General features: G+C 69.1%; 52 protein-coding genes and 1 tRNA gene (1 of these 53 cut by a window edge). 28 read left to right on the top strand and 25 right to left on the bottom strand.

All coding sequences use genetic code 11. The features are described from left to right. A protein-coding gene (locus ACLJRM_RS10330) for a MarR family winged helix-turn-helix transcriptional regulator (RefSeq protein WP_410662884.1) crosses the window boundary here: on the bottom strand, window positions 1-53 show its start. 466 nt of this gene lie to the left of the window's left edge; the window shows 53 of its 519 coding nt (coding positions 1-53); its start codon is at window positions 51-53; its stop codon lies beyond the left edge, outside the window. Window positions 54-67: 14 nt separating this feature from the next. Here ACLJRM_RS10330 and ACLJRM_RS10325 point away from each other — a divergent pair, with 14 nt between their 5' ends. Next, window positions 68-571 (top strand): carboxymuconolactone decarboxylase family protein, encoded by a 504-nt coding sequence (locus tag ACLJRM_RS10325; RefSeq protein ID WP_410662883.1) that lies wholly within the window; start codon window positions 68-70, stop codon window positions 569-571. Window positions 572-802: 231 nt separating this feature from the next. On the opposite strand, the gene ACLJRM_RS10320 is transcribed toward ACLJRM_RS10325, so the two are convergent. Continuing rightward, window positions 803-1,783, bottom strand: coding sequence for a GNAT family N-acetyltransferase (locus ACLJRM_RS10320; protein WP_410662882.1), 981 nt, complete (start codon window positions 1,781-1,783; stop codon window positions 803-805). A gap of 113 nt (window positions 1,784-1,896) precedes the next feature. Between ACLJRM_RS10320 and ACLJRM_RS10315 the strand changes: the two genes are divergently transcribed. Then, window positions 1,897-3,348, top strand: coding sequence for an amidase (locus tag ACLJRM_RS10315; RefSeq protein WP_410662881.1), 1,452 nt, complete (start codon window positions 1,897-1,899; stop codon window positions 3,346-3,348). A gap of 206 nt (window positions 3,349-3,554) precedes the next feature. Here the strand turns inward: ACLJRM_RS10315 and ACLJRM_RS10310 are convergent. The 3 genes from ACLJRM_RS10310 to ACLJRM_RS10300 form a co-directional block, all read right to left on the bottom strand. Then, a tRNA-Val gene (locus tag ACLJRM_RS10310) sits at window positions 3,555-3,629 on the bottom strand. Between the two features lie 39 nt (window positions 3,630-3,668). Then, on the bottom strand, window positions 3,669-4,130 hold the full coding sequence (locus ACLJRM_RS10305) for a peroxiredoxin (RefSeq protein ID WP_101609554.1): 462 nt from the start codon (window positions 4,128-4,130) through the stop codon (window positions 3,669-3,671). A gap of 77 nt (window positions 4,131-4,207) precedes the next feature. Next, window positions 4,208-4,639 carry a DUF3052 domain-containing protein gene (locus ACLJRM_RS10300; protein ID WP_034311133.1) on the bottom strand — a complete coding sequence of 144 codons (432 nt, stop codon included), beginning with the start codon at window positions 4,637-4,639 and terminating at the stop codon, window positions 4,208-4,210. Window positions 4,640-5,040: 401 nt separating this feature from the next. Here ACLJRM_RS10300 and aceE point away from each other — a divergent pair, with 401 nt between their 5' ends. Both aceE and ACLJRM_RS10290 read left to right on the top strand, forming a co-directional pair. Beyond that, the gene (aceE, locus tag ACLJRM_RS10295; RefSeq protein ID WP_101609555.1) at window positions 5,041-7,836 is read left to right on the top strand and encodes a pyruvate dehydrogenase (acetyl-transferring), homodimeric type; all 2,796 of its coding nucleotides are present in this window, start codon (window positions 5,041-5,043) and stop codon (window positions 7,834-7,836) included. 125 nt (window positions 7,837-7,961) lie between these two features. After that, on the top strand, window positions 7,962-9,173 hold the full coding sequence (locus ACLJRM_RS10290) for an alpha-hydroxy acid oxidase (protein ID WP_101609556.1): 1,212 nt from the start codon (window positions 7,962-7,964) through the stop codon (window positions 9,171-9,173). Here the strand turns inward: ACLJRM_RS10290 and ACLJRM_RS10285 are convergent. Both ACLJRM_RS10285 and ACLJRM_RS10280 read right to left on the bottom strand, forming a co-directional pair. Continuing rightward, entirely contained in the window at window positions 9,145-9,789 is a 645-nt protein-coding gene (locus ACLJRM_RS10285; protein WP_410663174.1) for a nicotinamide riboside transporter PnuC, read from the bottom strand. The two genes, ACLJRM_RS10290 and ACLJRM_RS10285, sit on opposite strands and share 29 nt — an antisense overlap. Before the next feature lie 237 nt (window positions 9,790-10,026). Next, entirely contained in the window at window positions 10,027-10,764 is a 738-nt protein-coding gene (locus ACLJRM_RS10280; protein ID WP_410662880.1) for a mechanosensitive ion channel family protein, read from the bottom strand. 341 nt (window positions 10,765-11,105) lie between these two features. On the opposite strand from ACLJRM_RS10280, the gene ACLJRM_RS10275 reads away from it, so the two are divergent. From ACLJRM_RS10275 to ACLJRM_RS10255, 5 genes are all read left to right on the top strand, one after another. Beyond that, the gene (locus tag ACLJRM_RS10275) at window positions 11,106-12,320 is read left to right on the top strand and encodes a PucR family transcriptional regulator (protein ID WP_101609559.1); all 1,215 of its coding nucleotides are present in this window, start codon (window positions 11,106-11,108) and stop codon (window positions 12,318-12,320) included. A gap of 181 nt (window positions 12,321-12,501) precedes the next feature. Further along, complete coding sequence (locus ACLJRM_RS10270) at window positions 12,502-13,428, top strand: ACP S-malonyltransferase (protein ID WP_255414860.1); 927 nt, start codon at window positions 12,502-12,504, stop codon at window positions 13,426-13,428. Beyond that, window positions 13,425-14,408 carry a beta-ketoacyl-ACP synthase III gene (locus ACLJRM_RS10265; RefSeq protein WP_101609561.1) on the top strand — a complete coding sequence of 328 codons (984 nt, stop codon included), beginning with the start codon at window positions 13,425-13,427 and terminating at the stop codon, window positions 14,406-14,408. The genes ACLJRM_RS10270 and ACLJRM_RS10265 overlap by 4 nt, the downstream gene beginning before the upstream one ends. A 68-nt stretch (window positions 14,409-14,476) precedes the next feature. Next, complete coding sequence (locus ACLJRM_RS10260; RefSeq protein WP_004559006.1) at window positions 14,477-14,722, top strand: acyl carrier protein; 246 nt, start codon at window positions 14,477-14,479, stop codon at window positions 14,720-14,722. Between the two features lie 40 nt (window positions 14,723-14,762). Continuing rightward, a complete protein-coding gene (locus tag ACLJRM_RS10255; RefSeq protein ID WP_101609562.1) occupies window positions 14,763-16,013 on the top strand; it encodes a beta-ketoacyl-[acyl-carrier-protein] synthase family protein in 1,251 nt (416 codons plus the stop codon). A gap of 92 nt (window positions 16,014-16,105) precedes the next feature. On the opposite strand, the gene ACLJRM_RS10250 is transcribed toward ACLJRM_RS10255, so the two are convergent. The 3 genes from ACLJRM_RS10250 to ACLJRM_RS10240 all read right to left on the bottom strand — a co-directional run bounded on the left by ACLJRM_RS10250 (window position 16,106) and on the right by ACLJRM_RS10240 (window position 19,671). Next, entirely contained in the window at window positions 16,106-18,466 is a 2,361-nt protein-coding gene (locus ACLJRM_RS10250; RefSeq protein WP_410662879.1) for an HAD-IC family P-type ATPase, read from the bottom strand. A gap of 66 nt (window positions 18,467-18,532) precedes the next feature. Next, on the bottom strand, window positions 18,533-19,126 hold the full coding sequence (locus ACLJRM_RS10245; RefSeq protein WP_101609563.1) for a hypothetical protein: 594 nt from the start codon (window positions 19,124-19,126) through the stop codon (window positions 18,533-18,535). A gap of 41 nt (window positions 19,127-19,167) precedes the next feature. Next, a complete protein-coding gene (locus ACLJRM_RS10240) occupies window positions 19,168-19,671 on the bottom strand; it encodes a DUF3145 domain-containing protein (protein ID WP_005154552.1) in 504 nt (167 codons plus the stop codon). A gap of 505 nt (window positions 19,672-20,176) precedes the next feature. Here ACLJRM_RS10240 and ACLJRM_RS10235 point away from each other — a divergent pair. Then, window positions 20,177-21,634, top strand: coding sequence for a hypothetical protein (locus ACLJRM_RS10235; RefSeq protein ID WP_410662878.1), 1,458 nt, complete (start codon window positions 20,177-20,179; stop codon window positions 21,632-21,634). On the opposite strand, the gene ACLJRM_RS10230 is transcribed toward ACLJRM_RS10235, so the two are convergent. Next, window positions 21,631-23,004 carry a dihydrolipoyl dehydrogenase family protein gene (locus ACLJRM_RS10230; RefSeq protein ID WP_410662877.1) on the bottom strand — a complete coding sequence of 458 codons (1,374 nt, stop codon included), beginning with the start codon at window positions 23,002-23,004 and terminating at the stop codon, window positions 21,631-21,633. The genes ACLJRM_RS10235 and ACLJRM_RS10230 overlap by 4 nt on opposite strands. Window positions 23,005-23,161: 157 nt before the next feature. Between ACLJRM_RS10230 and ACLJRM_RS10225 the strand changes: the two genes are divergently transcribed. Next, on the top strand, window positions 23,162-23,878 hold the full coding sequence (locus tag ACLJRM_RS10225) for a histone-like nucleoid-structuring protein Lsr2 (RefSeq protein ID WP_410662876.1): 717 nt from the start codon (window positions 23,162-23,164) through the stop codon (window positions 23,876-23,878). Window positions 23,879-23,959: 81 nt separating this feature from the next. Here the strand turns inward: ACLJRM_RS10225 and ACLJRM_RS10220 are convergent, their stop codons facing one another. The 5 genes from ACLJRM_RS10220 to ACLJRM_RS10200 all read right to left on the bottom strand — a co-directional run bounded on the left by ACLJRM_RS10220 (window position 23,960) and on the right by ACLJRM_RS10200 (window position 28,385). Beyond that, a complete protein-coding gene (locus tag ACLJRM_RS10220; protein WP_101609566.1) occupies window positions 23,960-24,706 on the bottom strand; it encodes a lipoate--protein ligase family protein in 747 nt (248 codons plus the stop codon). Next, window positions 24,703-26,088 (bottom strand): NAD(P)(+) transhydrogenase (Re/Si-specific) subunit beta, encoded by a 1,386-nt coding sequence (locus ACLJRM_RS10215; protein WP_101609567.1) that lies wholly within the window; start codon window positions 26,086-26,088, stop codon window positions 24,703-24,705. The genes ACLJRM_RS10220 and ACLJRM_RS10215 overlap by 4 nt, the downstream gene beginning before the upstream one ends. Continuing rightward, window positions 26,085-26,384 (bottom strand): NAD(P) transhydrogenase subunit alpha, encoded by a 300-nt coding sequence (locus tag ACLJRM_RS10210; RefSeq protein WP_007032801.1) that lies wholly within the window; start codon window positions 26,382-26,384, stop codon window positions 26,085-26,087. The genes ACLJRM_RS10215 and ACLJRM_RS10210 overlap by 4 nt, the downstream gene beginning before the upstream one ends. Continuing rightward, complete coding sequence (locus ACLJRM_RS10205) at window positions 26,384-27,502, bottom strand: Re/Si-specific NAD(P)(+) transhydrogenase subunit alpha (RefSeq protein ID WP_410605564.1); 1,119 nt, start codon at window positions 27,500-27,502, stop codon at window positions 26,384-26,386. Before ACLJRM_RS10205 ends, ACLJRM_RS10210 begins: the two co-directional genes overlap by 1 nt. 226 nt (window positions 27,503-27,728) lie before the next feature. Beyond that, window positions 27,729-28,385 carry a TetR family transcriptional regulator gene (locus ACLJRM_RS10200; protein WP_410662875.1) on the bottom strand — a complete coding sequence of 219 codons (657 nt, stop codon included), beginning with the start codon at window positions 28,383-28,385 and terminating at the stop codon, window positions 27,729-27,731. Window positions 28,386-28,474: 89 nt separating this feature from the next. On the opposite strand from ACLJRM_RS10200, the gene ACLJRM_RS10195 reads away from it, so the two are divergent. Genes ACLJRM_RS10195 through ACLJRM_RS10175 form a run of 5 tightly spaced genes read left to right on the top strand, consistent with a single transcriptional unit; the run spans window position 28,475 to window position 32,879 of the window. Next, window positions 28,475-29,566 carry a ferredoxin reductase gene (locus ACLJRM_RS10195; RefSeq protein ID WP_101609570.1) on the top strand — a complete coding sequence of 364 codons (1,092 nt, stop codon included), beginning with the start codon at window positions 28,475-28,477 and terminating at the stop codon, window positions 29,564-29,566. A 12-nt stretch (window positions 29,567-29,578) separates the two neighbouring features. Next, a complete protein-coding gene (locus tag ACLJRM_RS10190; protein WP_101609571.1) occupies window positions 29,579-30,694 on the top strand; it encodes a fatty acid desaturase family protein in 1,116 nt (371 codons plus the stop codon). Window positions 30,695-30,704: 10 nt separating this feature from the next. Continuing rightward, complete coding sequence (locus tag ACLJRM_RS10185; protein WP_101609572.1) at window positions 30,705-30,908, top strand: hypothetical protein; 204 nt, start codon at window positions 30,705-30,707, stop codon at window positions 30,906-30,908. A 47-nt stretch (window positions 30,909-30,955) separates the two neighbouring features. Further along, entirely contained in the window at window positions 30,956-32,218 is a 1,263-nt protein-coding gene (locus ACLJRM_RS10180) for a sensor histidine kinase (RefSeq protein WP_410662874.1), read from the top strand. 16 nt (window positions 32,219-32,234) lie between these two features. Next, window positions 32,235-32,879 (top strand): response regulator transcription factor, encoded by a 645-nt coding sequence (locus tag ACLJRM_RS10175; RefSeq protein ID WP_101613403.1) that lies wholly within the window; start codon window positions 32,235-32,237, stop codon window positions 32,877-32,879. Between the two features lie 231 nt (window positions 32,880-33,110). Here ACLJRM_RS10175 and ACLJRM_RS10170 read toward each other — a convergent pair whose 3' ends face one another. Continuing rightward, window positions 33,111-33,632: a GNAT family N-acetyltransferase gene (locus ACLJRM_RS10170; RefSeq protein ID WP_410662873.1), complete on the bottom strand. Its 522-nt coding sequence runs from the start codon at window positions 33,630-33,632 to the stop codon at window positions 33,111-33,113. 40 nt (window positions 33,633-33,672) lie between these two features. On the opposite strand from ACLJRM_RS10170, the gene ACLJRM_RS10165 reads away from it, so the two are divergent. The 7 genes from ACLJRM_RS10165 to ACLJRM_RS10135 all read left to right on the top strand — a co-directional run bounded on the left by ACLJRM_RS10165 (window position 33,673) and on the right by ACLJRM_RS10135 (window position 40,302). Then, window positions 33,673-34,236 carry a helix-turn-helix domain-containing protein gene (locus ACLJRM_RS10165; RefSeq protein WP_101609574.1) on the top strand — a complete coding sequence of 188 codons (564 nt, stop codon included), beginning with the start codon at window positions 33,673-33,675 and terminating at the stop codon, window positions 34,234-34,236. Between the two features lie 10 nt (window positions 34,237-34,246). After that, window positions 34,247-35,056 (top strand): DUF3626 domain-containing protein, encoded by an 810-nt coding sequence (locus tag ACLJRM_RS10160; protein ID WP_410662872.1) that lies wholly within the window; start codon window positions 34,247-34,249, stop codon window positions 35,054-35,056. A 5-nt stretch (window positions 35,057-35,061) separates the two neighbouring features. Then, complete coding sequence (locus tag ACLJRM_RS10155) at window positions 35,062-35,472, top strand: secondary thiamine-phosphate synthase enzyme YjbQ (protein WP_101609575.1); 411 nt, start codon at window positions 35,062-35,064, stop codon at window positions 35,470-35,472. 71 nt (window positions 35,473-35,543) lie between these two features. Next, window positions 35,544-36,230, top strand: coding sequence for an HAD hydrolase-like protein (locus ACLJRM_RS10150; RefSeq protein ID WP_101613406.1), 687 nt, complete (start codon window positions 35,544-35,546; stop codon window positions 36,228-36,230). 9 nt (window positions 36,231-36,239) lie between these two features. Then, window positions 36,240-37,178, top strand: a complete 939-nt coding sequence (locus ACLJRM_RS10145) for a hypothetical protein (RefSeq protein WP_410662871.1) — start codon at window positions 36,240-36,242, stop codon at window positions 37,176-37,178. Then, window positions 37,175-38,041 (top strand): hypothetical protein, encoded by an 867-nt coding sequence (locus tag ACLJRM_RS10140; RefSeq protein ID WP_410662870.1) that lies wholly within the window; start codon window positions 37,175-37,177, stop codon window positions 38,039-38,041. The genes ACLJRM_RS10145 and ACLJRM_RS10140 overlap by 4 nt, the downstream gene beginning before the upstream one ends. A gap of 71 nt (window positions 38,042-38,112) precedes the next feature. Continuing rightward, the gene (locus ACLJRM_RS10135; protein ID WP_410662869.1) at window positions 38,113-40,302 is read left to right on the top strand and encodes a bifunctional lysylphosphatidylglycerol flippase/synthetase MprF; all 2,190 of its coding nucleotides are present in this window, start codon (window positions 38,113-38,115) and stop codon (window positions 40,300-40,302) included. On the opposite strand, the gene ACLJRM_RS10130 is transcribed toward ACLJRM_RS10135, so the two are convergent. Both ACLJRM_RS10130 and ACLJRM_RS10125 read right to left on the bottom strand, forming a co-directional pair. Further along, a complete protein-coding gene (locus ACLJRM_RS10130; protein WP_233223018.1) occupies window positions 40,239-40,991 on the bottom strand; it encodes a hypothetical protein in 753 nt (250 codons plus the stop codon). The genes ACLJRM_RS10135 and ACLJRM_RS10130 overlap by 64 nt on opposite strands. Window positions 40,992-41,176: 185 nt before the next feature. Further along, window positions 41,177-42,925 carry a proline--tRNA ligase gene (locus ACLJRM_RS10125; RefSeq protein WP_101609580.1) on the bottom strand — a complete coding sequence of 583 codons (1,749 nt, stop codon included), beginning with the start codon at window positions 42,923-42,925 and terminating at the stop codon, window positions 41,177-41,179. 126 nt (window positions 42,926-43,051) lie between these two features. Here ACLJRM_RS10125 and ACLJRM_RS10120 point away from each other — a divergent pair, with 126 nt between their 5' ends. Both ACLJRM_RS10120 and ACLJRM_RS10115 read left to right on the top strand, forming a co-directional pair. After that, window positions 43,052-43,405, top strand: coding sequence for a VOC family protein (locus ACLJRM_RS10120; protein ID WP_101609581.1), 354 nt, complete (start codon window positions 43,052-43,054; stop codon window positions 43,403-43,405). Between the two features lie 31 nt (window positions 43,406-43,436). Then, the gene (locus ACLJRM_RS10115) at window positions 43,437-44,339 is read left to right on the top strand and encodes a 2-hydroxyacid dehydrogenase (RefSeq protein ID WP_410662868.1); all 903 of its coding nucleotides are present in this window, start codon (window positions 43,437-43,439) and stop codon (window positions 44,337-44,339) included. Between the two features lie 91 nt (window positions 44,340-44,430). On the opposite strand, the gene ACLJRM_RS10110 is transcribed toward ACLJRM_RS10115, so the two are convergent. Then, window positions 44,431-45,366 carry an aminoglycoside phosphotransferase gene (locus ACLJRM_RS10110; RefSeq protein WP_101609583.1) on the bottom strand — a complete coding sequence of 312 codons (936 nt, stop codon included), beginning with the start codon at window positions 45,364-45,366 and terminating at the stop codon, window positions 44,431-44,433. A gap of 73 nt (window positions 45,367-45,439) precedes the next feature. Next, window positions 45,440-46,408, bottom strand: coding sequence for a GNAT family N-acetyltransferase (locus ACLJRM_RS10105; protein ID WP_410662867.1), 969 nt, complete (start codon window positions 46,406-46,408; stop codon window positions 45,440-45,442). A gap of 59 nt (window positions 46,409-46,467) precedes the next feature. Here ACLJRM_RS10105 and yaaA point away from each other — a divergent pair, with 59 nt between their 5' ends. Together yaaA and ACLJRM_RS10095 are read left to right on the top strand one after the other, a co-directional pair. Next, window positions 46,468-47,223 carry a peroxide stress protein YaaA gene (gene yaaA / locus ACLJRM_RS10100; RefSeq protein ID WP_410662866.1) on the top strand — a complete coding sequence of 252 codons (756 nt, stop codon included), beginning with the start codon at window positions 46,468-46,470 and terminating at the stop codon, window positions 47,221-47,223. A gap of 87 nt (window positions 47,224-47,310) precedes the next feature. Then, window positions 47,311-48,762, top strand: a complete 1,452-nt coding sequence (locus ACLJRM_RS10095) for a trypsin-like serine protease (protein ID WP_101609585.1) — start codon at window positions 47,311-47,313, stop codon at window positions 48,760-48,762. Window positions 48,763-48,824: 62 nt separating this feature from the next. On the opposite strand, the gene ACLJRM_RS10090 is transcribed toward ACLJRM_RS10095, so the two are convergent. The 4 genes from ACLJRM_RS10090 to ACLJRM_RS10075 all read right to left on the bottom strand — a co-directional run bounded on the left by ACLJRM_RS10090 (window position 48,825) and on the right by ACLJRM_RS10075 (window position 53,644). After that, a complete protein-coding gene (locus ACLJRM_RS10090) occupies window positions 48,825-49,214 on the bottom strand; it encodes an Imm1 family immunity protein (protein ID WP_410662865.1) in 390 nt (129 codons plus the stop codon). Between the two features lie 123 nt (window positions 49,215-49,337). Next, the gene (locus ACLJRM_RS10085; RefSeq protein ID WP_410662864.1) at window positions 49,338-50,861 is read right to left on the bottom strand and encodes a phytoene desaturase family protein; all 1,524 of its coding nucleotides are present in this window, start codon (window positions 50,859-50,861) and stop codon (window positions 49,338-49,340) included. Between the two features lie 72 nt (window positions 50,862-50,933). Next, entirely contained in the window at window positions 50,934-52,481 is a 1,548-nt protein-coding gene (locus ACLJRM_RS10080) for a S8 family serine peptidase (protein WP_410662863.1), read from the bottom strand. Beyond that, window positions 52,481-53,644, bottom strand: a complete 1,164-nt coding sequence (locus ACLJRM_RS10075; RefSeq protein ID WP_101609588.1) for a S8 family peptidase — start codon at window positions 53,642-53,644, stop codon at window positions 52,481-52,483. The genes ACLJRM_RS10080 and ACLJRM_RS10075 overlap by 1 nt, the downstream gene beginning before the upstream one ends. Window positions 53,645-53,953: 309 nt before the next feature. On the opposite strand from ACLJRM_RS10075, the gene ACLJRM_RS10070 reads away from it, so the two are divergent. Beyond that, the gene (locus ACLJRM_RS10070) at window positions 53,954-56,779 is read left to right on the top strand and encodes an ATP-binding protein (protein WP_101609589.1); all 2,826 of its coding nucleotides are present in this window, start codon (window positions 53,954-53,956) and stop codon (window positions 56,777-56,779) included. The last annotated feature ends 177 nt before the right edge of the window (window positions 56,780-56,956 follow it).

Here is a 56,956-nt window from a genome sequence, read left to right as displayed (position 1 = left end):
CGCTTGCCATGTTCGACAACCTGGTTTACCTTTTCGTCAACCACGTTGACCATCCTAAGGGGCTGCCTTGTTCACCGATCACACCCTCGAAACCGCGCCCGAAGCCTCGCGTCGCCCGATGGAGGCGACCATCCGGCACCTGGGCCACCTCCCCACCGCCGTCGCCCGGCTGGCGTCGTCGCCGGAGCTGCTCGACGGGTTCTTGAAGCTCAGCGCGAGTTTCGAGAAGACCACGCTCGAACCGCTCGCGCGGGAGACGGTCGTGATGACCGTGGCGACGCGCAACGGCTGCGGAGTGTGCATCGAGATGCACACCGGCAAGCTGAAAGGACTTCACGCGGACGACGACGTCATCGCGGCGCTTCGCACGGAGGGGCCCGTCCCCGACGCGCGTCTGGAAGCCGTCCGGCAGTTCACGCTGGCGGTGCTCGAAACCGCCGGCGGCGTGGACGACGAGACGCTGCGGACCTTCCTCGGGCACGGCTACACCGAGCGGAACGCCCTCGAAGTCGTCATGGGCATCGGGACCTACACGATGTCGACCCTGGCGAACCGGCTCACCCGCGCCTAGTCACGGCCCGTGATCACCGATGTCACTCCTTTGGCCGCCGATCTTGATGTATCTGGGCAGACCCGACCGTCTCTTGTCTTGTGCAGCCGAAAGTTCGCCACCCGCGGCGCGGCGCACCGGCGGTCTGGCCTGCCGAGGGGGCAGACCAGACCGCCGAAAGATCAAGACGTTCCACAGGGGTTGGGGGTGCGTAAAGACCCCTTCACTCGGCTCAGTCGAGTGAAGGGGCCTTTACGTGTCTGCGCCTTGAATTTCGAGCGCCCACCGCACGTACCGCATCGTCGGCGCGAAGCCCGCCTTCTCGAAGACCCCGAACGCGCCGGACGGGCTCGCCGAGTCCACGTTCAAGCTGGCCCGGTGGTAACCCTGCTCGGCCGCGGCCCGCAGCGCGTGCCTCATCAGCGCTCCGGCGACGCCCTGCCTCCGGTGTCCCCGGAGTGTTCCGACGAGCATGAAGTGCGCGTCGCGGACGCCGGTGGCCTCCGTGTCGGCCTCCCAGAACATGGTCACCAGCATTCCCACCGGTGCGCCCGTCGCCTCCTCCCGGAGCAGGAAGCTCACCTCGGGCCGGAAGGTCTGGTTGGTGATCTTGTTCTTCCACAGGTCCACGGGCATCGGCACCGCGCCCCAGTAGTCCCGGTACGCCTCGTTCCGGACGCCCCGGAAGTCCTCGTCGTTCCGCTCCGACCACGGCTCGATCCGGAACCCGTCCGGGATCCCCACATCGCCGAGCGAGCCGCCGAGCGGCTGTTCCATGCGCTGGAAGTAGCGCACCGCCGCGAATCCCCGGCTCCGGAGGAGCTCGGCCAGACCGGCGATCCGCTCGGGCCGGTTGACGTCCACCACGAGCTTCGAGGCCGGATGATGCAGCGCGTGCACCACTTCGGCCGCCTCGACCCCCGCGTCGACGAGCGCGGTTCCGAGACCCTGACGGCGATACCCGGGATGCACTCCGCCGTCGAGGAAGACCCGATGGACCTCTTCCGCGGACGGCTTGAAGCGGATCTTCATGTAGCCCGCCATCATGTCGCCGTCGAACGCGGCGAGACTCGCCCGATCCAGATCCGCGTACGGGTCGATCAACTCCTGGAGGGTGTCTTCCTCGGTGTAGTTCTCGCCGATGCCGTCCACGGTCTCCATGGCGTTGAGGAGGTCGGCCGACGCTTTAGCGTCCTCGCGGGTGAGCGGCCGCCACGTCAGGGTGTCGCGCATGCGGCGACGGTATCCCCGCGCGGTCGGGGTGTCTCCGGGTTTTCGATGGGCGTGGCCGTTTGCGCGAAACAGTATTTTATGACCTGCTCAAGGGGCCCGTACGGTCGATTTACATGGAGTGGAACTTTCGAACGGCCGAAGAACTCGCGGCCGCTTTGCGTGCCGGTGACGTGACTTCGGCGGAACTGACCGACGACGCGATCACCCGTATCGAGCGCGACGACAAGGCGATCAACGCCATCTGCGTACCGGACTTCGACCGCGCGCGGGCCGCCGCGCGCGATGCCGACGAGGCGCGCGCCCGCGGCGAAGACCGCCCGTTGCTCGGCATCCCGGTGACGGTCAAAGAGTGCTACGACATGGCCGGGCTGCCCACGACCTGGGGCATGCCGCCGCACCGGGACTACGTGCCCGCCGAGGACGCGGTCCAGGTGTCGCGGCTCAAGGCCGCGGGCGCGGTGGTGCTGGGCAAGACCAACGTGCCCTTGGGGCTGCAGGACATCCAGAGCTTCAACGAGATCTACGGCACCACCAACAATCCGTGGGATCACGAGCGCACGCCGGGCGGATCCTCCGGCGGATCGGCGGCGGCCCTGGCGTCCGGCTTCGGCGCGCTGTCCCTCGGCTCCGACCTCGCCGGTTCGCTGCGCACCCCCGCGCATTTCTGCGGCGTCTACGCGCACAAGCCGACCCTCGGGCTGGCGGCGACCCGCGGCATGGTCGCGCCGCCGTCACCGCCCCTGCCGGTCGAACTCGACCTCGCCGTCGTCGGGCCGATGGCGCGCTCCGCCCGCGACCTCACGCTCCTGCTCGACGTCATGACCGGACCGGACCCGCTGACGCTCGGCAAAGCACACCACGTGACGCTGCCACCCGCGCGCCACGAGCGGCTCCGCGACTTCCGGGTCCTGGTCATCGAGGAGCATCCGTTCATCCCGACCGGGTCCGCGGTACGGGCGGGCGTGAACCGGGTGGCCGACGCGCTCGCCGACGGCGGTGCCCGCGTCGAACGGCACACCCCGCTGCTGCCCGATCTGACCGAAGCCGCGACGCTCTACACGCAGTTGATGTTCTCGAGCTCCGTCGCACGGTTCCCAGTCGACGGGTACGAGCAACTGCAGGCCCGCGCCGCCGAACTGAGCGCGGACGACCAGAGCCTCGACGCGACGCGGCTGCGCGCCATGGTGTTCACCCACCGCGACTGGATGGAGGCGAACACCCGCCGCGAGCTCCACCGTCACGGCTGGCGGCAGTTCTTCACCGAGTTCGACGCCGTGGTGTGCCCGATCACGCCCACTCCCGCGTTTCCGCACGATCACAATCCGGATCCGCTGGCACGCCGGATCGACATCGACGGCGTCGAGTACCCGTACTTCGACCAGCTCGTCCTGGCCGGTCTGGCCACTATGCCCGGCCTTCCCGCCACCGCCATCCCGGCGGGCCGGTCCCCCGAGGGATTGCCGGTGGGGGTGCAGCTCATCGGGCCGATGTTCGAGGACCGCACCCCGCTGCGGCTGGCCGAACTCCTGGAGCGGGAGATCGGCGGCTTCCAAGTACCGAGGTAGCGAAAGGGGCCTCCGATGATCTCGGAGGCCCCGACTGTGTGGATTTTGGTGCGTTGGACGACCAGAAATCCACACGGTCTCGCGTGACCGGACCGGTCACGACAGCCGGGCGACGCGCTTGACGACGTCAGAAGCGGCTTGGCCTGCGCAAACGAAGAAACCCGACCGGCGAAAGATTCACCGATCGGGCTTCGATAAGCGTGGCCTGGTGGGCGCAGTAGGGATCGAACCTACGACCGCTCGGGTGTAAACCGAGTGCTCTCCCGCTGAGCTATGCGCCCGGAAGGTGACACCCGCGCACGGGTGCCACCGGTGAAGACTCAGGCCAGTGCGGCCACGGCCTTCTTCCACGCCTGCTGGTCGCGCGCCTCGCCGGGCTGGTTGACCTCGGCGAACCGCACGACGCCGTCCTTGTCGATCAGGAAGGTGCCGCGGGTGGCCAGGCCGGCCGCCTCGTTGAAGACGCCGTAGGCCTTCGCGACCTCACCGTGCGGCCAGAAGTCCGAGAGCAGCGGGAACTGGTAGCCCTCCTGCTCGGCCCACGCCTTGAGCGAGAACGGGGTGTCCACGGACACACCGATGACCTGGACACCTTCGCCGTCGTAGTCCGCGAACTCGTCGCGGAGCTGGCACAGCTCGCCGGTGCAGATACCGCTGAACGCGAACGGGTAGAACACCAGCAGGACCGGCTTGTCACCCTGGAAGGACGACAGCTTCACGGCCTGCTTGTTGTAGTCGTTGAGCGTGAAGTCCGGGGCTTGCGATCCGACCTCGACGGCCATACCGGCGGTTTCCTCTCAAAGAGCGAACAGGGGCCTGCGACGACAACCCTATCGTGTCGATCGCGCGGCTCCGGAGGTCACCGCTTGGTCTTGGACGACTTCGGCGATACCAGCCGGGTGCCTGCCCACTTCGGGCCCGCACTGATGTTGGCGGTCTGCGCCAACCCGACCTGCGGCACCGCTTCGGCGATCTCGCTCGGCTCGACGTGCCCTGGCTGTCCCGTCTTCGGGGTCAGCACCCAGATCACACCGTTCTCGTTCAAGGGGGTCCGGACCTCGATCAGCGTGTCTCCGAGATCACCGTCGTCTTCGCGCCACCACAGCAGCACAACGTCGATGACCTCGTCGGCGTCCTCGTCGAGGATGTCGCCGCCGATCTGCTCCTCGATCGCCGCTCGGAGGTCGTCGTCGACGTCCTCGTCCCAGCCGATCTCTTGGACCACCATGTCCGGCTTGATCCCAAGCCTTTCGGCGACGCTGCTCTGATCAGCGTCTCCCGCGGCGACCACTGCTGTCACTCCTCCAACTACGACGGAGCGTGGTGTCGCCTCGGCCGGATCGACCGGGCGGGCACCACACTCGGGTACACGATGCCCGTTAGCGAACACTGGTGAGGCGCTGCGCGCAACCGTCCACACCGGATCTTGAACAACTCGTGTCGCAGCGTACGGACATTCGGCCCACTCGTGGGTGGTCAATTCAGGCGCACTTGGGCACCGCCGGACACCCTGCTTTAGGGTGGGAGAGAAAACGCGCGCGCGAGTACAGGCGCGCGCGAGACGTGTCGCGATCGGGTACGCGAACGTTACCGATCAGTAGCGGTGACGCGAACGGAACCGGAGGACGACGATGGAAGGCGACACGTCCGCGTACGAGCAGAACCAGCTACCACCTTTCGCAAGGAGACCCCTTGGCCCCGCAGAACGACGGCGCCTCCGGCAAGGAGACCCCGGCACGCGTCCGCGTCATCCGTGACGGACTGGCGGCGCACCTGCCCGACATCGACCCGGAGGAGACTGCCGAATGGCTGGACTCCTTCGACGAGGCGCTGGCCAGGGGTGGTCAGCAGCGCGCCCGTTACCTGATGCTGCGCATCCTCGAGCGGGCCAGGGAACGCCACGTCGGCGTTCCGGCGCTGACGTCGACGGACTACGTCAACACCATCCCCACCGAGAACGAACCCTGGTTCCCCGGTGACGAGGAGATCGAGCGCCGCTACCGCGCCTACATCCGGTGGAACGCCGCGATCATGGTGCACCGCGCGCAGCGGCCCGGCGTCGGTGTCGGCGGTCACATCTCGACCTACGGCTCGTCCGCGGCGCTGTACGAAGTGGGCTTCAACCACTTCTTCCGCGGCAAGGACCACTCCAGCGGTGGCGACCAGATCTTCATCCAGGGTCACGCCTCCCCCGGCATCTACGCCCGCGCGTTCCTCGAGGGCAGGCTGACCGAGAACCAGCTGGACGGGTTCCGCCAGGAGTTCTCGCACGCGGGCGAGGGCGGCGGCCTGCCGTCGTACCCGCACCCGCGGCTGATGCCGGAGTTCTGGGAGAACCCGACCGTGTCCATGGGCCTCGGCCCGATGAACGCGATCTACCAGGCCCGGTTCAACCGCTACCTGCGTGATCGCGGCATCAAGGACACCGGCGACCAGCACGTCTGGGCGTTCCTCGGCGACGGCGAGATGGACGAGCCGGAATCGCGCGGCCTCATCCACGTGGCCGCGGGCGAGGGCCTCGACAACCTGACCTTCGTGATCAACTGCAACCTGCAGCGGCTCGACGGCCCGGTGCGCGGCAACGGCAAGATCATCCAGGAGCTGGAGTCGTACTTCCGCGGCGCCGGCTGGAACGTCATCAAGGTCATCTGGGGCCGCGAGTGGGACTCGCTGCTGCACGCGGACCGCGACGGCGCGCTGGTCAACCTCATGAACACCACGCCGGACGGCGACTTCCAGACCTACAAGGCCAACGACGGCGCCTTCGTCCGCGAGCACTTCTTCGGCCGCGACCCGCGGACCAAGGAACTGGTCAAGGACCTCACCGACGCCGACGTCTGGAACCTCAAGCGCGGCGGCCACGACTACCGCAAGGTCTACGCGGCCTACAAGTCGTCGCTGGAGCACCACGGCCAGCCGACGGTGATCCTGGCCCACACCATCAAGGGATACGGCCTCGGGCCGTCCTTCGAGGGCCGCAACGCCACGCACCAGATGAAGAAGCTCACCCTCGACGACCTCAAGCTGTTCCGGGACGCCCAGCGCATCCCGATCAGCGACGAGGAGCTCGAGCGGAACCCGAAGCTGCCGCCGTACTACCACCCCGGCAAGGACTCGGCGGAGATCGAGTACATGATCGGCCGCCGCAAGGCGCTCGGCGGCTTCCTGCCGGAGCGCCGCCCGAAGGCCTCCAAGGCGCTCGTGCTGCCCGGCGACAAGGTCTACGAAGGCATCCGCAAGGGCTCGGGCAAGCAGGAGGTCGCCACCACGATGGCGTTCGTCCGGCTCGTCCGCGAGCTGGCGAAGGACTCCGAGATCGGCAAGCGGATCGTCCCGATCATCCCGGACGAGGCGCGCACCTTCGGTCTCGACTCGATGTTCCCGACGGCCAAGATCTACAACCCGCACGGCCAGACGTACACGTCGGTCGACGCGAGCCTGATGCTGGCCTACAAGGAGTCCGAAAAGGGCGTCATCCTGCACGAGGGCATCAACGAGGCGGGCTCCACCGCGTCGTTCACCGCCGTCGGCACCTCGTACGCCACGCACGGCGAGCCGATGATCCCGATCTACATCTTCTACTCGATGTTCGGGTTCCAGCGGACCGGTGACGGCCTCTACGCGGCGGCGGACCAGATGGCCCGCGGGTTCGTGCTCGGCGCCACCGCCGGCCGCACCACGCTGACCGGTGAGGGCCTGCAGCACGCGGACGGGCACTCGCTGCTCCTCGCGGCGACCAACCCGGCCGTCGTGGCCTACGACGCGGCGTGGTCGTTCGAGATCGCCCACATCGTGCGGGACGGGCTGCGCCGGATGTACGGCGAGACCGGGCCGGACGGCAACGGCGAGAACATCTTCTACTACATGACGATCTACAACGAGCCCTACCAGCAGCCCGCCGAGCCGGAGAACCTCGACGTCGACGGCCTGCTCAAGGGTCTGTACCGCTACGCCGACGCCCCGTCGGGCGACGGTCCGGAGGCGCAGATCCTGGTGTCCGGTGTCACCATGCCGGACGCGTTGCGGGCGCAGCAGATGCTGGCCGAGGAGTGGGGCGTACGCGCGGCCGTGTGGTCGGCGACGTCGTGGACCGAGCTGCGGCGCGAAGCCGTCGAGGTCGACCACGACAACCTGCTCCACGCGGGCGACACCCCGCGTGTGCCGTACATCACGCAGAAGCTGTCCGGCACGAGCGGACCGGTCGTCGCGGTTTCGGACTGGATGCGCGCCGTCCCGGACCTGATCCGCCCGTGGGTGCCGAACGACATGCTGACGCTGGGCACCGACGGGTTCGGGTTCTCCGACACCCGCCCCGCCGCCCGGCGGAAGTTCCTGGTCGACGCGCAGTCGATCGTGGTCGGCACGCTGAGCGCGCTCGCCAAGCGCGGCGAGGTCGACCGGGCGAAGGTGGCCGAGGCGGCGCGCAAGTACCGCCTCGACGACGTCACCGCCGCGGGACCGCAGTTGTCGGACTCCGGTAGCGCGTAGCGATGCTATGAAAGGCCCGTTACTTGCAAATTTTGCAAGTAACGGGCCTTTCATTGCGTTCGGGACCGGACGAGCTAGGGTGAGACATCGGATGTTTCCGGGGCGAATCGAGAAGGTGAGCGAGTGTGACGAAGCGTCGACTGCCGAAGCCGAGTGAGCTGAAGCAGATCCTGCGGCCGAAGCCGATCGTGCTCAATCCGACCGAGCGGCGGCTGGCGGGCGCGCACACGATCGCCGACCTGCGGATGCTCGCCCGCAAGCGGACGCCCAGGGCGGCGTTCGACTACACCGACGGCGCCGCGGAACTGGAAGACAGCCTCCGCCGCGCCCGGCAAGCCTTCCGCAGCGTGGAATTCCACCCGAACGTCCTGCGCGGAGTGTCCGATGTGGACACGAGCAAGGAGATCCTCGGCAAGCGTTCGGCATTGCCGTTCGCGTTCGCGCCGACCGGGTTCACGCGGATGATGAACCACGAGGGCGAGTCCGCGGTGGGCCGGGTCGCGCAGCGCAACGGGATCCCGATGGGGCTGTCGACGATGGCGACGACGTCGATCGAAGACCTCGCGGCGGCCGCGCCGGAGGCCCGCAAGTGGTTCCAGCTCTACGTCTGGCGCGACCACAAGGCGGGCGAAGATCTGATGAATCGCGCCTGGGCCGCCGGGTTCGACACGCTCATGCTGACGGTGGACACCCCGGTCGCCGGCGCGCGGCTGCGCGACGTCCGCAACGGGCTGACCATCCCGCCCGCGCTCACTCTCAAGACGTTCGTCGACGGCGCGATGCATCCGGCGTGGTGGTTCAACCTGCTGACCACCGAGCCGCTGACCTTCGCGTCGTTGAGCCACTTCGACGGCACTGTCGCCGAACTGCTCAACAAGCTCTTCGACCCGACCTTGAACTTCGACGACCTCGACCGGGTTCGCCAAACCTGGCCCGGCAAGCTCGTGATCAAGGGGATCCAGAACGTCGACGACGCACGTGACGTGGTCAAGCACGGCGCCGACGCGGTGCTGCTGTCCAACCACGGCGGACGCCAGCTGGACCGCGCGCCGACGCCGATCGAACTGCTGCCCGCGGTGCTCGACGAGATCCAGGGCGACGCCGAGGTGTGGGTCGACACCGGCATCCTCTCCGGCGGCGACATCGTGGCCGCGATCGCTCGCGGAGCCGACGCGGTGCTCATCGGGCGCGCGTTCCTGTACGGCCTGATGGCCGGGGGCGAACGCGGCGTTCAGCGGTGCGTGGACATCCTGCGCGACGAGATGGTCAGGACCATGCAGTTGCTGGGCGTCCGCACCCTCGCCGACCTCAAGCCTTCACACGCGACGATGCGCTGACAACCCCGGTGCGGACCTGCTTCGCCGTCCGGTTCCAGCTCCACCAGCCGTGGACGACCAGTCCGGCGAACACGATGTAGACCGCGGCGGAGAAGTAGAGGCCCGACGAGAGCTGCAGCGGCACGCCGATCGCGTCGACGACCAGCCACACCAGCCAGAACTCGACGAGACCGGTGCCCTGCGCGGCGAAGGCGACCAGCGTGCCGACGAAGATCGCGGCGTCCGGCCAGGGCGCCCACGAGGCGTTCAGCGCGTCCAGGACCAGCGCCATCGCGGTGGTGCCGATCGCGAACGCGCCGAGCATCGCCAGGCGCTCGCCGAGGCGGCCCTTGCGGACGACGACGCCGTAGACCGGGTCGCTGCGGCGGGACCAGGCCCACCAGCCGTAGATCGAGATGGCGAGGATCGCGACCTGCCTGGTGGCGAGCCCGCCGAGGTGCGCGGAGAGATAGACCGAGAACAACAGCACGGTGGCGCCGACCTGGACCGGCCAGGTCCACAACGTGCGGCGTTGTGCCAGGAAGACCACGGCCAGCGCGAAGATCTGCCCCGCCAGTTCGGCGAAGGAGATCCACTGTCCGAGCACCGTGACACCGTTGTGCAGCAGGAAGTCCACGTCCTCGCCCCTCTCCGTCTCCCGCTCCAACATGCTCCGCCGCGACACCATTCCCTAGAGAGTGTGAGGTGCGGAACAGGGGACGGGCTCGAGAGCCGCTGAGGTGGAGTAGCCGAAGGGGACTTTGCCCGCGTGAGATGCGACGAAAGGGCCCTTCGCCGCGTGTTATGCGGCGAAGGGCCCCTTCAGCTCCACGCGGGCCCGGTGCCTTCCTCGATCACCGGGCCCCCGGGATGATCAGGAATCTACGCGACCGATCCCGACGGGCGAAGTCGGCGGCTCCGAACGGACCTCTTGCTTGCCGTTTCCGGCCTCCAGCTGGCCTTGAAGGTTGGCCAGCCAGCCCTGCCAGCGGTCCTGCGCCGGCTTGATCAGGCCACCGCCGAAGCCGACGACGATCACCCCGCCGATGGTGGCCAGCACGGCGACCAGGATCGGTCCGGTGACCGCGGTCGCGATGTTCACCTGGCCGAGCGCGGCGATGATGCCGAACGCCATGATCAGCCAGTAGGCGACCGTGCCGAGCAGCCGCCCCGCGGGCCGCGTGGACAGCGCGCCGGTCACCAGGTCGCGGACGACCTTCGCGATGGCGGCCGCGACGATCACCAGCACCAGGGCCACCAGGATGCGCGGCAGGAACGCGATGATCTCGTTGAGCAGCGCGCTGACCGGATTGCTCTCACCGAATACGCCGAACGCGAGTTGCAGCGCGATCAGGAGAATGAAGTAGTACACGAGTTTGACGAGGATCCCGCCCGCGTCGACATTCGCTTGTTTGAGCGTTCCGGTGAGTCCGGTCTTCTCGATGAGCTTGCCGAAACCGATCTTCGACAGAACCAGTCCCAATGCCTTTGACACGGCCTTGGCGATCAACCAGCCGATGAGCAGGATGATCAGGAATCCGACCAGTTTCGGCACGAAGGTGGCGACAAGGTTCCATGCTTGCCCCAGACCGTCTTTCAGCTGCTCGCCCACGGCGAACTCCCTCCTCGGCGCATCCGTGCCGAACCCGGCGCGGCTTGCGAGGGATCGTTGATCACGGGCACCTGACCGGCAACTCGGCACCCCACGATCGAGTGAGTGAACTAGCGGGAAAAGATCCACAAGTCGCATACTTGTTCTACCGGTGGGGACCGGGGAGACGAGGCCGCTCGGCGCGGCGTAAAACGCAAGCGCCGGGCGGCCTCGAGTTTTATGCAAACACCTTTCACCATTCATCGCCGCGTATCACGCGACGTCTGTCCACTTCGGACGCGAAGCCGGTAGTACCGCAGGACGAGGGCCACCTCGGCCGGGCGGACTAGGATCGGCTGACCATGGCTGATGCGACTTCCGGACGGCATGTCCCCAAGCACCACGGGCTGTCCGCCAAGACCCTCCGGCGGCTCGAGCACGCCTCCGGCCGGCTCGCGAGCGCGAGCGTGGCGGTGATGGAGGAGCGGCTGAGCTGGTTCGCCCGCCTCCCCGCCGACCAGCGCGCGAGCGTCCTGCTGATCACCCAGGCGGGTGCCGCCGGTTTCGTCGACTGGCTCCGCGACGCGAAGGAGGCGCTCTCGCTCACCACCGAGGCGTTTCGCGACGCGCCCGCCGAACTGTCCCGCTGGGTGAGCCTGCGGCAGGCCGTCGGCATGGTGCGGCTGGCGATCGAGGTGTTCGAGGAGCAGCTGCCGGAGTTCGCCGCGAACGAGGCGGAACGCGCCGCGCTGATCGAGGGGATCCTGCGTTACGGCAGGGAGATCGCGTTCGCCGCCGCCAACTCCTACGCGGCCGCCGCCGAGGCGCGCGGCGCCTGGGACGCGCGGCTGGAAGCGCTGGTCGTCGACGGCATCGTCCGCGGCGACGCCGAGGAGGCTGTGCTCTCCCGCGCCGCCGCGCTCGGCTGGGATCCGGCCGCGCCCGCCACCGCGCTGGTCGGCACCCCGACGTCGGACGATCCGCCCGCCGTGGTGTTCGAGGTGCGCAGCCGGGCCGCCAGGGTCGGGCGTCCCGTCCTGCTCTCGGTGCAGGGCTCCCGCCTGGTCGTGGTCGTCGCGGGCCCCACCGACGGCAGCGTCAAGGACCGCGAGATCCTCACCAAGCTGTCCGTCGCCTTCGCCGAGGGCCCGGTCGTCGCCGGGCCGACGGTGCCCACCCTCGCCGAGGCGCACCACAGCGCGACGGAAGCACTGTCCGGCCTGCGCGCCGTCGTCGGCTGGCCCGGCGCGCCGCGGCCCGCGAGATCGATCGACCTGCTGCCGGAACGCGCGTTGTCCGGCGACCCGGAGGCGGAACGCCTGCTCGTCGAGCAGATCGCCCGGCCGCTGGAGGAGGCGGGCCCGGCACTGCTGCGGACGGTGGAGACCTACCTCGACAGCGGCGGCGTCCTGGAGACCTGTGCGCGGACGCTGTTCGTGCATCCGAACACCGTCCGGTACCGGCTGCGGAAGGCGGCCGAACTCACCGGCCGCCACGCCGCCGAATCACGCGACGCGTGGGTACTGAAGGTGGCACTGACGGTCGGACGGCTGGCCCGCGCCCGCGGCCTCTGGTAAACCCGTTGGTAACTCTGCGCAGTGATGGACCTCATAGGGAAAGCTGGTTGAACCCGACAAGGCTTTTGGGTTAAGCGCAGAGATCAGGAAGGCACTTTTGGAGGGTTCCGACAATTACGTCGGCCGGACTTGGTGAGCGTCGGCATCACGACCATGGTGGCCGAGAGTGTTTTCTAGTGGGGTGACAGCAGCAGTCCTCGCCCCCGGTCAGGGTTCCCAAGCCCCAGGCATGCTCTCCCCTTGGCTCGAGCTCGACGGCGCCCGCGCGCGCGTCGAAGCCTGGTCCGAGCGGGCCGGTCTCGATCTCGTCCGCCTCGGCACCGAAGCGGACGCCGAAGAGATCCAGGACACCGCGATCACGCAGCCGCTGATCGTGGCGCTGTCGCTGCTGGCGTTCGAATACGTGCAGCGCGAGGCCCCGATCGCGGCGGACGCGCCGGTCGCCGGACACTCCGTCGGTGAGCTGGCCGCGGCCGCCATCGCCGGGGTGCTGAGCGCCGAGGACGCGGTCGCGCTGGCCGCCGTCCGCGGCTCGGAGATGGCGAAGGCGTGCGCGCTGGAGCCCACGAGCATGGCCGCGGTCATGCTCGGCGACCCGGAGCAGGTCGTCGCGTGGCTCGAAGGCCAGGGTCTCGCCGCGGCGAACCGCAACGGTGCCGGCCAGATCGTCGCTTCCGGCGCCGTCGGCGCGATCGAGAAGATCGTGGCCGAGCCGCTGGAGGGCACCAAGGTCCGCGCGCTCAAGGTCGCGGGCGCGTTCCACACGTCCTACATGGCACCCGCGCGTGAAGCGCTGGCCGCCCACGCTGCGAAGATCACCCCGGCGGACCCGACGCGTCCGCTGCTGTCGAACGCCGACGGCCAGGTCGTCACCAGCGGGGCCGAATACCTCGACCGGCTGGTCAAGCAGGTCACGAGCCCGGTGCGCTGGGACCTGACCATGGACGGTCTGGTCTCCGCGGGCGTCACCTCGACGCTCGAACTGCCGCCGGCGGGCACGCTGACCGGACTGGTCAAGCGACAGCTCAAGGGAACCGTGACCACCACCATCGCGCTGAAGACGCCGGCCGAGCTGGCGAAGCTTCAGGGGCAGGAGGACGCTTCGTGACCGACCGATCCACCTTGCGGCAGGCGCAGGGCGCCGCCGGGACCCGCATCCTCGGTGTCGGGAGCTTCCAGCCCGAGAAGATCGTGACCAACGACGATCTCTCGAAGATCATGGACACCAACGACCAGTGGATCCGTGAGCGGGTCGGCATCGTCGAGCGCCGGTTCGCCGAGAAGGACGAGTCGCTGGTCGACATGGCGGTCAAGGCGGGCACCGCCGCGCTCGCCGACGCGGGGGTGGATCCGTCCGAAGTGGACACGGTCATCCTGCCGAACTGCACGATGCCCACCCAGATCCCGAACGCCGCCGCCCAGGTGGCCGACCGGATCGGCATCACGCACCCCGCCGCGTTCGACCTCAACGCCGCCTGCGCCGGCTTCTGCTACGGCCTCGGTGTCGCGTCGGACCTCATCCGGGCCGGCAGCGCGAAGAAGGCGCTCGTCATCGGAGCCGAGAAGCTCACCGACCACGTCGACCCGGTCGACCGCGCGAACGCGATCATCTTCGCCGACGGCGCGGGCGCCGCGGTGGTCGGCGCGGCCGACACGGCGCAGATCGGCCCGGTCGCCTGGGGCAGCGCCGGTGAGCACGTCGACCTCATCTACATGCGCGACGACAAGTGGATCTACCAGGAAGGCCAGTCGGTCTTCCGGTGGGCGACCACGCAGATCGCGCCGATCGCCTTGCACGCGCTGGAACTGTCCGGGCTCGAACCGTCCGATGTGGACGTCCTGATCCCGCACCAGGCCAACCTGCGCATCGTCGAAGCCATCGCCAAGAAGCTGCGGGCCAAGGGCGCCCGCGAGGACATGGTCGTGGCCGACGACATCAAGTACTCGGGCAACACCTCGTCCGCGTCCATCCCCCTCGCGCTGGACCACATGCGCAAGGCGGGCACCGCGAAGCAGGGCGACGTCGTACTCGCCGTCGGCTTCGGGGCCGGACTCTCCTACGCGGGCCAGGCCTTCATCTGCCCGTGATGAATACTTCCCCTGCGGACACCGTGTCCGCGGGGCAGCCGAAAGCATCACCGAGAAGGGAACAACCAGTGGCAGACAACGCAGAGATCCTCGCCGGCCTCGCCGAGATCGTCGAAGAGGTCGCCGGTGTGGCGCAGGACGACGTGACCGCCGAGAAGTCCTTCGTGGACGACCTCGACATCGACTCGCTGTCCATGGTGGAGATCGCTGTTCAGGCCGAGGACAAGTTCGGCGTCAAGATCCCGGACGACGAGCTCGCGAACCTGAAGACCGTTGGCGACGCGGTGAACTACGTGTCGGCCAACTCCAAGTAAGTCCGAGTTCTTGATTGGCGCCGACCTTGGGGAGACTCCAATGAGCAACATCGACGTCGTGATCACCGGGATGGGCGCGACCACGCCGCTCGGCGGGGACGTCGCGTCCACGTGGGACGGCCTGCTCGCCGGGGCGAGCGGGATCCGCCGCATCGAAGCCGACTGGGTCGACGAACTCGAGCTGCCGGTGAAGATCGGCGCCATGCTCGCCGTCGACCCGTCCGAAGTCCTGCCGCGGGTCCAGGCCCGGCGGCTGGACCGCTGCGAGCAGGTGGCGATCATCGCCGCCCGTCAGGCCTGGGCCGACGCGGGCTTCGAACAGCCGACCGATGAGCATCAGGATGTGGAACCCGAGCGCCTCGGGGTGACCATCGGTACCGGTGTCGGCGGTCCGGTCACCCTGATCTCCCAGAACGACCTTCTGCACAAGCAGGGACTCCGCAAGGTCTCCCCGCTGACCGTGCCGATGCTGATGCCGAACGGCCCCGCCGCACACGTCGGGATCGACCTGAAGGCCCGCGCCGGCGTGCACTCGCCCGCGTCGGCCTGCGCGTCGGGCGCGGAAGGCATCGCCGCCGGCTACGAGATGATCCGCTCGGGCCGCGCCGATGTCGTGGTCGCCGGTGGTGCCGAATCGTGCATCCACCCGATCACCCTCGCCGGTTTCGCCCAGGCGCGGACGGTGTCCACCCGCAACGACGACCCGACGAAGGCGTCCCGGCCGTTCGACGTGAACCGTGACGGTTTCGTCCTCGGCGAGGGCTCCGGTGTCGTGATCCTGGAGCGGGCGGACCGCGCCAAGGCCCGCAACGCGCGGATCTACGCGCAGCTGAGCGGGTACGGGATCACTTCGGACGCCTATCACATCACGGGCAACCACCCGGAGGGCCTCGGCCAGATCGCCGCCATGCGGCAGGCGATGACGATGGCCGGGGTCTCCCCTGCCGACGTCGGCCACGTCAACGCGCACGCGACCTCCACGGTCGTCGGCGACGTCGGCGAGGCCGCGGCGATCCGCAACGCCGTCGGCGAGCACGTCGTGGTGACCGCGCCCAAGGGCGCGCTCGGCCACCTGGTCGGCGGGGCCGGCGCGGTCGAGGGCATCGCCACGATCCTGGCGATCTACCACGGCCTCATCCCGGCGACGCTGAACCTCGAGGACCTGGATCCGAAGGTGCAGCTCGACGTCGTCTCCGGTGAGGCGCGCAAGATCGAGCTGGGCGCGGCGATCAGCAACTCGTTCGGTTTCGGCGGGCACAACACGGCACTGCTGTTCACCCCGGCTGCCTGACGCCGGTCAAGTGCAATGAAAGGCCCGTTACTTGCAAATTTTGCAAGTAACGGGCCTTTCATTGCACGCGCGGGAACGGAAACCGCAGGCGGTCAGGCTTCCGAGCGCTTCACCAGGTGACGGCCGATCCACCAGGCGGCCTCCACCAGCACGATCCCCACCCCGGCGCAGGCGAACGCCGAGACCGTGTACGCGCTCACGCTCGGGTCCAGCGCGAAGAACTTCTGCGTGAACGGGATCAGGAACAACGCGAGCGTCAGCACGACCATCCCGCCGATCAGCAGGATCTTCCACCACCGGTACGGCCGCGCGACGATCCCGAGCACCCACAGCGCGATCGTGATGAGCGTGATCAGCGCGGTCGTCCCCGCCTGGATCTTGTCCAGTTCGGACTGTCCGGATCCCTTGTACACCAGCAGGTAACTCACGAACGTCGCCGTGGCGATGACCAGCCCGGCCGGGACGGCCATCCGCATCACCCTGCCGACGAAGCCGCTGCGGGCGCGCTCGTTGTTCGGCGCCAGCGAGAGCACGAAGGCGGGGAGGCCGATCGTGAACCACGCGGTGATCGTGATGTGCCGCGGCAGGAACGGGAACGGCACCTGCGCGATGCCGACCATCAGCGCCAGCAGCACCGAGTAGACCGTCTTGGTGAGGAACAGGTTCGAGACGCGCTCGATGTTGCCGATCACCCGCCGCCCTTCGGCGACGACGTACGGCAGGGTGGCGAACTTGTCGTCCAGCAGCACGATCTGCGCGACCGCGCGGGTGGCCGGGCTGCCGGCGCCCATGGCGACGCCGATGTCCGCGTCCTTCAGCGCGAGGACGTCGTTCACGCCGTCGCCGGTCATCGCGACGGTGTGGCCCTTCGACTGCAGCGCGCCGACCATCGCGCGTTTCTGCAGCGGCGTCACGCGGCCGAAGACGGCGCGTTCCTCCACGGTGTCGGCCAGCTTCTCGGCGTCGTCGGGCAGTTTCCGCGCGTCGACGGGCTTGTCCGCGCCGGGCAGGTCGAGGGTGCCCGCGACCGCGCCCACCGAGATGGCGTTGTCGCCGGAGATGACCTTGACCGCGACGTCCTGGTGCGCGAAGAAGTCCAGGGTGTCCTTGGCGTCCGGGCGGACCTTCTGCTCCAGCACCACGAGCGCCACCGGTTCGATGTCACCGGGGCCTTCGGCGGCATCGACGGCCCGCTCGGCACGGCCCAGCAGCAGGACGCGCAGACCGCGCGAGCCGATCTTCTCGGCCTCCGCACGGTGCTCTCCCTCGGGCAGCAGGACGTCGGCGGCGCCGAGCACCCAGTCGCCGTCGCCGTCGAACGACGCACCGCTCCACTTGCGCGCCGAGGAGAACGGCATGGTCGTGGAGATCCGCCAGCCCGGATCGGTCCGGTGCGCCTCCGCGATCGCCTGCAGGCTCGCGTTCGGGCGCGGGTCGGCGGCGGCGAGCGCGGCCAGCGCGTCGTCCACCGGGTGGCCCGGCGTGATCTCGCGGACCTCGGAGAGCCGCATCGCGTTCTCGGTGAGCGTGCCGGTCTTGTCCGCGCACACCACGTCGACGCGGGCGAGTCCTTCGATCGCCGGGAGTTCCTGCACCAGGCACTGGCGCTTGCCGAGCCGGATGACGCCGACCGCCAGCGCGACACTGGTCATCAGCACCAGGCCTTCGGGCACCATCGGCACGAGCGCCGCGACCATGCCGCGCAGCGCGTCCGGCCACGCCTGGTCGCCCGCGAGCTGGTTGTAGATGGTCAGCGCGCCCGCCGGGACGAGCAGGTAGGTGATGAACTTGAGGATCTTGTCGATGCCCTGCCGCAGTTCCGACTTCACCAGGGTGAACTTGCTGGCCTCCGCGGCCAGTTTCGCGGCGTAGGACTCGTTGCCGATGATGTCCGCGCGGTAGGTGCCGCTGCCCGCGACGACGAAGCTGCCCGAAAGCACCTTGTCGCCCGGCTGCTTGACCACCGGATCGGATTCCCCGGTCAGCAGCGACTCGTCGACTTCCAGCGCTTCGGCCGTCAGTGCCGGGCCGTCGACGACGATCTTGTCGCCCGGCCCCAGTTCGACGAGGTCACCGAGGACGACGTCTTCCGGGGCGATCTCGGCGCTCTGCCCGTCACGGCGGACGGTCGGCTTCGCCTGTCCCACGATGGCGAGCCGTTCCAGGGTCCGTTTCGCCCGGAGTTCCTGGATGATGCCGACCGCGCTGTTGACGATGATCAGTCCGCCGAACAGCCCGTCGATGAAGTACCCGGTCGACAGGATGAGCACGAACAGCACACCGTAGATCGCGTTGATCCGGGTGAAGACGTTCGCGCGGATGATCTCGCCGGTGGTCCGGCTGGTCTTCGTCGAGACCACGTTGGTCTGGCCCGCGGCCACCCGCCGGGCGACCTCTTCGCTGGAGAGCCCCCTCGAGGCGTCGGTCAGCAGGGCCGGCTGATCAATTGCCATGCCCGCGACTCTATTCCGCCCCGGCTCGCGCACGCGTCAGCCTGGGGGACCATGTCGTCCCCTACTTCAGCATCTTTCGTGTTCGGGGTTGGTGCCGCCGTCGGTGGTGTCGACCCGCCAGGATCCGTTCTCCAGCCGCAGCGGCAGCACCAGCCGCCAGCGGATGCACCCCTCCGGCAGGTACACCGGCGCGTCCTCGACGTCCTGCGTGCTGGTGAAGGAGACGAGTACCCGGAGCGTGGTCGGCGCGCCCGGCTCGATGCGGTAGACGAGGATGCTGCCGTCCCGAGTGGACTGATAGTCCTTCTTCCACTCCACGGCGGTCTTGGTCTTGGCCCGGTCCCTGCTGACCACCGAAGTCCACTTCGGATAGTCGCGAAGGTTGATGGAGTCGAAATACCCCTGCAGTACCTGCCGCACGCTCTGGTAGTGCGGATGCGCGAAGACGTCGGGAGTCACCTCGACGGCGCCCGAGCCGGGCTGCTCGCCGGGGGCGACCGACGTCGGCGATTCGCTGACGACCGGCGCGGTGGGTTCGGCCTCCGGGCGGAGGTAGAGATCGCGTGCCAGCAGCCCGACGCCGACGGTCAGGGAGATCACCACCACGAGGACGGGGATCAGCCACCGCTGGCGAGAGAGAGGGCGAGGCTGGGCGGTCACCCTGAAAGGTTAGCCGCCCGCCTCTTTCCGCTTCACTCCGTCTACCCGACCTGGTGCAGCCAGGTGACCGGAGCACCGTCACCGGCGTGCCGGTACGGTTCGAGCGCTTCGTCCCAATTGGCGGCGAGGAGCTCGTCGAGCTTGTGTGCCAAGGATTCGCCGGCACGCACCTTGCTCACGAGCGCGCGCAGCTGGTCTTCGCCCACGACGATGTCGCCGTTGGCACTGGTCCTGCCGTGCCACAGGCCGAGGCCCGGAGCGAAACAGAACCTCTCGCCGTCGACCCCCGCACTGGGCTCTTCGGTGACTTCGAACCGGATCATCGGCCACGCCTTGAGCGCGGACGCCAGCTTTCCGCCGGTGCCCGAAGGCGCACGCCAACCACATTCGGCGCGGAGCTGTCCTGGACTGGCGGGCTGCGCCGTCCACTTCAACTCGACTCGGGCACCCAGGGTGCCCGAAATAGCCCACTCGACGTGCGGACAGACCGCAGACGGCGACGAGTGGACGTACACCACGCCACGGGTGTTGCCACGGGTGCTCACTGCTGACCTCCGCTACTCGACGAGGGGCGTCTTCCCCTACGACCTCGCGAGCTGCGCTGGTCAGGTGGCTCGTGCCGCCTCCCGGTACGCGTGAGCACATTGTGCACCCCAACTGTGCTGTTTGGCCACATGAACACCACAAGTCGCACCTGATTGGGACGTGGGACTCACGAGCGAAGGGCTCCCGATGCCGCATTCGGGACATCAGCCAACGAACGATCACGCACTGAACATTCCGTTTCGGATCGCCACTCACGGCTCGCGGGTCAACCCTGGGCGGCGACGAGCGCGGCGCGTCGACGCCAGGGGCGAGATACGGCCATGGCGTTTCTCCTGGTGACAGGGGTCAAAAGCGCAGTGCCGTACACCCGGATGAGTGACTGCGCTCACGTCCATGACAACTTCTCGGCGCAACATCACCTCGCCTACCTGCGACGTGTCTGCCCGTTAGTCCGGATGGAGGCGCTACTTTGTGCACCGAGACCGACGAGATGGGGAGGGTTCGGTGCGACTCGTTCGCCTCGCTCAACAGCCGTCCCGGGTGGCCGAGGACGTCCGCGCCGCGCTGGCTTCACTCGGCAGGGGCAGCAACGTCGTCGGCGGGGTCGCCCTGGTCGGCGCCAGCCCGGTCGAAGGGCGGCCGGTCGAAGCGGTCGTCGTCATGCCCAAGGGCGTCCTCATCGTCATCGGCGTCGACCTGCCGGACCCGGCGCTGAAACTCGAAGCCCCGCTCGGCGGCCCGTGGAAGGCCGACGGCTGGCCGCTGGTCCACGGCGACACCTCGATCAACCCGGCCACCGACGCGCTCTCACTGTCCGCCGCGTGCACGCACAAGATCGCGGACGTCGCTCCCGGCGCCGGGCCGATCGGCACGATCATCGCCGTCGGCCCCTATGTGGAGACGGTCGACCAGCCCGCCGCGGATCTCGCGGGCTCGGTCCGGGTCCTGTACCCGACGGCGAAGACGATGCTCGCCGCGACGGTCTCGCTGGCCACCGCGTCCCGGCCCCGATCGGTCCAGCAGGCGCGGGACCTGATCGCCGCGCTCGCCCCGGACGCGCCGCCGATGCCCGAGGAGATGTTGCTCGGGGAAGGGTTCAGCGCCTTCTCCGACGACGAGCCGACGGTGATCCGCGAGAACCCGCTCGTCGCGATCGCCCCGACGGTTCCGGTGCAGCATCCGGGCAAGGTGAAAAGACCGGCGAAACCGGCCGTTCCGCCCGCCAAGCCCGTCCAGGCCGCCAAGCCCGCCCCGCTTCCTCAGCCCCCTCCCCAGGCCGTCGCCGCGAAACCCGTCCCCCCGGTCCGGCAGGCGCCGCCGCCCGCCGCTCCCGCCGAGTCCCCGCCGAAGGCACCGCACCAGTCCAAGACGGTGAAGTGGCTCCCGGTCGCCGCGATCGGCCTGCTCATCGTGTTGCTGGTCGCGGCCATCAGCGTCGCTTCCGGCGGTGACGACACCGCGTCCACGCAGACTCCCCCGCCGCCGACCCCGGCGACCAGTTCACCGCCGCCGAGCAGCAGTGCGGTGGAGAACATCCAATTCACCTCGCGGGCGTCGGCCGCGGATCAGAAATGCGCGTCGCACGCGTACGGCGACGTCCAGTCGAGCCTTCAGCGGACGAGTTGCTCCGCGGTCAAACGGGCCAGCTTCGCCAGTTCCATCGACGGCCGGGCCGCCGCGGTGACGATCGCCGTCGTGGACTTCCCGGACGCCGCGCAGGCGAGCGCCTTCAAAGCGACCGCGGACACTCCCGGCGGCGGCGGAATCCTCGACATCGCCACCGAGACCAATCAATGGCAGGGCGACGTCCCGGTGTTCGAGGGCGCGGCCTACCAGAGCGGCCTGGACGGGAAGTCCGTCCGGCTGGTCCAGGTGGTCTGGGTGCCGGGACCGTCCACTCCGGACGATCCCGGCCTGGTCCGGGGCGCGAAGGCCGCCCTCGAACTCCCCGTCAACGGCTAGAGCCCGTACGCCTCCAGAAGGCGCAGCCACACCTCGCTGATCGTGGGGAACGACGGGACCGCGTGCCACAGCCGCGACAGCGGGACCTCGCCCACGATCGCGATCGTCGCCGAATGCAGTAGCTCGGACACGTCCTGCCCGACGAAGGTCGCGCCGACCAGGACCCCGCGTTCGGTGTCGACGACGATCCGCGCCTTGCCCGCGTAACCGTCCGCGTGCAGCGACGAACCGGCGACCGCGATGTCGATGTCGACGACGCGGTGCGGCTTGCCCTCCTCGGGCCCGGCGAGCCCGACCGAAGCGACCTCGGGGTCGGTGAAGACGACCTGCGGGATGGCGTGGTGATCGGCCGTGGCGCTGTGCGCGCTCCACGCGGCCGAGTCGACGGGCTTGCCCGCGGCCTGCGCGGCCACCGCGTCCCCGGTGGCCCGGGCGGCGTACTTGCCCTGGTGGGTCAGCGGCGCCCGGCCGGTGACGTCCCCGACGGCGAACAGCCAGTCACCGTCCACAGCGGACACACGGCCGTTGTCGTCCGTCGTGAGCGGCGCGCCCGCTTCGAGCCCGAGCGTCTCGACGCCGAGCCCGCCGGTCGCCGGGCCGCGGCCGGTGGCGACGAGCAGTTCGTCGACGAGCAACCGCTCGCCGCCTTTCAGCGCCAATTCCTTACCACCGTCCACAGCGGACACGGAGTCGAGACCCGAGCCGGTGTGCACGGTGACACCGGCTTCGCGGAGCCCCGCGATGACGGCGTCACCCGCGAAGTCCGGAAGCCGCGGCAGTGGCCGCGCCCCCGAAATGATCAGGTGGACTTCGGCGCCGAGGGTGGCGAAGGCCTGCGCCATTTCGACGCCGACGACTCCGCCGCCGAGGACGCCGAGCCGACGCGGGACCTCTTCCGCCGAAGTCGCCTCTCGCGAACCCCACGGGGAAATGGTGTCCAGTCCGGGGATCGACGGCGTGCGCGGGACGCTGCCGGTGGCGACGATCACGGCGTGCCGCGCGGTCAGCACGTCACCACCGTCGATCGTGACCTCCCGCTCACCGGTGATCCGGCCGTGCCCGCGGATCGGGGCGATCCCGGCCCCTTCGGCCCACTCGACCTGTCCGGTGTCGTCTCCCTTGCCGGTGAACCAGTCCCGGCGCGCGAACACCTTGGCCGGGTCGACCGCGTCGCCCACCGGGACGCCGGGGACGCGTTTGGCGGCGGCGAGGAGGTTCCCCGGCCGCAGCAACGCCTTGCTCGGAATGCAGGCCCAGTAAGAACATTCGCCGCCGAAGCGCTCGTGTTCGACGAGGGCGACCTGAAGACCGCCACGCGCGGCTCGTTCGGCGGCGACCTCGCCGACCGGGCCGCCTCCGATCACGATCACGTCAAAAGTCTGTGCTGACATGCATTCAGCGCACACCACCGCGCAGCTTCGCGCAACCTGCCGCTATCCTCGTGTCGCTGCGTGAGTCATCAGCCGCGGGTTCAGGTTGCACCGTGCCGGTTACGCAGTAGAACGATCGAGCGCGGGAGGTTTTTTCATGGCCAGGAACACTGCTGTGCATTTGCTGGATGATCTGACCGGCGAGGCGGCCGAAGAAACGGTCGCTTTCGGCCTGGACGGAATCGCTTACGACATCGACCTTTCGGCCGACAACGCCACGGCACTCCGGGAAATCCTGAGTGCTTATGTGGAAAGCGGCCGCCGGATCGGTGGACGGAAACTGCGGCCGCGGGTCGTGCAGCGACCCAAGGGCGCGCGGGTGGCGAAGTCGACCCCGAAGACCGCGGCGACCGCCGCGAAGGCCGAGGCGAAGACCGCCGCGAAGCCGGGTCGCAAACCCGCCGCGAAGGGTGTCGCCGGCCGCAAGCCCGCCGCCGCCAAGGCCGCCCCCGCGAAGGCCGCCGCCCCCAAGGCGGAAGCCAAGGCCCCCGCCAAGACCACGGCGAAAGCCACCGCGGCCAAGGCGAAGTCGGCCCGCGGCACCGCGGCGAAGACCACCGCCGCCAAGGCTCCGGCCGGCCGCGCGAAGGCCGCCGCCGCGGCGAAGACCCCGGCCAAGGCCGCCCCGAAGACCACCGCCAAGACGGTGACCGCGAAGGCCGCTCCGAAGGCCGCGGCCGCGAAGACGACCGCCGCCAAGGCAGCGCCGAAGGCCGCCGCCAAGACGCCGGTGAAGAAGGCCGCCGAGCCGAAGAAGACCAGCCGGGCCACCCGCAAGGTGCCCGCCGTCACTTTCTCGGCCACGGAAAAGTAATTCTCCGAAACAAAAGGCCCCCTTCGCTCGAGTAGCGAATGGGGCCTTTTGTTTCGTTATCGGCGATATCGTCGTCGCCGATCAAGAAGCCCGTTGAGAACCCTCGGAATGCCATTCCGGGTAGTGGTACCGCGTGTGCCGGAGCGAGCGGTGCCACTCCCGCTCCGCCGCCGAGGGCTTCCGGGTGGTGAGTTCACCCAGTTGCGCGGCCGCCGCCGCGCGGACCGCGGCCGTGACGTCGGCAACACCTTTGCGCAGGCCATGCTCGGCGAGCGACGCCACCGGGCTCCGGTGGGAGTCGAGCGGACGGGGATCCGCGGGTGCCGAAGTGAGGTACCGGCCGACCCGTTCGGCCGCGGTCGAAACGAGCAGGGTGGAATGCGCGAGCAAGCCCGTTCTCGTCCGGAACACGGCGAAACCGCACAACTTCGAGTCACCGACGAACAGGCCGCGATCACCGAGCCGCGACGGCAGCCCGAGCCGGGCCACCGTCGCGGTCATCAGTTCCCCGAGCGCTTCGAGCGGTTTGACGGCGTTCGCCGAGAGACCGAGCCCCGGCAGGACGAGGGTGATGTTGAGATTGCCGGGATCGTGGAACACCGTGCCGCCGCCGCTGGCCCGGCGCAGCACCGGGACGCCGTCGCTCGCGCAGACGTCGGCCTTGACCTCGCGTTCGATCTTCTGCCCCCGCCCCACGACCACACTGTCGGTGTTGCGCCAGATCCACAGGACCGGCGCCTCCGGTGCGGCACGCAGGAGGGCTTCGTCGAACGCGAGGTTGTCGGCCGGGTCGTCGAACGAAGCGACGACTTCCGAGGGACCGGTCACAGTGCTTTGAGTTCCTCCACGATCTCGCCCACCGACGATTTGGCGTCGCCGAAGAGCATGCTTGTCTTCGCATCGTAGAAGAGCTCGTTGTCGATGCCGGCGAAGCCCGAGCTCATCGAGCGCTTGAGCACGATCACCGACCGGCTGTGGTTCACCTTGAGGATCGGCATCCCGTAGATGGGCGAGCCCGGATCGGTCTCCGCGGCCGGGTTCGTGACGTCGTTCGCGCCGATCACCAGCGCGACGTCGGTCTGGGCGAACTCGGAGTTGATCTCGTCCATTTCCTTGAGCTGTTCGTACGGGACGTCGGCCTCGGCGAGGAGCACGTTCATGTGCCCCGGCATCCGGCCCGCCACCGGGTGGATGGCGTATTCGACGGTGATCCCCTTGGCCTCCAGCAGCTTCGCCATCTCGCGGACCACGTGCTGCGCCTGCGCGACGGCCATGCCGTAACCGGGGACGACCACGACCTTGTTCGCGTACGCCATCTGGATCGCGGTGTCGGACGCGCTGGTGCTGCGGACCGGCCGGACCTCGCCGGACCCGCTGCTCGCGACCGCCGTGCCACCGCCGAACCCGCCGGCGACGATGGCCGGGATCGACCGGTTCATCGCCTTCGCCATCAGGTTCGTCAGGATCGAACCCGACGCGCCGACGATCATGCCCGCCACGATCAGCGCGGTGTTGTCGAGCGCGAGACCCATGGCCGCCGCAGACAACCCGGTGAGCGCGTTCAGCAGGGAGATGACGACCGGCATGTCCGCGCCGCCGATCGGCAGCACGACCACCACGCCGAGCACGCCCGCCGCGACCAGCAGGCCGATCATCAGCAGTTCGGCGTCACCGCCGGTGGCGATGACGACCGCGAAGACGATCGCGGCGATCAGCACCAGCGCGTTCACCGGCTGCTGCAGCTTGCCGAGGGTGATCGGGCGGCCGGAGATGAGTTCCTGCAGTTTCCCGAACGCGATGTTGGAGCCCCAGAAGGACACCGAACCGACGATCGCGGCGAAGAGCGACGCGATCGCGACGTACGCGGGCTCGTGCGCGTAGCCCTCCGTGGTGCGGAACTCGACCCAGGCGATCAGGGCCACCGCCCCGCCGCCGACGCCGTTGAACAGCGCCACCATCTGCGGCATCGCGGTCATCTTGACCTTGCGCGCGGACGGCACGCCGACGACGACACCGATCGCGACGCCGAGGGCGATCAAGAGCCAGTTGCTCATACCGGGCGTCAAAAGCGTCGCGATCACCGCGATGCCCATGCCGACCGCGGCGATCCAGTTGCCGCGCACCGCGGTGCGCGGACCGGTCAGGCCCATCAGGCCGTAGATGAACAGTGCGAAGGAAATGATGTAGAGGACGGCGATGAAGGTCGTCACTTGTCACCACCGTCTTCCGGCTTCTTCGCCTTGAACATCGAAAGCATCCGGTCGGTGACGAGGAAGCCGCCGACCACGTTGATCGTGCCGAAGGCGATCGCGATCACCAGCAGGATCTTGTTCAGTACGCCGTCCACCCCGAGGCCGAGCACGATCAGCCCGCCGAGCAGGACGATGCCGTGGATGGCGTTGGTCCCCGACATGAGCGGGGTGTGCAGGGTGTTGGGCACCTTCGAGATGACGGTGAATCCCACGAATCCGGCGAGTACGAGGATCGCCAGGCTGCCTACGAGCATCACTCGCCCCCTTGCTTTTCGGAATCGCGAGCTCCGGCCACGCAGGCCCCGGCGACGATCTCGTCGGAGAAGTCGAGCGCGAGCTTGCCCTCCTTGTCGACGAGCAGTTCCAGCAACTCGGTGACGTTGCGCGCGTAGAGCTCGCTGGAGTGCGCCGGCATTTCCGCCGCCAGGTTCAGCGGCGAGCAGATGGTGACGTCGTGCTCGACGATCTCCTCGCCCGGTTTCGTCAGTTCGCAGTTGCCGCCGGACTCGCCGGCGAGGTCGACCACGACACCACCGGCGGGCATCCCCTTCACCGCGTCGGCGGTGACGAGGATCGGCGCCTTGCGGCCGGGGACGAGCGCGGTGGTGATCACCACGTCGAACCTCGTGATCGCCTCGGTGAGCCTGCGTTGCTGCTCGGCCTTTTCCTCCTCGGTCAGCTCGCGGGCGTACCCGCCTTCACCGGCCGCCTCGATGCCGAGGGCGAGGAATTTCGCGCCGATCGACTTCACCTGCTCGCCGACCTCGGGCCGGACGTCGTAGCCGGTGGTCTGCGCGCCGAGCCGTTTCGCCGTCGCCAAGGCCTGCAGCCCGGCGACACCCGCGCCGAGCACGAGCACCTTCGCCGGCGGCACCGTTCCGGCCGCGGTGGTGAGCATCGGGAAGAAGCGGGTGAGCTTCTCCGCTGCAAGCAGAACCGCGCGATAACCCGCGACACTGCTCTGTGACGACAAGGCGTCCATGGCCTGCGCGCGCGAGATCCGGGGGATCGCCTCGACGGCGAAGGCGCGGACGCCCGCCGACTCCAGCGCCGCTATCCCGTCCGGATCGGCCCGGGGATTCAGGAAGCCGATGAGGATGGTGCCCTGCTTGAGCTTCGCGACTTCGGCCGCGCTCGGAGGCGCCACCTTCACCACGATGTCGGCATCCCACGGATCGCCGATCACCGCGCCCGCCTGCTCGAAGACCTCGTCGGCGAGCAGCGCGCCGGCGCCCGCACCGGGCTCGACCACCACCCGCAGTCCGCGTCCTGAGACGCGCTCGATGAGCTTCGGTACCAGCGCGACGCGGCGTTCACCTTGTCCGGTCTCCCGGACAACACCGACCGTGAGCTGCTCGTTTTCTGCCGCCACAGGCGACCTCCTCGCTGGAGAGGACCACACGAACCCGCACTGTTTACCACGTCCGACCGACAACTTTCCTGGCTGAACGTATCCGGACGGCATCTTTCCGTGACATCGCTCATCACGATCGATCCAGCCATCGATCCAGGTGTGCGACGTCATAAGGGGTCCCCATAGGACGGTTGCCGTCCTATGGGGACCCCTTATGACACTTACGGAGCAACGACTTTCCGCATCACGGAACGCTGCGCCAGTTCGGCACCCCCAGAAAGATCAACCGCAGCCGCCGTTCGGCGGTGCGGCCGATCTCGTCGTCACGCGAAGGCGCTTCGAGCAGTTCCAGCACCGTCGTGAGCATGGTCGTCACGATCAGGTCGGCCAGCAGGTGCAGATCCTCGGTCAGCCATTCGCGAAGATTGTCGAACCGCGCGAGGTCGACGGCGAGTTCGCTGACGAAGAGCTTGAGTTCGAAGCCGATCGCCTGCCGGACCGGACCGGTGCCGCCGTAGCGCTCCCTGGTCAGGAAGTGGAAGTGGGCCTCGTGCGCCCGCACGTGCTCGCGCAGGATGCGCACGGACGTCCGGATCATGTCGTTGTACGCCGCGGGCTTGGTGCGCGCGGAGCGGATCATCGTGCGCAAGGTGCGCATCGACTCTTCCACCAGCGCGACGCCCAGTTCGTCCATCGATGCGAAATGGCGATAGAAGGCCGTCGGCACGATCCCGGCCTGTTTCGCCACCTCGCGCAGACTCAGCCCGGAGAACCCTCGTTCCGCCACCAGTTCCAGCGCCGCGTCCAGCAGCGCCTGACGCGTGCGCTGTTTGCGCTCCTGCCTGGAAACGGGCTCAGTTGTCACGACCGACAGCGTAATCGCCTCCGCGGTATCACCCACGTCACATCGCCCTCCTCTCGCGTTGACAAGCGGGACCATCGCCACTTCACTGTTCAGTGTACAAGCGTTCACTGAATTCTGGAGATGTGATGACGGCACTGGTACCGCGCAGGGCCAGGCGGCTGGCCTCGCTGGCCGAGGCCCTGCTCACGCCCCACGGAATGGACCGCTACCTCGAACTCGTCGACCCGATGCTGGTCCGCCGCGAAATCCGCGGCCTGGTCACCGGCGTCCGGCGGCAGACGCCCGACACGGTCACGCTGACCATCCGGCCGAGCCGCGCCTGGCGCGGGCACGTCGCGGGCCAGTACGTGCGGGTGACCGTCGAGATCGACGGCGTCCGCCGGACCCGCTGCTACTCGCCCGCCGGTTCGGAGCACGACGGATCACTGGAACTGACCATCAAGGCCGATCCGCAGGGCCTCGTCTCACGGCACCTGAACCGCACGGTCACGATCGGCTCAGTGCTCGGTCTGTCCACTCCGGACGGTGAGTTCACGCTGCCCTCGCCGAGGCCGCGGCGGATCCTGCTGGTGAGCGGCGGGAGCGGGATCACGCCTGTCCTGTCGATGCTGCGCACGCTGGCCGACGAGCGCCACGAGGGCGACATCGCCTTCCTGCATTACTCCAACGGGGCCGAAGACGCGCTCTATCGCGCCGAGCTCGCCGACCTGGCCCGCCGTCTGCCCGGCCTGCGGTTGGTACACGCGTTCACTCACACGAAAACCGGCGGCGACCTGCACGGGTTCTTCTCGAAGGATCACCTCGCGGAGACCGTCCCCTGGTACCCCGACGCCGAGACCTTCCTGTGCGGTCCGAAGCCGCTGATGGATTCGGTCCGCGAGGCGTTCGAGGCCGACGGCCTCGGCGCACATCTGCACACCGAGGAGTTCACGCCGCCGGCGCTCACGTTCGACACCGAGAACGCCGAAGGACAGGTCCGGTTCGCACGCAGCGGCCGCGAGTTCGAGAACTCCGGGAAGCCGTTGCTGGAGCAGGCCGAAGACGCCGGGCTGAGCCCGGAACACGGTTGCCGGATGGGCATCTGCTTCTCCTGCACGCAGGTCAAGACGTCGGGCTGTGTGCGGAACGCCAAGACCGGCGAGACCTCCAGCGAAGAGAACGAAGAGATCCAGCTCTGCATCTCCGTCCCGGTCGGGGACGTCGAGATCAACGCTTAGAAGGGAGCCGAGATGACAGGCTTGCAGGACAAACTGACCCCCGCCCAGGTCGAGGAGTTCGGCCGCGAACTGGACGAGATCCGGCAACGGATCGTCGCCGATCTCGGCCAGGTCGACGTCGACTACATCCACAACGTCATCAAGACCCAGCGCGCGCTCGAGGTCGCGGGCCGCGGGCTGCTGTTCGCCGGGTTCTTCCCGCCCGCGTGGATCGCCGGCGTGACCGCGCTTTCGGTGGCGAAGATCCTCGACAACATGGAGATCGGCCACAACGTCATGCACGGCCAGTACGACTGGACGCGTGACCCGGCGCTGAGCTCGCAGAAGTTCGAGTGGGACAACGTCGCGCCCGCCGAGAACTGGCGTCATTCGCACAACTACATGCACCACACCTACACCAACATCCTCGACAAGGACCGCGACATCGGTTACGGCGTCCTGCGGATGGACCCGGCGCAGAAATGGCACCCGTACTACCTCGGCAACCCGGTGTACGCCGTGGCGCTGGCGTTCATGTTCCAGTGGGGCGTCATGCTGCACGACCTCGAGTTCGACCGCATCGTCAAGGGCGAGCGCAAGTGGTCGGACAACAAGGAGGTCGGCCTGAAGATGCTCAAGAAGGCCGGTCGCCAGGTCGGCAAGGACTACGTGCTCTTCCCGCTGCTGACCGGTCCGCTCGCGCCGCTGACCTTCCTCGGCAACGCGACCGCGAACCTGACCCGCAACCTGTGGTCGTTCTCGATCATCTTCTGCGGGCACTTCCCCGCCGACGTCGAGAGTTTCACCGAGGAGGAGACCGAGAACGAGTCGCGGGGCCAGTGGTACCTGCGGCAGATCCTCGGCTCGGCGAACATCACCGGCGGCAAGCTCTTCCACATCATGACCGGGAACCTCTCGCACCAGATCGAGCACCACCTCTTCCCGGACATCCCGGCGCGCCGTTACCCGGAGATCGCGGGCGAGGTGCGGGCTATCTGCGAGAAGTACGGCCTGCCGTACAACACCGGCCCCCTGCACAAGCAGCTGTTCTCGGTGGCCAAGAAGATCGTGAAACTCGCCATGCCCTGGAACGGTGAACCCCGCACTCCCGCTACCGTGGAGAGCGACAAGACCCTCCGAGCGGCTTAAGGTGTCTGACATGGTCGGTCAGTTCGAAAGCACCAAGGACGTGGTCCAAGAGGTCACCGAGTCGGCGGCCACCCACATCGGCAACATCGCGACGATCATCACCGGCGCGATCCGGGACATCGCCCGCGAGACCGGCGACTGGCTGACGGACGTCATCGAGATGCGCGAGGCGTCCCAGCGGGCGCAGGCGGACGAAGAGCACCGCGAAGACTAGGGAAACCTGGATGGGCACGAGGCGGGTGGTCGCGGCAAGGTGAAGCCGTGACCACCCGCTTCGCTCTGCCACGACGCGTCCTCGGCGCACAGCTGAGCCGCGCGTACTGGGCGGAACTGGCGTGGGTGATCATCGGCGCGCCGCTGACACTGGTGTTCGTCGCGCTCGTCGTCGTCGGGCTGGTCCTCGGGATCGGCCTGAGCCTGCTCACCGTCGGGCTGCCGGTGCTCATCGGTGTCCTGGCGGGCGCGCGGCTGATCGGCGCCGCGCATATCGCCCTGGCGCGGGCCCTGCTCGGGACCACGGTCACCCCGCCAACCCGGCCCGAGCTGCGGCCGGGTCTGTGGAACGGCGTCAAGAGCAAGATCGGGGATCCGATCGGCTGGCGGTCGATCGCCTACCTGGTGATCCGGCTGCCGCTGTCGTTCATCGAGTTCTTCCTGGTCGCGACGCTGCTCACATACGCCGTCAGCACGCTGACGTACCCGCTGTTCTGGTTCACCCTGAACGGCGAAGCCATGCCGACGTTCGACCTCCGCGTCGACACCTGGCTCCTGACCCTGCCGCTCGCCCTCACCGGGCTGGCCGTGCTGCTGGCGACGCCGTGGGTGGTCCACGGCCTGACCGAACTCGACCGCCTGCTGGTACGCGGCGTCCTCGGCGCCGAGGACCTCTCCAAACGCGTGCGCGACCTCGAACGCAGCCGGGCGACCGCCGTCGACGACGCGACGCGGCGGCTCCGCCGGATCGAGCGCGACCTGCACGACGGCGCCCAGGCCCAGCTGGTCGCGCTGGCGATGAAGCTCGGCATCGCGAAGGACGAACTGGCCGGTGACGGCGACCTCGCGCAGGTCACCGCCCTGGTCACCGCCGCGCACGCCAACGCGAAACAGGCACTGGTCGAACTGCGCGACCTCGCCCGCGGCATCCACCCCGCCGCGCTCGACGCCGGCCTCGACGTCGCACTGTCCACTTTGGCCGCGGGCTCGGGCATCGACGCGCGGATCACCGTGACCCTGCCGAGCAGGCCGTCGCCGTCGATCGAGACCATCGCCTACTTCACCGTCGCCGAACTGCTGACCAATGCCGCCAAACACACTTCGGCCGCGATCGAGGTCGATGTGGGTATCTTCGGTGACGGCCTGCGGCTCGTCGTGCGGGACGGCGGCGAGGGCGGGGCGAGGCCGGTGCGGGGCGGCGGCCTCGCCGGGATCGCCGAACGGCTCGCGACGGTGGACGGCAGGCTCGACATCGACAGCCCTCCCGGAGGGCCTACGGTGATCAGCGCTGAGATACCACTACGGACATAGGAACATGGGGGGCGGCGTGCGCGTCGTGATCGCGGAGGATTCGGCCATCCTGCGGGCGGGGCTGGTCGAACTGCTGAACCTTCGGGAGCACGAGGTCGTCGCGGCCGTCGCCGACGGCGACAGCCTGTGCGCGGCGGTCCGCGAACACCGGCCGGACGTGTCCATTGTGGACATCCGGATGCCGCCGACGCACACCGACGAAGGCCTGCGCGCGTCCATCGCGCTGCGCGCGGAAATGCCGGGGTGCGCGATCCTGCTCTTCTCGCAGTACGTCGAGACGCAGTACGCGACGGAACTGCTGGCCGACCGCGCGGGCGGTGTCGGCTACCTGCTGAAGGACCGCGTCGCGGAGGTGTCGGATTTCCTCGACGCGCTTCGCCGCGTCGCCGAGGGCGAGACCGTGCTCGACCCCGAGGTGGTCAGCCAGCTCTTCAGCGCCACGCGGAAGACGGACGCGCTCGCCGGGCTGACCCCGCGGGAGCGGGAGGTGCTGGGTCTGATGGCCGAGGGCCGGTCGAACTCGGCCATCGCGACGGCGCTGTTCCTTTCGGCGGGCTCGGTGGAGAAGTACGTGTCGAGCATCTTCGGGAAGCTGGCGCTGCCCCAGTCCGAAGGGGACAACCGGCGGGTGCTCGCCGTGCTCCGGTATCTGGAGTCCTAGAGCAGGGTTTCCCGTTTCGCGACGACTTCGGCGAGCGGGCCGCCGATGTCGGTCTCCGGAATCTTCCCCACTCGACGGTGAAGGAATCAGGACACTCAACGTCCCAAATCCTTCACACTCGAACATGTCGCCGCCGAAACTTCCCATTCGCCCTGGTCAGGCGCAGGTAACCAAATACCGGTCCGCTCAACCCGAATCGCCGCTCACGACCAACCGGCGCGCGTCCACGCCCTACCGCGGCTCCACCGGCACCCCGTCCACCTCCGGCAGGCACAGCTGCACCCAAGCGACGTCCCGCCAGGCCCCGTGCTTGTACCCGATCCGCTGGTAGGTCCCCACCGGCTCGAACCCCATCGCCGCGTGCAGCCCGGCGCTCGCGTCGTTCGGAAGCACCATCCCCGCGCAGAAGTTCCGGAAGCCGCGCGACGCCAGCCTGTCCAGCAGCGCTTGGTAGAGCGCCCGCCCGCCGCCGGTCCTCCGGCGGCCGAGCTCCAGATAAACACTGACCTCGCAAGACCAGCGATAGGAAGGGCGGCCGCTGAAAGGGCCTCCGTAGGCGTAGCCGGCGACGCGGCCTTCGTCGTCTTCGAGCACGAGCCACGCGTGTGATCGCTGCGCCCTGGCGATGCGCTCGGCCATCTCGTCCGGCTTCGGGGCCTCGGTTTCGAACGAGATCACCGTGTCGGTGACATACGGCGCGTAGATCTCCGCGCACGCCGTCGCGTCGGCTTCCGTCGCTTCCCTGATCACCATGGCAACGATAGTAACCGAGGCTGCCACTATAGTGAGCAGCATGTCGGATCCCTTGTCCGCGTCGCTCGCCGCGACGCTCCAGTCCGCGAGACTCGACCAGAACCTCTCGGCCAATGCCCTCGCCGAGATGTCGGGCGTGTCCAGGGCGATGATCGGCAAGATCGAACGCGGCGAGGCGCAGCCCACGGCGGTCCTGCTCAGCAGGCTTTCGGCCGCGCTCGGGATGACGTTGTCCGAGCTGATCGCGCGCGCCGAACACGGTGACCGGCGGCTCGTGCGCGCGGCCGATCAGCCGACCTGGACCGACCCTGACACCGGCTACGTGCGCCGCGCGGTGTCGCCGTCGCTCGGCGGGCCGCTGGAACTGGTCGAGGTCGTGCTGCCCGCGGGCGCCGAAGTCGCCTTCCCCGCGCACACCTACGCGCTGACCCACCACCAGATCTGGGTGCTCGACGGGCATCTGAGGTTCCGGGAGGGCGACGTCGAGCACGAACTCGACGCGGGCGACTGCCTGCAGCTCGGCACTCCGCAGCCGTGCGCCTACGTCAACCCGACGGCCGGACCGGTCCGATATCTGGTCGCCCTCGCCCGGCGGCACGCCTGATACTCGGGTGATGAGATCCCCGGCCCTCTCCCACGTCGCGGCGAAAGCACGCGGCGGGCACGAGGCCGGACTGCCGGTGACACTGCACTTCCATCCCGATAGATCCACAGTGGACGGACGGTCGCTCCTGGCCGCGATGGCCGAGGACGGTTTCTACCGCAACCAGTTCGAGACGGGGACGAGCAACGGCGGCTTGACCGCGTACCCCGGCGGAGACCGCTGGCGGTGGGAGAGCCGGATGTTCGGCGGCGCCTACGACGACGCGCCACCCGCCGAACGGCCCAAGTACGGGGCGCTCAACTTCCGGCGTCGCGCGGTGGGCGGGGCGCCGAGGTTCGGCTCGGCCCATTTCCGGATGGCGGCGCACACCATCGGGCGGACGACGTTCTGCTATCCGGACAGCGTCCTGCGTCCGGCGGATTTCGGTTACGGCACCAGGGTTTCCGCGCTGATCGCACTGGCCGATCAGGACGACGTGGACCTTCTCGACGACTACATCGAGGCACACGTCCACGGTCCGGTCCAGCTGACGACGGACGTCGAAGCCCTCGTGCTCGACCCGAGCCACCGCGGCACCGACGTCGAAAAGGCCGCGCTCGGGCTCGGCTGCCCTGTCGAATGGCATCCGGGATTCCGCCTGTCGACCCGAGAACTCGCACGACACCCCGCCTACCGGGGTCCCGAATTCGTCGAACTCGGCCTGGCCCTGGCGGAAGACGGCCACCTCGATCCGCGTGTCCTCGGCGACGCCCGCGACGTCGACCAGCAAGCGCTCAAACGCGTTTGGCACTACGTCGCGCGCTTCGGGGCACTACCGTGACGGGCATGTACTCCACGGAGATCGAGGTGCGCACCGGCAGCGTGGCCGTGGTGCACGACCTGACCAGGGACGCCGAGTCCTTCCTGCGCGACGCGGACGCCGAGGACGGGATCCTGCACGTCTTCGTCCCGCACGCGACGTCCGGGCTGGCCATCCTCGAAACCGGCGCCGGCAGTGACGAAGACCTGCTCGCGGCGCTCGACGACCTGCTCCCCCGCGACGGCCGCTGGCGGCACCAGCACGGCAGTCCCGGTCACGGCCGTGACCACGTGCTGCCCGCGCTGCTGCCGCCGTACGCGACGATCCCGGTGCTCGGCGGGGTGATGACGCTGGGCACCTGGCAGTCGGTCTGCCTGGTGGACACCAACCTGGACAACCCGGTCCGGCGCGTCCGCTTCAGTCTCCTGGAGGGCTGATCAGCAGAAGTCAACAGACGTTGAACAAGCTCACCGGTACCGTCGGCCGCGTGACTACTCCGCACCGGCTCGTGCTGTGGGACATCGACCAGACCCTCGTGGACCTGCGTGGCGTGGGCGCCTCCTGGTACACGACCGCGCTCGCCGAGGTCGCGGGTATCGAGCTGCGGGCGCTGCCCCAGTTCGGCGGCCGCACCGAACGCGCCATCAGCGCCGACATCCTGACCTCGCACGGCGTCGAGCCCACCGAGGAGAACGTGCGCAAGCTCTGGCTCGCGCTGATCGCGGTCTCCGAGAGCCACGCCCCGACGCTGTCCACGAGCGGCCGCGCGCTCCCGGGCGCCAAGGACGCGCTGAACGACTTCGCCACGCACGGCGGCGTCGTCCAGACCCTGGTCACCGGCAACCTGCCGGAGATCTCCGTGCACAAGCTGACCGCGTTCGACCTGCACGAGCACGTGGACTTCGAGATCGGCGGTTACGGCTCGCTTTCGGCGCACCGGCCCGATCTGGTGCCCGCCGCCGTCGGCCACGCTTCGGCCAAACACGGCACCGAGTTCGCGCCCACCTCGGTCGTCGTCATCGGCGACACCCCGGACGACGTCCGGGCCGCGCTCGACAACGGCGCCGTCGCGGTGGCCGTGGCGACAGGGCAGTTCAGCGCGGAGGAACTGGCCGACGCGGGCGCCCACACCGTCCTCGGCGACCTGTCCGACCTGGCAGCGGTGCGCACGGCCGTACTCGGGAGCGCCAACTAAGCTCGCTCCATGGCATACCCAGGCGGCAACGGCTGGCCGGAGCAACCGCAGCAGCCCTACCAGCAGCAACCCCCGCAGCAGGGGTATCCGCCGCAGAGCCCGCCTCAGTACGGCCAGTACCCGCAGGATCCCCAGCAGCAGTACCAGGGGTACCAGCAGTTCCCGCAGCAGACGTACCAGGGCTTCGCGCCGGAACCGCCGAAGAAGAGCAAGAAGGGCCTGTGGATCGGCCTCGGCGCGCTCGTCCTGGTCATCGCCGTCGGTGCCACGCTCTTCTTCGTCCTGCGTGACGGCGACGATCCCCAGCCTCAGGCCGGTCCGCCGCCGTCGTCGGCACCGGTTCCGCCGTCGTCCTCGGCGTCGAAACCGCCGCCCACGAGCAGCGGGGCGCCGAAGGACAACAAAGTCCCCTCGACGACACCCGGCTGGCAGGGGGTCCTGTCCGCCAAGGACAAGGTCGCCTACGACCTGCCCGCATCCGGCTGGGAGATCAAGCCCGGCCAGCTCGTCGGGTACGAGGAGGGCGAGTTCAAGATGGTCGTCCACGAGGCGTCGACCTACAAACTCGGCGCCTGCCCGGATGCCCGCGGCTCGAACCGCGGCGTCGTCGGGTTCGCCACCGCGGACCAGATCCCGGTCGAGAACGCCGCCAGGGGCGCCGTCCGGCTCTGGATCCAGTCCGCCACCGGCAAGGCCGATGTCCCGCTGCCCGAGATCAAGCAGGTCCCGATCGCGGGCGGGTCGATCCAGGCGGTCAGTTCGACCGGGACGTTCACCCCGTCCGAGACCGAGGAGTGCCGGGCGCCGAGCGTGAAGATCACCTCGGCCGCGTTCAAGTCCGGCGACCAGACGATCTGCTTCGTCATGGCCCTCGACCAGGGAACGCCCGACGCGCTGCCCGACGCGGACGCCCAGAAGATCCTCGCGAGCTTGAGGCCGCAGCAGTGACCGGCCCCGGTGGGCACCCCGGCGAACCGCGACTGTGGTTCGTCGATCCGCTCACCGGGCAGCCGCTCGAAGACGAAGCCGAACAGACGAGGCCGCTACCGGCCGTCCAGGACGCCGTCCCGGCCCGACGCCGCCCCCGTCTCCTGCCCGCGCTGGGCATCATCGGACTGATCGTCGTACTCGTCGTCGGCACGACGGCGACCTACCAGGCCAGGACCGCGGCCCCGCCGCCGCCCGCGCGGGACCTCGCCTTGCCGGACCCGGAGTCACCCGGCCGGATCGAGCCCGTGATCGAGGGCTGGCAGCCCGTGCTGTCCGACGATCACCCGCTCGTCTTCGACGTCCCGCCGGACTGGAAACTCGAAGAACCCGACGTCGCGGTCGGGTACGAGACACCGGCAGGCGAACTCGTCACGTTGCAGGGCGTCGCCCGGTACCAGCGCGACTTCTGCCCCGGCTCCGACCTCTCGGCACGCGCGATGGCGGGGTTCACCACCATCGACGAGGGCGAGGTCGGAAGCCTCGCCCAAGCGGCGGAAGAAACCACCCTCCGCTGGGCCGCGGCCGCGTACGGCTCCATCAGCGGCGGGCGGGCCCCGAAGACCGAAATCGGCGAGGCCGGACCGGTGACCGTCCTCGACGGCGGCACGATCGCCACCTCCGTGACCACCACCGTCGTCCCCGCCGCGGACGGGCCGTGCTCGGCCCCGTCCGTCGCGATCACCGCGATCGCCCTGCCCCTGTCCGCATTGCCCGGTTCCGGCCGCTACCACGTCCTCCTGGTGCTGGCGGACCAGGAGATCCCCGACCCGGTAGCCAGGGACATCGTCCTCAAGATGGGTGAGAGCATCCGTCGCGAGTAGCACTCCCCTAAGGGAAATATGGGTCCCGTGCCGGATGTGTCCGACCGGCTCCCGCGCCTACCTTGATTCCCATGCCAACAGGGGGAAGCGGGACGGCCGCGCCGGGCCGGACGCACAAGATCGCCACGGTGCTGAGGCACCGGCTGCCTTTCACGACCCTCGTCACGGTGACCATGCTCGCGCTCGCCTTGGCCACGGGCGCGCTCTGGTCGGCCGCCGAGGATCGCGCGGTGTATCCGTACATCGCCTATGGGCTGCCGTCGCTCGAATCAGGCCGCTGGTGGACCGTGCTCACCGGACCGCTGTTCGCGGTCGTCCCGCTCTACTACCTGCCGATGGTGCTCAGCTTCGCGTTGTTCGCCGGGTTCGCGGAATGGCGGCTCGGCACGCGCCGGGCGATGGCCGTCGCCATCGGCGGTCAGTTCGTCAGCGTGCTGGTCGCGGTCCAGTTCCTCGCGCTGAGCCGCAACTCCGGCTGGGAGTGGGCGGAACGGGTCGCGGGCAGCCTCGACGTCGGGTTCTCCGGGGGCGCGCTCGCCGCGGTCGCGGTCGCCAGCGCCACCCTGCGCCCGCCGTGGCGCCTGCGGTTGCGCGCCGGGCTGTGCGTCTACGCCGGGATCGCGATCATCTTCGTCGGCACGCTCGCCGACCTAGTGCACTTCTTCGCTCTCGTCCTGGCCCTGCCGTTCGGGCGCAAGTTCGTCGCTTCGAGGGATTCCGTCCGCGAACGGCGGCCGAGCCTGCGCGAGTGGCGGTTCTACGTCGTGGCGGGCCTGCTGGTGCTGACGGTCGCCGAACTGGTGATGTCCTTCGTCCCAGGCAACGGCCCCTTCGGTTCGTCCGAGGAACTTTCGCTGTCCACCTGGGAAGTCGTCATCCTGTGCCTGATCGTGGTGCCGATCATGAACGGCCTGCGCAAGGGCAGCCAGGTCGCCTGGTGGTGCGCGATGATCCTGACCTCGTTCGTCATCCTTCAGGTGATGGCCTACGGCGGGGTGCTCGCGCTGGCCGAGGTCCTCGGTGAGGACACCGGGCTTTCGGATCCGCCGCTGTTCTTCGTGGACAATCTCCTGTGGACGGTCGAGTTCGCGCTGCTGGTCTCCTCGAGGGGCGCCTTCCGCGTGCCGTCACGGCGGAAACGCCGCCGCCTCGGCCGGATGGGCAACCCCGCGCTGGCCCGCACGCTGCTCAGCCGTCACGGCGGAAGCACGCTTTCGTGGATGACGACGTGGCCGCAGAACTCGTACTTCGTCGCCGCGGACGGCAAGTCCTACCTCGCCTACCGGCGCCACGCCGGTGTCGCGATCGCTCTCGGCGACCCGATCGCCCCGGACGGCGCGGGCGACCGCACGATCGCCGAGTTCATCACGATGTGCGAGAACACCGGCCTCGTGCCGTGCCTGTTCTCCGCCACCGGCGAAACCACCGCCACGACCAAGGAACTCGGCTGGAAGCACGTCCAGGTCGCCGAGGACACCCTGATCGAACTCGAGACGCTGGAGTTCCGCGGCAAGCGCTGGCAGGACGTCCGGACCGCGATCAACCGCGCCAAGAAGGACGGCATCGAGTTCCGGCTGGTCCGGCTCGCCGATCAGCCGCGCGCGGTGATCTCGCAGGTCCGCGCGATCTCCGAGGAGTGGATCAGCGACAAGGGCATGCCCGAAATGGGCTTCACCCTCGGCGGGGTCGACGAGGCGATGGACCCGGAGACCCGCGTCGGTCTCGCCGTCGACGCCGACGGCGTGGTCCACGGCGTGACGTCCTGGCTGCCGGTGTACACCGGTGCCGGCGCGATCGGCGGGTGGACGCTCGACGTCATGCGCAAACGCGCCGACGGATTCCGCCCGTCGATGGAGTTCCTGATCGCGTCGTCGTGCCTGGCCTTCCGCGAGGAAGGCGCGAAGTTCGTGTCGCTGTCCGGTGCCCCGCTGGCGAGCTCCGGCGAGCCCGCGCATGCCGTCGAACGGGTTCTGGACGCGCTCGGCACGATGATGGAACCGTTCTACGGCTTCCGTTCACTGCACGCGTTCAAGGCGAAGTTCCAGCCGCGCCACGTCCCGCTGTACCTCGCGTTCCGCGACGAGGCGGATCTGCCGCGGATCGGGATCGCGCTCGGCCGGGCTTACCTGCCGAACACGGGTCTGCTGCGGCTGGCGAAGCTCGCCCGCTCCGGTAAGAAGCCCCAGCCCCAAAAAGATCAGCGCAGCGTCGAAGGCGGCGGCGTGATGGTCTTGCGATCGGCTTCCGGGACACCCCGGTAGGTCTTGAGGATCTTCAAGATCTGCTCGCGATCCGCACTGCCCTGCTGGTCTTGGTCCGAATAGACGAGCAGGGCGGCGGACGCGTCGCCCATGTCCACCGCCTGCACGCCGACGAGGGCGCGCTTCGGGATGCAAGTCCCGGTGTACCCGAGGGTCACCTCGGCGATCAGGATGTTCGCGGGGGCCTTCTTGCCGGTGCCGAGCGTGAACTCCGCCTGCTGCGGCGGGTCCGCGACGATCTTGGCCGACAACGGGCCTTCCTCGGGGTTGTACGCGCTCACCACGAGGTCGTACAAGGCTTTGTTCGCGGCGCCGGGCGCGTCGGCGACCTTCACGGTCGTCAATCCGCTGCCCCCGACCCTGCTCCCCTTGACCGCCGGGCAGTAGTCGTCGCCGACGAAAGCGCTGGAGAACATGGAGATACCGGGGACGAGCGCGGTCTTCTCCCAGCCGTGGATCGTGCCGGGTTTCGGCGTCCAGTTCGGCGGGACGTCATACGCGACGAGACCGTCGGCTCCGGCCACCGACTGCCAGCCGTCGGTCACCGGCGGCGCGACGACGCGCGGCGAAGGCGTGTAGACGACCGGCGCGCGGGTGGTCGGCGTACTGCTGCTCGACGACCGGTCCGAGCCGTTGTTCGCCAAGGCGGCGACCGCGATGACGCCGAGCGTGGCGAAGAAGCCGTACATGGCCCTTCGCCCGCTTCGCGACATCGGCTGCTTCGCCGGTTTCGAAGGTTCCAGCGTGGGTTCTGACACGGGTTCGACAGGCGACGGCGTGTAGCCGGGCGAGTCCGAGGGCTCGTAGCCCCCGAACCCGCTCAGCGCCTGTTTGTCCTCATAGCCCGGGGAGTCCCCGCGCTTTTTGCCGAACATTACGAGCGGACGAGCTTGACCAGGTGCTCCACGACCGCGTCGACGGCGATCTCTTCGCGGTCTCCGGTGCGGCGGTCCTTGACCTCGACGACACCGTTCGCCAGACCGCGGCCGACCACCAGGATGGTCGGCACGCCGACGAGTTCGGCGTCCGCGAACTTCACGCCCGGGGAGGCCTTGCGGTCGTCGAGGACGACCTCGATCCCGGCGGCGTCCAGTTCGGCGGCGAGCTTCTCCGCGCCGGCGGCGATCGTCTCGTCCTTGCCCGCGATGACGACGTGCACGTCGAACGGCGAGACCTCGCGCGGCCAGATGATGCCGAGATCGTCGTGGTTCTGCTCGGCGAGCACGCCGACCAGCCGCGAGACGCCGACACCGTAGGAACCCATGGTGATGCGGATGGGCTTGGAGTCCGGGCCCAGCGCGTCCAGCGAGAACGCGTCGGCGTACTTGCGGCCCAGCTGGAAGATGTGCCCGATCTCGATGCCGCGCGCGGCGACCAGGGTGCCCTTGCCGTCGGGCGAGGCGTCGCCTTCGCGGACCTCGGCGGCCTCGATGACGCCGTCACCGGTGAAGTCGCGGCCCGCGACCAGGTCGACCACGTGGTGGTCGCGCTCGTCGGCGCCGGTGACCCAGGCGGTGCCTTCGACGACACGCGGGTCGAGCAGGTAGCGGACGCCGTTGTCCTTCAGCGCCTTCGGGCCGATGTAGCCCTTGACGAGGAAGGGGTTCTTCTTGAAGTCGGCCTCTTCGAGCAGTTCGAACTCGGCGGGCTCGAGCGAGGCTTCGAGGCGCTTCGTGTCGACCTCGCGGTCGCCCGGGAGGCCGATGGCCAGCAGCTCCCACTCCTTCGCGCCCGGCTGGCGGGTCTTGACCAGGACGTTCTTGAGCGTGTCCGCCGCGGTGAAGGTGCGGCCGAGGTCCGCGTCGTTCAGGAACGCGACCAGCGACTCGATGGTCGGCGTGTTCGGCGTGTGGTGGGTCTTCGCCTCGGGCAGGCCCTCGATCGGCTTGGCCTCGGGAGCGGGCGTGGTGACCGCTTCGACGTTGGCCGCGTAACCCGATTCGGTGCTGCGGACGTAGGTGTCCTCACCGGTCTCGGCGACGGCGAGGAACTCCTCGGAGGCCGAGCCGCCCATCGCGCCCGAAGTCGCCTTCACGACGACGTATTCGATGCCGAGACGGTCGAACAGCTTGGTGTACGCCTGACGGTGCAGCTCGTACGACTTCGCGAGGCCCTCGTCGTCGAGGTCGAAGGAGTAGGAGTCCTTCATGACGAACTCGCGGCCGCGCAGGATGCCGGCGCGGGGACGCGCTTCGTCGCGGTACTTGGTCTGGATTTGGTACAGGACGACGGGATAGTCCTTGTACGAGTTGAATTCACCCTTCACGGTGAGCGCGAAGAGTTCTTCGTGCGTCGGGCCGAGGAGGTAGTCGGCGCCCTTGCGGTCCTTGAGACGGAACAGCGCGTCGCCGTACTCGGTCCAGCGGCCGGTGGCCTCGTAGGGCTCCTTCGGCAGCAGCGCGGGGAACTGGATCTCCTGCGCACCGAAGGCGTTCATCTCTTCGCGGACGACGTTCTCGATCCGGCGCAGCACCCGCAGGCCCAGCGGCAGCCAGGAGTAACCGCCCGGGGCGACCCGGCGGACGTAGCCGGCGCGTACCAGGAGCCGGTGGCTCGGTACCTCGGCGTCCGCCGGATCCTCACGCAGGGTGCGAAGGAACAACGACGACATCCTGGTGATCACTTCTGGGCTCCTCGCTGGAATTACGTGCTGAGACGTTCTGCGCAGCGTAGTCACCCCTCCCCTGGGCTCTTCAACCGGTTATCGCAGGCGCTCGGATTTGTCGGTGGGTGCCGCTAGCGTGCCGCCATGGGTATCGAACTGGGCATGATCACGATCGACTGCGCGGATCCGCGCGGGCTCGCGGCGTTCTGGACGAAGGCGCTCGGGGTCGAGGTGGACCAGGACCACGACGGCGAGTTCCTGATCCTGCACCCCAAGGTGGAGAACGGGCCGGTGTTCGCGTTCCAGCGCGTGCCGGAGCCGCGGGTGGGCAAGAACCGGGTCCACATGGACTTCGGCGCCGAGGACAGAGAGAAGGAGGTGGAGCGCCTGACCGGACTGGGTGCGAAGCAGGTGGACGAGCAGAAGATGCCGGGTATCGCCTGGACGGTGCTGGCCGATCCCGAAGGCAACGAATTCTGCGTCGCGACCCACGGGTAGTGAGGGCGGTCCCGATGGTCAGAATGGCGGTATGACGGAGCGAGCCATCCTTCCCTGGGCCGACATCGAGCTACCGGAAGGCCTGGGTGTCCGGCTGTACGACGGCATCGGACCGCTGCCGGAGGGCGGCCTCGACGACGTCGAGGTCTACGTGCTGCCGTACGACACCGGGGCGGAGCCGACGAAGCTGATCGACAGGCTGCCGTCGCTGAAGCTCGTGCAGTCGCTTTCGGCCGGGGTGGAGGGGCTGGTCCCGCTGGTGCCGGCGGGGGTGAAGCTGGCCAACGGCCGCGGCCTGCACGACCTCAGCGTGGCCGAGCACACGCTGGCGCTGATCCACGCGTCGCAGCGGGATCTGCCGCGCTGGTTCGCGCAGCAGGCGACGGGCTCGTGGGCTCGCGAACACACGCGTTCGCTGGCCGACAGCCGGGTGCTGCTGGTCGGCCACGGCTCGATCGGCCAGGCCATCGAGCGACAGCTGATCGCGGCCGAAGCGGTCGTGACCAGGGTGGCGAGCACGGCGCGTCCCGCGGAGCGGGTCCACGGCGTCGGCGAACTGGCGGCGCTGCTGCCGTCCGCCGACATCGTGGTCCTGATCCTGCCCGAGACGCCCGCGACCACGGGACTGTTCGGCACCGCGGAACTCGCCGCGCTGCCGGACGGAGCCCTGGTGGTGAACGTCGGGCGGGGCTCGGCGATCGACACCGCGGCGCTCACCGCCGAGACCGTCACCGGGCGCTTGCGCGCGGCACTGGACGTCGTCGATCCGGAGCCGCTGCCCGCAGGGCATCCACTGTGGACGGCGCCGGGGGTCGTCATCACGCCGCATATCGCGGGCGGGTCGGCGTCGTTCTACCCGCGCGCGAAGCGGCTGGTGGCCGAGCAGCTGCGCCGGTACGTCGCCGGGGAAGAGCCGCTGAACGTGGTCGGCTGAAGGACGCTTTCCCCGCGTCTCACGCGGTGAAGGGCGCTTTGGCCGCATGGCATGCGGGGAAAGCGTCCTTCAGCCCGGTCGGACCGAGCGTCTAGGGCCAGTGGGTGCGGTAGGCGAGCCAGTCGCGCATGGCCGCGGCGAGCCGGCGCTGCGCCGCGCGGACCCCGGTCGTCGCGGGTGGTTCCGGAAGTCGGCTCGCGCGTTCGGTGTGCCCGGCCAAGGCGACGCCGAACGCGGTGACCGCCCACACCGGGACGCCGGACAGCACGGGGCGCCGCCGCAGCAGGCGGTCGACGTCGGCGGGCTCGTGCCCGGCGTCGAGCAGATACGGCACGAGCGCGACCAGGTCGAGCCAGCCCGCGCCTCTCGCCGGATAACGCCAGTTGGTGACGAGCACCCGGCCCGGTCCGGTCCGCACCAGGTATTCGGGCTGGATGTCGTTGTGCAGCAACGTGTCCCCTGCCGACCAGGGATGCCATGACGTCTCCAGCTGGACGAGCCTGTCGAGGTTGCGGACGGCCCAGCCGTCGAGATCGCCGGGCGGCTCCTTCGCCAGTTCGTGCCAGCCGCGCAGGAGCGGGCCGAGATCGTCGAGGGCGTCCGGGACATCGGGCAGCGGGCACGGCGTGAGCGTGCGCCCGAGTGCGCCGAAGGTGGCCAGGACCGCGGAGAGGTCCGGCGACCCCGGGCGCAGGTTCGGCCTGGTGCCGTCGAAGTCGGCGAACGCGAGCACCAGCCACTCGCCGTCCACAAAGGACAGCAGCTTCGGCGTGGGCGCCTCCGGCGGCAACCGTCGCGCGATGGCGGCCTCCGTCCGGTAGCCGCCCGCGCGCGGGCTGTTCGCCGGGATCGCCTTCAGGAAGACCCAGCGATGACCGCGGTCGAGCTCGAGCCTCGCGGAGACACCGCCGTCGAATTCCGGGGTCTGCCACAGCGAACGGCGGACTACCGACCCGAGCTCACGCTCCACGGTGTCACGCGTCGCCGAAGGCAGGTCATGCCAGCCGAGGCGTGCGGAAACCGGCAACGCCCTACCACCCCCAGCGATCTCTCCGAGAAGATCGACTGTACCCAAATCCACCCTTTCGGGTGACAACCGGTCAGGTCGGAACGGGCTTCACGTACCCGGCCCAGCGCTGATGCTCGCTGAAGCCGACACGTTCGTAGACACCGAGGGCGCGGTGGCTGTTGTCCTGATCCACGTTGAGCGAAGCCCGCTGGAAGCCCTTCGCCTTGGCCTGGATGATCGTGTGCCCGAGCAGCGCGCCCGCGATGCCGCGCCCGCGAAGGGCCGCGTCCGTCGCGACGTGACTGACATACAGGTCCTTCACACCCGTGGCGGCCTCGTCGGAGGCGAAGAACGCGCTCAGCACCATCGCGACCACTCGGTCACGCTCCGGGCTCAGCAGCAGGAACGACAGGTCCGGCTGGAAATCCTTCCCGCCGACCACCAGATGCCGCCACGCCTCCGGAGACTGCTCCGTGCTCCCCCAGTGGTCCGCGAAGGTCTCGTTGCGGGACCGAAGGGTGAAGGCTTCGTACTTGTCCTCGTACGTGACGAGCGGGAACTCTTCGGGCAGCGGCTTGACCGGCGGGATCGCGTCGAGGTCGGCGCGCATGTCGACGAACCACCGGGCGTGCTCGTACCCGGAGTCGACGAGGACCTCGGAGAGCCAGCGCTGCTTGGTGTTGGCCGCGGCGTGCAGTTCCAGTGGCACGTCCGGGTGGGACTTCGCGTGGAGGCGCTTTCCCGCCTCCACGAACCAGCCGGTGAGGTGCGCGGCGATCGCGTCGTCGCGGTACTCGGGGTGAACGAGTGTCTCGACCCGCATCATGTGCACCGGATCCGCCGCGTCACGTTTCCTGAGCAGGCCGTAGGCGACCAGTTTGCCGCCGTCCCAGGCGCTGGTGGACGCCGTCGGCAGGTCCACCGTCGGCGAGCCGATCTCTTCGGCGAGATCCTCCGCGCTGTAGTGCTCCTCGATCGGCTCGACACGCTCCGCCTCGGCGAAGGTCTCGGCCAGTCGCGGCATGTCGTCCAGGGTCAGCGGGCGCCAGGTCAGGCTCATGCGGACGAGGCTAAGCCCGCGCCTCGGGGTGACGCACTCCATTTAGTTACGCTTCCGTGGTGCTCGTGCTGCTCCCCCCTTCCGAAACCAAGGCCGCCGGTGGCACCGGCGCGCCGCTGGACCTCGGCGCCCTGTCGTTCCCGGAACTGAATCCGACCAGGGCGAAGCTGGCCGACGCGCTCGTCGAACTGGCGGGCGATGTCCCGGCCAGTGTCGCCGCGCTCGGCATCACGCCACGGCAGGCCGACGAGGTCGCCCGCAACGCCGAGCTGTGGACCTCGCCCACGATGCCGGGGCTGCGCCGCTACACCGGGGTGCTCTACGACGCGCTCGACGTCAAGTCCTTCACCAAGGCGACGCTGGCGAAGGCCGAGAAGCGCCTCGCCGTCGCTTCGGCGCTGTTCGGGGTGGTCGCGGCGACCGACCCGATCCCCGCGTACCGGCTTTCCGGCGGGAACGCGCTGCCGTCGCTCGGGACCATCCGCAGCGTGTGGAAGCCGACGCTCGAACCGGTGCTCCAGGGCATCGAGGGGCTCGTCGTCGACCTGCGTTCCGGGACCTACTCGGCGCTGGCGAAACTCCGGCCGGACGCGGTGACCGTCCGTGTGGTGACCGAGGACGCGAAGGGCAACCGGACCACGGTGAGCCACTTCAACAAGGCGTACAAGGGACGGCTGGCCGCGGAGCTGGTGAAGTCCCGCAGCGAACCGTCCACTGTGGAACAGCTGCTGCGGGTGCTGTCCAAGGCGGGCCTCGACGTCGAGCGCACCGGTGACCACAGTCTGGAGCTGCTCACCGGAGACGGGCCGCATTAGTTCAGTACCCCTACGGGCTTCTTCCTCGATTGTTCCGCCGGTGGCACATGCGGAAAGTGATTTCCAGCCATCTGGAAAGGAACAACCGTGAACAGAAGACAACGGCTTCTGGGGATCGCCACCGCCACCCTCGGCTGCCTCTCGGTCCTCCTGCCCGCGCCTGCCGCGGCCGCGAACCTGCCAGCCGTCACCCCGACGGACCAAGCGATCGTCCCCGGTGGACTCCACACGAACTCCATCGGCGGCACCCCGGCCTCCGTCAAGGACCACCCGTTCATCATCGCGGGCCTGCGCGAAGGCGGGACGCGACCACAGGGCCAGACCTGCACCGGCTCGGTCGTCGCGCCGCGCAAGATCCTGATCGCCGCGCACTGCAAGGACGCCGCGGGCGCGAAGTCGTTCCTCTACGGGCTGGACGATCTCAACGCCGGTGGCGGAACGAAGATCGGCGTCGTCAGCTACGAGAAGCACCCGAAGTACGTCAACTTCGACCAGGGGTACGACGTCGCGGTGGTCACCACCGACGCCGACATCCCGGTGCCGGGCGGTCAGTACGCGAAGGTCGCGACGTCGGCCGACACGGACCTGAACAAGCCGGGCAAGTCCGGGCTCGGGCTCGGCTACGGCAAGAAGAACCACGACGACAGTCCCGCGAACGTCGAACTGCACAAGTTCACCCTGCCGATCGTGCAGGGCAGCAGCTGCAACGGTGTCGGCGCGGGCTTCAAAGACGCGACGATGATCTGCAGCGGCTACAGCGACGGCCACGTCACGATCCTGCCGGGCGACAGCGGCGGGCCGCTGGTCGTGGACGGCAAGATCGTCGGCGTCGCGTCGTGGAGCCGCAGCGACTTCAAGTGGTACAGCGTGTACGGCAGGCTCAACAACGACATGGGCGACTGGGTCAAGCAGCAGATCGGCGAGCCGAACAACCCGGAGACGTTCTCCCTCGCGGTGACGCCGTCCTCGCTCAAGGTCGAGCCGGGCAAGTACGTCTCGGCCACGGTGACCAGCAAGCCGGGCAAGAACGGCGCGGAGAAGGTCGACCTGAGCGCGTCAGGGCTTCCGGACGGCGCGAAGGCCACGTTCCAGCCCGCGTCCATCACCTCGGGCGAGTCGGCCAAGGTGAGCATCGAGGTTCCCGCCGGGACGGCCGAAAAGGACTACGCGGTCACGATCTCGGGCAAGGGAACCACCGACACGGCGACCACGAAGCTGACGCTGACCGTCGGTGAAGGCGGGCCGCAGCCCGGCAACCTCCAGGTGAGCGTGAGCCCCGGCAGCGGGACCGCCCAGCCCGGGTTCTTCAGCAACGTCACGGTTTCCGCCACCGGCGGGACCGGAACGATCACGCTGTCGGCGTCCGGACAGGGCCTGCCGTTCGCGCCGTTCTTCAACCCGAAGACGATCTCGAGCGGCGGCAGCTCGACCATGCAGGTGGTCGCGCCGTTCCAGCGCGGCACGTACCCGGTGACCGTCACCGCGACGGACTCGGCGGGCAAGACCTCGACGGCGACCTACACCCTCACCGTCCAGTAGCCCCGCTTTGCGCGTGAAGGTCCCCTTCCCCCGGCTGAGCCGGGGAAGGGGACCTTCACGCGCTAGACGTCAGCCCACGTGATGTTGTCGGGTCGTGCGCCACCTGACTTGACGAATCGGCGGACGGCTTCGCGGACCTGGTCGACCGGGATCTCGGCGACGGCGGGTATTACGCGAACATGCGCCTGCTCGTCGTACTCGACGGTCCCCGGTGCGTCTGATCCGTTCGTACTGATTGCGCTACCGCCGGTCAGGCCGATATGCGCGACGAACCCATGAGCACCGTTGACGCCTACGTCGAGGACTTCACCGGATTCCTCGTGTTCGATCGCAGCCATCCGTGGCAACTCGCCAGGGCCCTGGGCTTCGGCCATGCGAGAAAGCAGCGCGTCCGCATCGGCCGGACTGGTGAGTTCTTCCCCGTCGCGGGTGTAGTAGGCGATTACCGCCATCGTGGTGAACCCCCTCCGGTGTAGGTCTTCACGAAGCCATCCGTCCCGTACACGGTGATCGTGTAGCAAGTCAGCGACCGCTTCGATGTCGCTCAAAGGTGCCTCCCCTTCGGCTTCATGACATCAGGACCGGGCGAGCACCGCCATCGCGGCATTGTGCCCAGGAATCCCCGAGACGCCACCGCCCCGCACGGCGCCCGCACCGCAGAGCAGCACCCGTTCGTGCGCCGTCTCGACACCCCACTTCCCCACCTGAGCCGCATCGGCCGCGTAAGGCCACGACAGATCGCGATGGAAGATGTGCCCCGCGGGCAGCCCCAGTTCGGCTTCGAGATCCAGCGGTGTCTTCGCCTCGATGCACAACCGGCCGTCCGGTGAACGCAGCACACAGTCCTCGATCGGTTCGGCCAGCACACTGTCCAAAGAGGACAAAGTCGCTTGCAACGCCGCTTCACGCGCGGCGTCGTTGCGCCCCTCGAACAATCGCGCGGGCATGTGCAGGCCGAAGAGCGTCAACGTCTGCACGCCGGCGGTCTGTTCGGCCGGGCCGAGGATCGACGGGTCGGTCAGCGAGTGGCAGTAGATCTCACACGGCGGCAGCGACGGGATCTCGCCCGCGGCGGCCTCCGCGTACGCCGTCGCCAACTGCCCGTAGCTTTCGTTGACGTGGAACGTGCCCCCGAACGCCTCACGCGGGTCGACGCTCGAATCGCGTAACCGCGGCAGCCGTGAGAGCACCATGTTCACCTTGAGCTGCGCGCCTTCCGGCGCCTCCGGCGGCTCCTCGCCCAGCAACCGCGCGAGTGTCCGCGGCGCGACGTTGGCCAGCACGTGACCGCCGCGCACGGCGAACTCGTCGTCGGCGAGCCGGTAGCGCACCGAGCCGTCCGGGTCGATGGACAGCACCTCGGTGCCCGTCACGAGCCGTGCCCCGGCCGCCCGCGCGGCCGACGCGAGCGCGCCGGTCACCGCGCCCATCCCGCCCACCGGGACGTCCCAATCGCCGGTCTCGTTGCCGATCACGTGGTAGAGCAGGCAGAGGTTCTGCCGGAAATCGCCGGCGTCGGCGAAGGTCCCGATCAGCGCGTCGGTCAGGACGACACCGCGGACGATGTCGTCGCCGAACATCTCAGTGAGTGTTTCGGAGACCGGCCGTTCGAACAGCGCGTCCCAGGCTTCCGGATCGATGCCCGAGCGCAGCTCCTCCCTGGAGAGCAACGGTTCGGTCAGCGTGGGGAACGTCCGCTCCGCGACCCGGGAGGTCATCGCGTAGAACCGCCGCCACGCCTCGAAGTCCTTTGTGGACCCGGTGAGCGCGGAAAACGACGCCGCCGTGCGCCCCTCGTCGCCCGTGTCGACAAGGAGACCGCTGTCGCCGACGGGCGTGTACGACGACATCCTCCGCCGCCTGAGATCGAGTTCGAGCCCGAGGTCCGCGATGACCTTGCGCGGCAGCAGGCTCACCAGGTACGAGTACCGCGAAAGCCGGACGTCGACCCCGGCGAAGGCCCGGAAGGACACCGCCGCCCCGCCGACCTCGTCACGGCGTTCCAGCACCAGCACCGACCGGCCCGCCCTGGCCAGGTAGGCCGCCGCGACCAGGCCGTTGTGCCCGCCACCGACGATCACGGCGTCATAGGACTCCATCACAAGCCTCCCAGCGAAAACGACAGTGCGCCGCGGTCATCGTGACCGCGGCGCACCGCCGTTCGCAAGGACTCAGAAGGTGATGGAGAATCCTTCGATCGTCCCGCTGTCGAACCGGTGAACGTCACGGACCCGCAGTTTCCAGGTCCCGTTCGCCGGTTCGGACGAGGCGTTCACCGTGTACGACGTGTGCACGCCACTCGCCTCGCCGATCCCTCCCGCTGGCTTGAGCGCGAACACCGCGCCACTCGGCCCGATCAGGTCGATCGCCAGGTCACCGGTGTAGGTGTGCGCGATGTCGACCTTGACCGGCAGCGTCGCCGACGCCTTGCCGTCGCAGCCTTCCTGCGTCACCGAACTGGTCACCGCGTCACCCGCGTCCGGAATGGACACCGGTGTGGTGTTCGACTTCGCCCCGCACTTCGGGCCGGGGCCGCCACCGCCGATGAACGACACGTTCAGCAGCTTGTTCACCGTCCCGCTCGGCAGGCCCTTGAGCACACCGTCCGAGGAGTTGTTCACCAGCGCGTCCCGCGTCTGCTGCGCGGTGGCGCCGGAGTTGGCGGACAGGTACAGCGCCGCCGCGCCCGCCACGTGCGGCGTGGCCATCGAAGTGCCGCTCATGTTCGCCGAACCACCGTTGGACGTGGACAACGACGTGATGTTGTTGCCAGGGGCGAAGATGTCCACGCACGAACTGTGGTTGGAGAACGACGCCTTGTTGTCGTTCTCGTCCGAGGCGCCGACCGTGATCGCCTCGGGGATGCGGGCGGGGCTGACGTTGCAGGCGTTCTGGTTCTCGTTGCCCGCCGCCACCGCGTAGACGAAGCCCGCCGCGATGGACTTCTTGATGACGTCGTCGCCGAGCCCGACCTGGTCCATCCGCAGGCTCAGGTTCGCCACCGCCGGTTTGGTGCCGTTCGCGGTCAGCCATTCGGCCGCGTCGACGATGGCGGAGTCGGGACCGTTGCCCGAACAGTCGTTGCCCAGCACCTTCAGCCCGACGATCTTGACCTTCTTGGCCACGCCGTAGGTCTTGCTGCCGATGGTGCCCGCGGTGTGACTGCCGTGCCCGTTGCAGTCCTTCCCGTTGCCGCCCACGAAGTCCTTGCCGATGGACGCGCGGCCTTCGTACTCCGGGTTCTCCGGGTTGATGCCGGTGTCCATGTCGTACGCGGTGACGCCCTCACCCGTGTTCGGATAGGTGAAGCTCTTGTCGCGCGGCAGGTTCTTCTGGTCGATCCGGTCGAGGCCCCAGGTGGGGTTGGTCTGCGTGCCGACGGCACGCGCGGTGCCGTCCTGGTAGACCGCCTTGACCGCGGGATCGGCCGCGAGCCGCCGGGCCTGCTGCTCGGACATGCCCTTGACCGAGAAGCCGCGGAGCACGTTCTTGTACGCCGACCGGACTTCGCCGCCGTAGCGGCCGGTCAAGGAGGCCGAAGACTGCTCGACCGCCATGGTGCCGACATCGTGGAGCACCACGATGTACTGGTTCCCGTAGTGCTGGTTCGCCTGCACGACAACGCCTTCCGCCTGCGCGGCGACGGCGTTGCCTGCGGCGAGCGCGGCCAGCGCGGTGGCCGCGAAGGCCACCACACCGGCCCGCACGCCGCGGCGCATCAGAGACCTGCCACGTTCAGCAGCTTGTTGGTCGAACCGGAGCCCGGGCTCGTCACGACACCGCTGGTGGCGGCGCTCGCCAGACCGGAGGCCACGGCGGCCGGGTTGGCCGACGGGTGCGAGGTCAGGTAGATCGCGGCCGCGCCGGCGACGTGCGGGGTCGCCATCGAGGTACCGCTCATCTGCTGGGTGCCGCCACCGTTACGGGTCGAGGTGATGTTGGTGCCGGGCGCGAAGATGTCGGTGCAGCTGCCGTAGTTCGAGAACGTGGACCGGCGGTCGTCGTTCTGGGTGGCGTTGACGGTGATGGCCTCACGCACGCGGGCCGGGCTGGTGGAGCAGGCGTCCGTGTTGGAATTCCCCGAAGCCACCGTGTTGGTGATGCCCGCCGAGACCGCGCGGCGCACGGCGGAGTCCACACCGGAGTCGGCCGGTCCGCCGAGGCTCATGGTGAGCACCGACGGGCCCTTGGCGTTCTTCACGACCCAGTCGATCCCGCTGATGATCTGCGAGTACTGGCCGCTGCCCTGGCAGTTCAGCACGCGGACCGAGACGATCTTGGCGCCCTTGGCCACGCCGTAGGTGGCGCTGCCGACGGTGCCCGCGACGTGCGTGCCGTGGCCCTGACAGTCCTTGGCGTCGCTGTCGTTGTCGATGAAGTCGTAACCGCTGCTCGCACGGCCGCCGAACTCCGACTGGCGGTAGTCGACACCGGTGTCGAGGACGTAGACCGTCGCACCGGCACCGTCGTTCGGGTAGGTGTACTTCTTGTCCAGCGGCAGGTTCTTCTGGTCGATCCGGTCGAGGCCCCAGGTCGGGTTGGTCTGGGTGCCGGTCATGTGGGCGACAGCGTCCTGCTGGACGAAGTCCACGTTGGGGTCGGCGGCGAGCCGCTTGGCCTGTGCCTCGGTCATCTTCGCCGAGAAGCCGTTCAGCGCGGCGGTGTAAGTCGCCTTCACCTGGCCGCCGTACTTGGCCGCGAGGCCGGCGTCGCCGCTCTTCAGCGAGACGATGTACCCGTCAGTGACGGCTCCCGGCACACCGGCGCCGCGGATCTGCCCCTCGGCGGCCGTCGCCGATCCGGCGAAGGCCAGCGAGGCCGCTACACAGGCCCCGGTGAGCACCGCACCCGCGATCCGGTGACGTCGAAGTTCTCCACGCATTTCCTGAGCTCCGTTCACTCGAACAGGTGGTTCGCGCCGGCAGGTTTCCGGACCGGCGCCGTGACGACCAGTCACGCTTGAATCACTTTCGGGTGGTGGGACCTGCGCGAACAAGCGAGGCAACGGTCCGTAGGACTACGTATCTAATGGGGAAAATCACCATCCCTACGAAAGTTCCGTGACCGTCCGGGCGGGTTCCGTGATCGCTGAGCACGTGCCTAAGCTGCGTTCACTCGAACGGTGTGGTTCGTGAAGCGGGGGTGACCCGGCATGGTGATCGGTGGCTGCCGACGCAGGACGAGTTCGCCCGTGCTCGTCGGCCGTGATGCGGAACTGGGCGAGATCCTCGACGGCGCGATGCGCTCGCCGTCGGTGATCATGCTCGAAGGCGAAGCGGGGGTGGGCAAGACCCGGCTCGCCACCGAGCTGCTGGCCTGCCCCGAACTGGCCGGACGACCGGTCCTCACCGGAAGCTGCCAGCCGTTGCGGGAGCCCTTCCCGTACGGCGTGGTCTTCGACGCGCTGAAGGACGTCCGCCCGGCGCGCGAACTCAACCCCGTGACCGGGGTACTCGCGCCCTACCTGCCGGAACTCGCGGCCTACCTGCCCCAGCCGCCCGCCCGGCTCGCCGATCCGAGGGCCGAACGGCACCGGCTCTTCCGCGCCGTCCGGGAACTGCTCGGCGCGCTGGGCCCGCACGTCCTGCTCATCGAAGACCTCCACTGGGCGGACGACGGCTCCCGCCGCCTGCTGCGGTTCCTGATGACCGACCCGCCCCCGGGGCTGACCCTCCTGCTCACCTACCGGCGTGAGGAGACGCCCGGCGGTATCCCGCTCGGCAGCGCCTTCCGGCCCGCGCCCGGCACCGCGCACGTGCTCGTCACGCTCCGGCCGCTGGACCGCGACGGCGTCCAAGCGCTGGTGTCGGCGTTGCTCGGCGAAGCGAACGTCTCAGCCGAGTTCGCCGCGCGGCTGCACGAGCGGACCGCGGGGATCCCGTTCGTGGTCGAGGAGGTCGTGCACGCGGTCGCGGGCATCGAGGGCGCGGTGCACGCCGACGGCGCGACCGCGAGGCGCCTGCTCGACGCGGTCGAAGTCCCGGCTCTGCTGCGTGAAGCGACCGTCGAACGCCTCACCGCGCTGCCGCCCGCCGCCCGGCGGATCACCGAGGCCGCCGCCGTCCTCGGCATACCGTCCACTCCGGACCTGCTGACGGCCGCGGCCGCGCTCACCCCCGAACGCGCCCATCGCGCGCTCGTCCTCGCGCTCGAACGCAACGTCCTGGTGGAGACCGGCGAGGGCGAATACGGCTTCCGGCACGCGCTCGCCCAGCAGGCCGTCTACCGCACCATCCCCGGCCCCGACCGGCAGGAACTGCACCGGCGGGCCGCGCGGCTGCTGCGCGACCGGCTCCCGCAGTCCCTCGTGCGGCTCGCCGAACACTGCCGTAAGGCGGGCGACCGGGCCGGAGCCCTGAAGTACGGCGAAGCGGCCGCCGATCAGGCGTCGACGGTCGGCGATCTCGCCACCGCGACGGATCTGCTCCGCACCCTGCTCGACGAACCGGGACTGCAACCGTCCGATGTGGACAGACTGGCGGTCAAGTTCAGTTCGGTGGCGTGCAACGGCCTCGCCCAGACCGAGGTCGTCCCGGCGCTGGAACGGCTGCTCACCGACGGCAGGCTGTCCGGGCGCCTGAGCGGCGAGGTCCGGCTGGGGCTCGGGCTTCTGCTGGTGCGCCAGGCCGGTGGGCTGGAAGCGGCGAGGACCGAGATCGAAATCGCCGTCAACGACCTGGCCGACCGGCCTGACCTGGCCGGACGCGGGATGGGCGTCCTCGCCCAGCCCTGGGTCGGCGCGACCCCGCTGCACGAGCACCGGCGGTGGATGGACCGGGTCGACGGGCTCATCGACCGGGCGACCGACCCGGGACTGAAGATCATCCTGCTGGCCAACAACGCGGCGTCGCGGCTGCACATCGGGGACGCGCGGGGCTGGGACATGCTGGACCGGGCGCCCACCAGCGTCAGCTCACCCGACGAGCAGCGGCATCTGGCGCGGCTGCACTGCAACAGCGCCGACGCCTGCGCCTGGACGGGTCACCACCGGCGGGCCAGGAGCCTGCTGCGCAGCGGCATGCAGCTGGCCGCCGACTGCGGGGCGCCGTACGTCGTCAGCACGGCGCGCGCGACGGCGGTCCACACCGACTGGCTCACCGGGAACTGGGACGGTCTCGCCGAACGGGCCGACGCCCTGATCGACGAGTACCGCGACCTGCTGCCGGTGACCAGCGAACTGTGCCTGGTGCTGGGGCTGCTCGCCGCCGCCCGCGGCGAATGGGACGAAGCCGCGGTCCGGTTCGCCGGGACCGCGGCGGACCAGCCGGAGAACGCGTTCACGCCGGTCGCGATCGCCGCGCACGCCGGAATGGCGGGCATGCTGCTCGCGCAGGACCTCGGCGAGGCCGCCGTCACCCAGGCGGAGAAGGGACTGGAACTCTTGCGCGCCAAGGGTGTCTGGGCCTGGGGTGCCGATCTGGTGATGGCCGCCGTCGACGCGTACTGCGCCACCGGGCAGGATGCCGCGGCGCAAGCGCTGACCGACGAGTTCGAACGCGAGATCGGCGACCTCGACGCGCCGTCGACCCGTGCCGCGCTGGCCGCGAACCGCGGGCTCGTCGCGGCGTCGCGAGGGGACCACGCGGAGGCGATCAAGGCCTTCGAGCAGGCACGGGCGCGGTTCGACGCCCTCCCCGCGCCGTACCACGCGGCGCTGATCGCCGAACGGGCCACGCGGTGTCGCCTGGCCATGAACGAGGACGTCGCGGAGACGTTCGCCGCGCTCGCCGAAGCGTTCGACCACCTCGGCGCCACGCGTGACGCCGCACGCTGCCGTCACGCGTTCCGGTCCACCGGCGCCGTCGCCCCCTCGCGGCGTGGGCGCCGGGGTTACGGCGACGAACTGTCCCCGCGCGAGCGCGATGTCGCCAGGCTGCTGGCCGCCGGGCACACCAACCGGGAGATCGCCGAGGTGCTGTTCCTGTCCCGGCGCACGGTGGAACAGCACGTCGCGAGCGTTTTGCGGAAGCTGAAGGTGCGGTCGCGGAGCGAGCTGGCGGGGCTGCGGTCGGCTTAGGGATCAGTTCGGTTGAGGGCGCCTGGCGGGGTCGGAGAGCGAGGCCGGCGGCGGGGTGAGTGGCGAAGCGGCCGTGTCGCGAAAGCCACTTTCGGGACACCAGACGTCGCGAAAGCCGCCTCCGTGCCTAGTGCGTATCGCTACTTGGCAGTATCGACCCGATGAGCACCGAATCTG

Origin of the sequence: Amycolatopsis sp. lyj-84, from assembly GCF_046549075.1 — a bacterium.
In the GTDB taxonomy this organism is placed as follows: domain Bacteria; phylum Actinomycetota; class Actinomycetes; order Mycobacteriales; family Pseudonocardiaceae; genus Amycolatopsis.
This window is presented reverse-complemented; position numbering and strand designations above follow the sequence as displayed.

Excerpts from the sequence above, each read along its gene's own strand:
- ACLJRM_RS10225 (WP_410662876.1), top strand. The coding sequence starts at position 23,162 with ATGGCCAGGAACACTGCTGTGCATTTGCTGGATGATCTGACCGGCGAG.
- ACLJRM_RS10090 (WP_410662865.1), bottom strand. The coding sequence starts at position 49,214 with ATGGCGGTAATCGCCTACTACACCCGCGACGGGGAAGAACTCACCAGT.
- ACLJRM_RS10115 (WP_410662868.1), top strand. The coding sequence starts at position 43,437 with ATGACGGAGCGAGCCATCCTTCCCTGGGCCGACATCGAGCTACCGGAA.
- ACLJRM_RS10165 (WP_101609574.1), top strand. The coding sequence starts at position 33,673 with ATGTCGGATCCCTTGTCCGCGTCGCTCGCCGCGACGCTCCAGTCCGCG.
- ACLJRM_RS10305 (WP_101609554.1), bottom strand. The coding sequence starts at position 4,130 with ATGGCCGTCGAGGTCGGATCGCAAGCCCCGGACTTCACGCTCAACGAC.
- ACLJRM_RS10135 (WP_410662869.1), top strand. The coding sequence starts at position 38,113 with ATGCCAACAGGGGGAAGCGGGACGGCCGCGCCGGGCCGGACGCACAAG.
- ACLJRM_RS10255 (WP_101609562.1), top strand. The coding sequence starts at position 14,763 with ATGAGCAACATCGACGTCGTGATCACCGGGATGGGCGCGACCACGCCG.
- ACLJRM_RS10160 (WP_410662872.1), top strand. The coding sequence starts at position 34,247 with ATGAGATCCCCGGCCCTCTCCCACGTCGCGGCGAAAGCACGCGGCGGG.
- ACLJRM_RS10190 (WP_101609571.1), top strand. The coding sequence starts at position 29,579 with ATGACAGGCTTGCAGGACAAACTGACCCCCGCCCAGGTCGAGGAGTTC.
- ACLJRM_RS10080 (WP_410662863.1), bottom strand. The coding sequence starts at position 52,481 with ATGCGCCGCGGCGTGCGGGCCGGTGTGGTGGCCTTCGCGGCCACCGCG.
- ACLJRM_RS10105 (WP_410662867.1), bottom strand. The coding sequence starts at position 46,408 with ATGAGCCTGACCTGGCGCCCGCTGACCCTGGACGACATGCCGCGACTG.
- ACLJRM_RS10185 (WP_101609572.1), top strand. The coding sequence starts at position 30,705 with ATGGTCGGTCAGTTCGAAAGCACCAAGGACGTGGTCCAAGAGGTCACC.
- ACLJRM_RS10275 (WP_101609559.1), top strand. The coding sequence starts at position 11,106 with ATGGCTGATGCGACTTCCGGACGGCATGTCCCCAAGCACCACGGGCTG.
- ACLJRM_RS10075 (WP_101609588.1), bottom strand. The coding sequence starts at position 53,644 with ATGCGTGGAGAACTTCGACGTCACCGGATCGCGGGTGCGGTGCTCACC.
- ACLJRM_RS10085 (WP_410662864.1), bottom strand. The coding sequence starts at position 50,861 with ATGGAGTCCTATGACGCCGTGATCGTCGGTGGCGGGCACAACGGCCTG.
- ACLJRM_RS10210 (WP_007032801.1), bottom strand. The coding sequence starts at position 26,384 with ATGCTCGTAGGCAGCCTGGCGATCCTCGTACTCGCCGGATTCGTGGGA.
- ACLJRM_RS10120 (WP_101609581.1), top strand. The coding sequence starts at position 43,052 with ATGGGTATCGAACTGGGCATGATCACGATCGACTGCGCGGATCCGCGC.
- ACLJRM_RS10250 (WP_410662879.1), bottom strand. The coding sequence starts at position 18,466 with ATGGCAATTGATCAGCCGGCCCTGCTGACCGACGCCTCGAGGGGGCTC.
- ACLJRM_RS10145 (WP_410662871.1), top strand. The coding sequence starts at position 36,240 with ATGGCATACCCAGGCGGCAACGGCTGGCCGGAGCAACCGCAGCAGCCC.
- ACLJRM_RS10195 (WP_101609570.1), top strand. The coding sequence starts at position 28,475 with ATGACGGCACTGGTACCGCGCAGGGCCAGGCGGCTGGCCTCGCTGGCC.
- ACLJRM_RS10320 (WP_410662882.1), bottom strand. The coding sequence starts at position 1,783 with ATGCGCGACACCCTGACGTGGCGGCCGCTCACCCGCGAGGACGCTAAA.
- ACLJRM_RS10315 (WP_410662881.1), top strand. The coding sequence starts at position 1,897 with ATGGAGTGGAACTTTCGAACGGCCGAAGAACTCGCGGCCGCTTTGCGT.
- ACLJRM_RS10155 (WP_101609575.1), top strand. The coding sequence starts at position 35,062 with ATGTACTCCACGGAGATCGAGGTGCGCACCGGCAGCGTGGCCGTGGTG.
- ACLJRM_RS10170 (WP_410662873.1), bottom strand. The coding sequence starts at position 33,632 with ATGGTGATCAGGGAAGCGACGGAAGCCGACGCGACGGCGTGCGCGGAG.
- ACLJRM_RS10130 (WP_233223018.1), bottom strand. The coding sequence starts at position 40,991 with ATGTACGGCTTCTTCGCCACGCTCGGCGTCATCGCGGTCGCCGCCTTG.